The 51,618-nt window shown below is 70.2% G+C and carries 50 protein-coding genes; 25 read left to right on the top strand and 25 right to left on the bottom strand.

Going from position 1 to position 51,618, the window contains the following annotated elements:
* Nucleotides 1–276: 276 nt before the first annotated feature.
* A complete protein-coding gene (locus VF647_23520; protein ID HEX8455068.1) occupies nucleotides 277–1,071 on the bottom strand; it encodes an SDR family oxidoreductase in 795 nt (264 codons plus the stop codon).
* Nucleotides 1,072–1,299: 228 nt separating this feature from the next.
* Between VF647_23520 and argC the strand changes: the two genes are divergently transcribed.
* The 6 genes from argC to argH all read left to right on the top strand — a co-directional run bounded on the left by argC (nucleotide 1,300) and on the right by argH (nucleotide 7,673).
* The gene (gene argC, locus VF647_23515) at nucleotides 1,300–2,289 is read left to right on the top strand and encodes an N-acetyl-gamma-glutamyl-phosphate reductase (protein ID HEX8455067.1); all 990 of its coding nucleotides are present in this window, start codon (nucleotides 1,300–1,302) and stop codon (nucleotides 2,287–2,289) included.
* Nucleotides 2,286–3,071 carry an acetylglutamate kinase gene (argB, locus tag VF647_23510; GenBank protein HEX8455066.1) on the top strand — a complete coding sequence of 262 codons (786 nt, stop codon included), beginning with the start codon at nucleotides 2,286–2,288 and terminating at the stop codon, nucleotides 3,069–3,071. The genes argC and argB overlap by 4 nt, the downstream gene beginning before the upstream one ends.
* Nucleotides 3,068–4,252 (top strand): acetylornithine transaminase, encoded by a 1,185-nt coding sequence (locus VF647_23505; protein HEX8455065.1) that lies wholly within the window; start codon nucleotides 3,068–3,070, stop codon nucleotides 4,250–4,252. Before argB ends, VF647_23505 begins: the two co-directional genes overlap by 4 nt.
* Nucleotides 4,252–4,791, top strand: coding sequence for an N-acetyltransferase (locus VF647_23500; GenBank protein ID HEX8455064.1), 540 nt, complete (start codon nucleotides 4,252–4,254; stop codon nucleotides 4,789–4,791). Before VF647_23505 ends, VF647_23500 begins: the two co-directional genes overlap by 1 nt.
* A gap of 115 nt (nucleotides 4,792–4,906) precedes the next feature.
* Nucleotides 4,907–6,160, top strand: a complete 1,254-nt coding sequence (locus tag VF647_23495) for an argininosuccinate synthase (protein HEX8455063.1) — start codon at nucleotides 4,907–4,909, stop codon at nucleotides 6,158–6,160.
* Nucleotides 6,161–6,254: 94 nt separating this feature from the next.
* Nucleotides 6,255–7,673 (top strand): argininosuccinate lyase, encoded by a 1,419-nt coding sequence (argH, locus tag VF647_23490; GenBank protein ID HEX8455062.1) that lies wholly within the window; start codon nucleotides 6,255–6,257, stop codon nucleotides 7,671–7,673.
* Nucleotides 7,674–7,728: 55 nt separating this feature from the next.
* Here argH and VF647_23485 read toward each other — a convergent pair whose 3' ends face one another.
* On the bottom strand, nucleotides 7,729–9,678 hold the full coding sequence (locus VF647_23485) for a di-heme-cytochrome C peroxidase (protein HEX8455061.1): 1,950 nt from the start codon (nucleotides 9,676–9,678) through the stop codon (nucleotides 7,729–7,731).
* A gap of 282 nt (nucleotides 9,679–9,960) precedes the next feature.
* On the opposite strand from VF647_23485, the gene VF647_23480 reads away from it, so the two are divergent.
* On the top strand, nucleotides 9,961–10,962 hold the full coding sequence (locus tag VF647_23480; protein ID HEX8455060.1) for a hypothetical protein: 1,002 nt from the start codon (nucleotides 9,961–9,963) through the stop codon (nucleotides 10,960–10,962).
* A gap of 63 nt (nucleotides 10,963–11,025) precedes the next feature.
* On the opposite strand, the gene VF647_23475 is transcribed toward VF647_23480, so the two are convergent.
* The 11 genes from VF647_23475 to VF647_23425 all read right to left on the bottom strand — a co-directional run bounded on the left by VF647_23475 (nucleotide 11,026) and on the right by VF647_23425 (nucleotide 22,277).
* Complete coding sequence (locus VF647_23475) at nucleotides 11,026–11,415, bottom strand: type II toxin-antitoxin system VapC family toxin (protein ID HEX8455059.1); 390 nt, start codon at nucleotides 11,413–11,415, stop codon at nucleotides 11,026–11,028.
* Entirely contained in the window at nucleotides 11,405–11,650 is a 246-nt protein-coding gene (locus VF647_23470) for a hypothetical protein (GenBank protein HEX8455058.1), read from the bottom strand. Before VF647_23470 ends, VF647_23475 begins: the two co-directional genes overlap by 11 nt.
* Before the next feature lie 109 nt (nucleotides 11,651–11,759).
* The gene (locus VF647_23465; GenBank protein ID HEX8455057.1) at nucleotides 11,760–12,149 is read right to left on the bottom strand and encodes a PIN domain-containing protein; all 390 of its coding nucleotides are present in this window, start codon (nucleotides 12,147–12,149) and stop codon (nucleotides 11,760–11,762) included.
* A complete protein-coding gene (locus VF647_23460) occupies nucleotides 12,139–12,363 on the bottom strand; it encodes a hypothetical protein (GenBank protein HEX8455056.1) in 225 nt (74 codons plus the stop codon). Before VF647_23460 ends, VF647_23465 begins: the two co-directional genes overlap by 11 nt.
* A gap of 79 nt (nucleotides 12,364–12,442) precedes the next feature.
* The gene (locus VF647_23455) at nucleotides 12,443–14,605 is read right to left on the bottom strand and encodes an EAL domain-containing protein (GenBank protein HEX8455055.1); all 2,163 of its coding nucleotides are present in this window, start codon (nucleotides 14,603–14,605) and stop codon (nucleotides 12,443–12,445) included.
* A gap of 343 nt (nucleotides 14,606–14,948) precedes the next feature.
* Nucleotides 14,949–16,646 (bottom strand): M28 family peptidase, encoded by a 1,698-nt coding sequence (locus VF647_23450; protein ID HEX8455054.1) that lies wholly within the window; start codon nucleotides 16,644–16,646, stop codon nucleotides 14,949–14,951.
* Between the two features lie 141 nt (nucleotides 16,647–16,787).
* Entirely contained in the window at nucleotides 16,788–17,240 is a 453-nt protein-coding gene (locus VF647_23445) for a helix-turn-helix transcriptional regulator (GenBank protein ID HEX8455053.1), read from the bottom strand.
* Nucleotides 17,241–17,559: 319 nt separating this feature from the next.
* Nucleotides 17,560–18,765, bottom strand: a complete 1,206-nt coding sequence (locus tag VF647_23440; protein ID HEX8455052.1) for an amidohydrolase — start codon at nucleotides 18,763–18,765, stop codon at nucleotides 17,560–17,562.
* Nucleotides 18,766–18,898: 133 nt separating this feature from the next.
* Entirely contained in the window at nucleotides 18,899–19,981 is a 1,083-nt protein-coding gene (locus VF647_23435; protein HEX8455051.1) for a Fic family protein, read from the bottom strand.
* 94 nt (nucleotides 19,982–20,075) lie between these two features.
* Nucleotides 20,076–21,236 (bottom strand): deoxyhypusine synthase, encoded by a 1,161-nt coding sequence (gene speY / locus VF647_23430; protein ID HEX8455050.1) that lies wholly within the window; start codon nucleotides 21,234–21,236, stop codon nucleotides 20,076–20,078.
* 234 nt (nucleotides 21,237–21,470) lie between these two features.
* A complete protein-coding gene (locus VF647_23425; GenBank protein ID HEX8455049.1) occupies nucleotides 21,471–22,277 on the bottom strand; it encodes a TIGR00730 family Rossman fold protein in 807 nt (268 codons plus the stop codon).
* 131 nt (nucleotides 22,278–22,408) lie between these two features.
* Here VF647_23425 and VF647_23420 point away from each other — a divergent pair, with 131 nt between their 5' ends.
* From VF647_23420 to VF647_23355, 14 genes are all read left to right on the top strand, one after another.
* Nucleotides 22,409–23,437 (top strand): hypothetical protein, encoded by a 1,029-nt coding sequence (locus VF647_23420; protein HEX8455048.1) that lies wholly within the window; start codon nucleotides 22,409–22,411, stop codon nucleotides 23,435–23,437.
* A complete protein-coding gene (locus VF647_23415) occupies nucleotides 23,434–23,847 on the top strand; it encodes a hypothetical protein (protein ID HEX8455047.1) in 414 nt (137 codons plus the stop codon). The genes VF647_23420 and VF647_23415 overlap by 4 nt, the downstream gene beginning before the upstream one ends.
* 41 nt (nucleotides 23,848–23,888) lie before the next feature.
* The gene (locus VF647_23410; protein ID HEX8455046.1) at nucleotides 23,889–24,512 is read left to right on the top strand and encodes a hypothetical protein; all 624 of its coding nucleotides are present in this window, start codon (nucleotides 23,889–23,891) and stop codon (nucleotides 24,510–24,512) included.
* 26 nt (nucleotides 24,513–24,538) lie between these two features.
* Nucleotides 24,539–24,943: a secondary thiamine-phosphate synthase enzyme YjbQ gene (locus VF647_23405; GenBank protein ID HEX8455045.1), complete on the top strand. Its 405-nt coding sequence runs from the start codon at nucleotides 24,539–24,541 to the stop codon at nucleotides 24,941–24,943.
* Between the two features lie 345 nt (nucleotides 24,944–25,288).
* On the top strand, nucleotides 25,289–26,227 hold the full coding sequence (locus VF647_23400) for a MaoC/PaaZ C-terminal domain-containing protein (GenBank protein ID HEX8455044.1): 939 nt from the start codon (nucleotides 25,289–25,291) through the stop codon (nucleotides 26,225–26,227).
* A 158-nt stretch (nucleotides 26,228–26,385) separates the two neighbouring features.
* On the top strand, nucleotides 26,386–27,756 hold the full coding sequence (locus tag VF647_23395; GenBank protein HEX8455043.1) for a S41 family peptidase: 1,371 nt from the start codon (nucleotides 26,386–26,388) through the stop codon (nucleotides 27,754–27,756).
* Between the two features lie 5 nt (nucleotides 27,757–27,761).
* Entirely contained in the window at nucleotides 27,762–28,868 is a 1,107-nt protein-coding gene (locus VF647_23390) for a histidine kinase (GenBank protein HEX8455042.1), read from the top strand.
* Entirely contained in the window at nucleotides 28,865–29,590 is a 726-nt protein-coding gene (locus VF647_23385) for a LytTR family DNA-binding domain-containing protein (GenBank protein HEX8455041.1), read from the top strand. Before VF647_23390 ends, VF647_23385 begins: the two co-directional genes overlap by 4 nt.
* A 386-nt stretch (nucleotides 29,591–29,976) precedes the next feature.
* Complete coding sequence (locus VF647_23380; protein HEX8455040.1) at nucleotides 29,977–30,741, top strand: CHAT domain-containing protein; 765 nt, start codon at nucleotides 29,977–29,979, stop codon at nucleotides 30,739–30,741.
* A gap of 14 nt (nucleotides 30,742–30,755) precedes the next feature.
* On the top strand, nucleotides 30,756–31,922 hold the full coding sequence (locus tag VF647_23375) for a hypothetical protein (GenBank protein ID HEX8455039.1): 1,167 nt from the start codon (nucleotides 30,756–30,758) through the stop codon (nucleotides 31,920–31,922).
* A 15-nt stretch (nucleotides 31,923–31,937) separates the two neighbouring features.
* Entirely contained in the window at nucleotides 31,938–32,597 is a 660-nt protein-coding gene (locus tag VF647_23370; protein HEX8455038.1) for an OmpA family protein, read from the top strand.
* The gene (locus VF647_23365; protein ID HEX8455037.1) at nucleotides 32,594–33,586 is read left to right on the top strand and encodes a hypothetical protein; all 993 of its coding nucleotides are present in this window, start codon (nucleotides 32,594–32,596) and stop codon (nucleotides 33,584–33,586) included. Before VF647_23370 ends, VF647_23365 begins: the two co-directional genes overlap by 4 nt.
* Nucleotides 33,583–34,794 (top strand): hypothetical protein, encoded by a 1,212-nt coding sequence (locus VF647_23360; GenBank protein HEX8455036.1) that lies wholly within the window; start codon nucleotides 33,583–33,585, stop codon nucleotides 34,792–34,794. The genes VF647_23365 and VF647_23360 overlap by 4 nt, the downstream gene beginning before the upstream one ends.
* Nucleotides 34,795–34,827: 33 nt before the next feature.
* A complete protein-coding gene (locus VF647_23355) occupies nucleotides 34,828–37,194 on the top strand; it encodes a hypothetical protein (GenBank protein ID HEX8455035.1) in 2,367 nt (788 codons plus the stop codon).
* 56 nt (nucleotides 37,195–37,250) lie between these two features.
* On the opposite strand, the gene pdxH is transcribed toward VF647_23355, so the two are convergent.
* The 4 genes from pdxH to moeB all read right to left on the bottom strand — a co-directional run bounded on the left by pdxH (nucleotide 37,251) and on the right by moeB (nucleotide 41,167).
* The gene (pdxH, locus tag VF647_23350) at nucleotides 37,251–37,877 is read right to left on the bottom strand and encodes a pyridoxamine 5'-phosphate oxidase (GenBank protein ID HEX8455034.1); all 627 of its coding nucleotides are present in this window, start codon (nucleotides 37,875–37,877) and stop codon (nucleotides 37,251–37,253) included.
* Nucleotides 37,874–38,449 (bottom strand): DUF2911 domain-containing protein, encoded by a 576-nt coding sequence (locus VF647_23345; protein HEX8455033.1) that lies wholly within the window; start codon nucleotides 38,447–38,449, stop codon nucleotides 37,874–37,876. Before VF647_23345 ends, pdxH begins: the two co-directional genes overlap by 4 nt.
* Before the next feature lie 447 nt (nucleotides 38,450–38,896).
* Nucleotides 38,897–39,877, bottom strand: a complete 981-nt coding sequence (locus VF647_23340) for a threo-3-hydroxy-L-aspartate ammonia-lyase (protein HEX8455032.1) — start codon at nucleotides 39,875–39,877, stop codon at nucleotides 38,897–38,899.
* 111 nt (nucleotides 39,878–39,988) lie between these two features.
* On the bottom strand, nucleotides 39,989–41,167 hold the full coding sequence (gene moeB, locus VF647_23335) for a molybdopterin-synthase adenylyltransferase MoeB (protein HEX8455031.1): 1,179 nt from the start codon (nucleotides 41,165–41,167) through the stop codon (nucleotides 39,989–39,991).
* A 162-nt stretch (nucleotides 41,168–41,329) separates the two neighbouring features.
* Here moeB and VF647_23330 point away from each other — a divergent pair, with 162 nt between their 5' ends.
* From VF647_23330 to VF647_23320, 3 genes are all read left to right on the top strand, one after another.
* Nucleotides 41,330–41,986 (top strand): DedA family protein, encoded by a 657-nt coding sequence (locus VF647_23330; GenBank protein ID HEX8455030.1) that lies wholly within the window; start codon nucleotides 41,330–41,332, stop codon nucleotides 41,984–41,986.
* Nucleotides 41,983–42,789, top strand: coding sequence for a LysM peptidoglycan-binding domain-containing protein (locus VF647_23325; GenBank protein HEX8455029.1), 807 nt, complete (start codon nucleotides 41,983–41,985; stop codon nucleotides 42,787–42,789). Before VF647_23330 ends, VF647_23325 begins: the two co-directional genes overlap by 4 nt.
* Before the next feature lie 384 nt (nucleotides 42,790–43,173).
* Complete coding sequence (locus VF647_23320) at nucleotides 43,174–43,983, top strand: PRC-barrel domain-containing protein (protein HEX8455028.1); 810 nt, start codon at nucleotides 43,174–43,176, stop codon at nucleotides 43,981–43,983.
* On the opposite strand, the gene VF647_23315 is transcribed toward VF647_23320, so the two are convergent.
* The 8 genes from VF647_23315 to VF647_23280 all read right to left on the bottom strand — a co-directional run bounded on the left by VF647_23315 (nucleotide 43,905) and on the right by VF647_23280 (nucleotide 50,908).
* Nucleotides 43,905–44,717: a lysophospholipid acyltransferase family protein gene (locus VF647_23315; protein ID HEX8455027.1), complete on the bottom strand. Its 813-nt coding sequence runs from the start codon at nucleotides 44,715–44,717 to the stop codon at nucleotides 43,905–43,907. The two genes, VF647_23320 and VF647_23315, sit on opposite strands and share 79 nt — an antisense overlap.
* 148 nt (nucleotides 44,718–44,865) lie before the next feature.
* Nucleotides 44,866–45,636: an SDR family oxidoreductase gene (locus VF647_23310; GenBank protein ID HEX8455026.1), complete on the bottom strand. Its 771-nt coding sequence runs from the start codon at nucleotides 45,634–45,636 to the stop codon at nucleotides 44,866–44,868.
* 19 nt (nucleotides 45,637–45,655) lie between these two features.
* Nucleotides 45,656–46,372, bottom strand: a complete 717-nt coding sequence (locus VF647_23305; GenBank protein HEX8455025.1) for a phytanoyl-CoA dioxygenase family protein — start codon at nucleotides 46,370–46,372, stop codon at nucleotides 45,656–45,658.
* Nucleotides 46,362–46,919, bottom strand: a complete 558-nt coding sequence (locus VF647_23300) for an RNA 2'-phosphotransferase (protein ID HEX8455024.1) — start codon at nucleotides 46,917–46,919, stop codon at nucleotides 46,362–46,364. The genes VF647_23305 and VF647_23300 overlap by 11 nt, the downstream gene beginning before the upstream one ends.
* Nucleotides 46,916–48,211 (bottom strand): competence/damage-inducible protein A, encoded by a 1,296-nt coding sequence (locus VF647_23295; GenBank protein HEX8455023.1) that lies wholly within the window; start codon nucleotides 48,209–48,211, stop codon nucleotides 46,916–46,918. Before VF647_23295 ends, VF647_23300 begins: the two co-directional genes overlap by 4 nt.
* 113 nt (nucleotides 48,212–48,324) lie before the next feature.
* The gene (locus tag VF647_23290; protein ID HEX8455022.1) at nucleotides 48,325–49,170 is read right to left on the bottom strand and encodes an SDR family oxidoreductase; all 846 of its coding nucleotides are present in this window, start codon (nucleotides 49,168–49,170) and stop codon (nucleotides 48,325–48,327) included.
* Nucleotides 49,171–49,337: 167 nt separating this feature from the next.
* Entirely contained in the window at nucleotides 49,338–50,060 is a 723-nt protein-coding gene (locus VF647_23285) for a hypothetical protein (GenBank protein ID HEX8455021.1), read from the bottom strand.
* Nucleotides 50,057–50,908, bottom strand: coding sequence for a hypothetical protein (locus tag VF647_23280; GenBank protein HEX8455020.1), 852 nt, complete (start codon nucleotides 50,906–50,908; stop codon nucleotides 50,057–50,059). Before VF647_23280 ends, VF647_23285 begins: the two co-directional genes overlap by 4 nt.
* A 153-nt stretch (nucleotides 50,909–51,061) precedes the next feature.
* Here VF647_23280 and VF647_23275 point away from each other — a divergent pair.
* Nucleotides 51,062–51,618, top strand: a 557-nt coding sequence (locus VF647_23275) for a cation transporter (GenBank protein HEX8455019.1), incomplete at its 3' end; no start/stop codon positions are given.

The raw sequence follows: 51,618 nt of genomic DNA, 5'->3' as shown, positions 1-51,618 counted from the left end.
GCGCAGGCTCGCTCCACCGCGTCCCGCATCGGTGGGCTTTCTCCCACGATGGCCTGGCCGCCGAGGGCCAGGAGCCCGTCCGTGCTTTCCGTTTCGCCGTCGCTCATCGCCCCTCGTGCCGGTGTTCCGTGCGGGTCGCCGCGCCCCGGGGCGGCAAGAAGCGCGCCCCCTGCGGCTTATTTACGTTGCGCCGCGAGGCGGGAGCAAGGATGTGGATCCGCGGAGTCGCGGGAGGTCCGCAAGTGCACGGCTCGCTAGGGGAAATCTTCGCTGCGGCTACCTCATCTTCTTCATGATCGTCTTGGCTGTGCGGATCACCATCCCGCGCGGCGAGACGCGCACCACGTAGGTGCTGAGGCGATTGACGAGGCCGGGGGTGATGGTGCGCTGGCCCCTTTCGAGCGCGCCTAGTGCGGCCTCGACCACCTGCCGCGGCGTGCGCAGCCCCACGGGGTTGTCGCCGAAGACGGTGCCGGCGACGTCCTGGAACTCCGTGGCGACCGGGCCGGGGTTCAGGGTGACGACGCGCACGCCCGCATCGCGGTTCTCCTCCGCCAGCGCTTCGGAGAGGGCGACCACGAAGGCCTTGCTCGCGGCGTACGCGGCCAGGTAGGGGATCGGCTGGTAGCCGGCGATGGAGGCGACGTTGACGATGCCGCCCTCTCCTCGCGGGCGCATATCGCGCACGGCGAAGTGCGCCAGCTCCAGCAGCGCCATGCAGTTGACGCGCACCATCTCCGTCTGGCGATCGGCGGGAAGCTCGTCGAAGCGGCCCTTGAGCCCGAAGCCGGCGTTGTTTACGAGCAGATGGAGCGGGCGGCCGTCGCTCGCCTCCAGCCAGAGGACGCCGGCCGCGCCGGGCTTCGCCAGGTCCACCGGCACGACGGCCGTCTCCACACCGTGCTCGGAGCGGAGGGCGGCGGCCAGCGCCTGCAGCCGGTCCTCGCGGCGCGCGGCGAGCACCAGGTTCATCCCTCGCGCCGCCAGCGCCCGCGCGAACTCCTCGCCGATGCCGGAGGATGCGCCCGTGACCAGCCCCCAGCGCCCGCGGTACTCCCACGCTCCACCCATCCCGCCCTCCCCGTCGTCGCGGCTGCATCGGCACCCTTTCGTGGGACGTTGCAAGAACTGGTGCGGGGCTGAGTTCTACCGAATGGCCTCACGCGGAGACGCGGAGCCGCGGAAGAGTTCGCGGAGTTCTCTCTGCGTCTCCGCGTCTCCGCGTGAGCCCTGCTGTTGCTGGTTGATTATGCATGTAACCGGTTGACCATTCAGGAAAACGGGATTATATTCGACGCAATGAATGGATTCTCGCGCGTCCGGGTTGGAATCCTGGGCGCAACCGGCTACGCGGGTCAGGAGGCGGTGCGGCTCCTGGCGAAGCATCAGGGGGCGACCCTCGCCCTCGCAAGCTCTCAGAGCGATGCGGGGGCGATGCTGTCCCGGGCGGTGCGCGGCGCTCCCGAGCTGGCGATGGTGCGGCTGGAGGATGCGGAGCTGGGCGGGTGCGACGTCGTCCTCTCCTGCCTTCCGCACGGCGAGTCCGCGCGCTGGGCCGAGCGGGCGCGCGAGGCGGGGGCGAAGGTGGTGGATCTCTCGGCCGACCTGCGCGTGCAGGGGCGCGAGACGCCGGAGTGGGCGCGCGGGGCGGTGTACGGCCTCCCCGAGCTGCACCGCGAGCGGATCCGCGGGGCGGACGTGGTCGCCAACCCGGGGTGCTATCCCACGGCCGCGCTCCTGGCGTTGGCGCCGCTGCTCTGCGCGGGGAACGTGGCCGGGCCGGTGATCGTCAACGCGGCGTCGGGGGTCACGGGGGCGGGGCGCTCGCCCAAGCGCGAGTACCTCTTCGCCGAGGTGGCGGAGGACTTCCGCGCCTACGGGCTGGGGAACACGCACCGCCACCTCGCCGAGATGCGCGACCAGGCGGCGCGGATGAACGGCGGCACGGCGCCCGAGCTCGTCTTCACGCCCCACCTCCTCCCGGTGCGACGCGGCATCCTGGAGACGATCTACGTCACCCTCCGCGAGCCGCTGGACGATCCGTTGGAGCTGTGGCGGTCCGCGTACGCCGCGGAGCCCTTTGTGGAAGTGATGGATCGGGCCCCCACGCTGGCGGACGTCGTCGGGAGCAACCGCGTCGCGATCGGGGTGACGGCGGTGGCTGGAGTCTCGGCGCCGATGCTGACGGTGGTGGCGGCGATCGACAACCTGGTCAAGGGCGCCGCCGGGCAGGCCATCCAGAACGTGAACCTGATGTTCGGGTTGGACGAGGCGGAGGGGCTGCTGTGAGCGTCTCGGTCATCAAGCTGGGCGGCAACGAGGTGGACGACCGCGAGTGGCTGGCGCGGCTGGCCGATGCGGTCGCCGCGCGCGCGGGTCGGGCGGTGCTGGTGCACGGCGGCGGCAAGGAGGTCACCGCCCTCCAGCGCGCCCTCGGCGCCGAGCCGGAGTGGCGCGACGGGCTGCGCGTGACCAGCGACGAGGGGATGCGCGCCGTCGCGATGGTTCTCTCCGGGCTCGTCAACAAGCGGATCGCCTCCGCGCTGCTGACGGCCGGCGTGGACGCGGTGGGGATCTCCGGCGAGGACGGTGCGCTGCTGGAGGCCGTCGTGGCGCGCGGCGGGGCGATGGGGCGCACCGGCGAGGTGCGGCGGGTCAGGAGCGCGCTCCTCCACGGCCTCCTCGCGCAGGGACTGGTGCCCGTGGTGTCGCCGGTGTCGCGCGGGCCGGACGGGCGGGCGATCAACGTCAACGCGGACGACGCGGCGGCGGCGGTGGCGGCGGCGATGGGAGCCGGCGAGCTCCTCTTCGTCTCCAACGTCCCCGGCGTGCTGGCGGGCGGCGAGGTGGTCGGCGCGATCGGCGCGGACGAGGTGGAGGCCCTGATCGCGGACGGCACGGCGGCGGGTGGGATGGCTCCCAAGCTCCGCGCGGCCGCGCGGGCGGCGGCGGGCGGGGTGGGGCGGGTGAGGATCGGGGGGGTGGAGATGCTGGGCGATGAGGCCGCGGGGACCCGCGTGCACGCCGCCCGGACGGAAGCGGGGGCGACCCCGGAGGGAGCGTGGAGATGACCACAGCGGCGATGTCCACCGGCAGCAGCGCGCTCCTGGGCGTGTACCGTCCGGCGGGGCCCGTCTTCGTGTCCGGCGATGGGTGCTGGCTGGTCTCCGAGGAGGGCGACCGCTTCCTTGACTTCACCAGCGGCATCGCGGTGAACGCCCTGGGCTACGGCGACCCCACGGTGGCCGATGCCATCCGCGCCGCGCTGGACGCCGGGGTGATCCACACCTCGAACCTCTTCCGCACGCGTCCCGCGGGTGAGCTGGCGGAGTGGCTGGTGGAGCACTCATTCGCGGACCGCGCCTTCTTCTGCAACTCCGGCGCGGAGGCCAACGAAGGCGCCCTCAAGTTCGCGCGCCGCTGGGCACGCGCCGAGGGCCACGAGGACCGCACCGACGTCATCGCCTTCCGCGGCTCCTTTCACGGGCGGACCATGGGCGCGCTCGCCGCGACCGACCGCCCCGCGTACCAGGCGCCCTTCCTCCCGCTGATGCCGGGGGTGCACTTCGCCTCGGTGGGCGACGTGGACGGCGTGCGGGCGCTGCTGGCCGGCGGGACGGTGACCGCCGTCATCATCGAGCCGGTGCAGGTGGAGGGTGGCGTCCTCCCGGTGCCGCCCGCCTTCCTCCAGGCGCTGCGCACGATGTGCTACGAGGCCGGCGCGCTGCTGATCTTCGACGAGGTGCAGGTGGGGCTGGGCCGCACGGGGACGCTCTGGGCGCACGAGCAGGCCGGCGTCACCCCCGACCTGATGACGCTGGCGAAGCCGCTGGCGGGCGGGCTGCCGATGGGCGCGGTGCTGCTGACCGAGCGCGTGGCGGCCGCGCTTCAGCCGGGGGACCACGGCACCACCTTTGGCGGCGGACCGCTGGTGGCGAGCGCCGCCCTGGCCGCCTGCCGCAAGCTCGGCGGCGCGGAGTTCATGGCCGAGGTGCGGCGCAAGTCGCACGAGCTGGCGAACGGGCTGGGCGCGCTGGCACTGAGCAACCGCAAGGTCCGCGACGTTCGCGGCGCGGGGATGGTGTGGGGCGTGGAAGTGGAGGGCAGTGCCGCCGACGTGGTGGCGCGCGCCCTGGAGGCCGGTCTGCTGCTCTGCACCGCGGGCACGAACGTGGTGCGCATCCTCCCGCCGCTGGTGGCCTCGGACGACGAGCTGCGGCGCGGGATCGACATCCTGGACGAGGTGCTGTGATGAACAACGCAGTGCGCAGTGCCGAGTGCCTGGTGCCCAGTGGCTACGGCCCGGCCGCGGTGCCCATCGACACCCAGGTCGTCGTGCGTCCAGCGCTCCTTCCGGACGTGGCGCAGATCGAGACGCTGATCAACGGCTTTGCCGACAAGCAGCTGATGCTGCACAAGACGACCGTGCAGCTCGCCCGCACCTTTCGCGAGTTCGTGGTTGCGCTGGACGGCTCCGGCAAGCTGCTGGGCTGCGCCGCGCTCCGCGTCTACACGCCGCAGCTCGCCGAGCTGGCCTCGCTGGCCGTCGACGAGTCCGCGCACGGCATGGGCGTCGGCCGCAAGCTCGTCGCCGCCGTCGAGGAAGAGGCCGCGCGCCACGGCATCGGCACCGTCTTCGCCCTGACGCTGCAGGACGTCTTCTTCCACAAGCAGGGCTACCGCACGGTCCCTAAGGAGATGTTCCCCCTCAAGGTCTGGGCGGACTGCCGTGGCTGCGCGAAGCTGGAGAAGTGCGATGAGATCGCGGTGGTGAAGGAGATCGAGTGCTGAGTGCTAAGTCCTAAGTGCTGAGTAACAGCGGTTCAGGACTTAGCACTTAGGACTTAGCACTTTCCGACGAACGAGCCGGAACCATCCGCGCTTACCCATACAGGAGACCGCCCCAATGCCCAAGCAAACCATCGTCCTCGCCTACTCCGGCGGACTCGACACCTCCATCATCGTGCCCTGGCTGCGCGAGAACTACGACGCCGAAGTCATCTGCGTGGCGGGCGACGTGGGGCAGGGGGACGAGCTGGAAGGGGTGCACGCCAAGGCGATCGCGTCCGGGGCGAAGGAGTGCTTCATCGAGGACCTGCGCGAGGAGTTCCTCACCGGCTTCGTGTGGCCCACGCTCCGCGCGGGGGCCATCTACAACCGCAAGTACCTCCTGGGCACCTCGATGGCGCGCCCCATCATCGCGCAACGCCAGGTGGCGGTGGCGCAGAAGATCGGCGCGAACGTCCTCTCGCACGGCTGCACGGGGAAGGGGAACGATCAGGTGCGCTTCGAGCTCACCTATGCCGCGCTCGCGCCGGAGATGAAGGTGATCGCCCCCTGGCGCGAGTGGAACATCCGCTCGCGTGAGGACGCGCTGGACTACGCGGCGCTGCACAACGTCGCCGTGACGGCCACGCGCGAGAAGATCTACTCCCGCGACCGCAACATCTGGCACGTGAGCCACGAGGGCGGCCCGCTGGAGGACCCCAACTACGAGCCGACCGAGGACCTCTTCCTCCTCACGCGCTCGCCCGAGGACGCGCCCGCGAAGGCGGAGTACGTCACGATCACCTTCGAGGCCGGCGACCCCGTGGCCGTCGACGGCGAGGCGCTGTCGCCGGTGGCGCTGCTGGAGCGGCTCAACGAGATCGGCGGGCTGCACGGCGTGGGGCGCATCGACCTGGTGGAGGACCGGCTGGTGGGGATGAAGAGCCGCGGTGTCTACGAGACCCCCGGCGGCACCCTCCTCTACGCCGCGCACTCGGAGCTGGAGCAGATGGTGCTGGACCGCCGCACGCTGGCGCTCAAGGACGCGCTCGCCCCGCGCTACGCGGACCTGGTGTACGAGGGCCGCTGGTGGACCACGGAGCGCGCGGCCATGGACGCGCTGGTGGACGTGACGCAGCAGCGCGTGACGGGCGACGTGCGCCTGAAGCTGTACCGGGGCACGCACACCATCGCGGGCCGCACCTCGCCCTACTCGCTGTACGACGAGCGCTTCGTGACCTTTGGCGAGGACGACGTCTACAACCAGGCGGACGCGGCGGGCTTCATCCGCCTCTACGGCCTCCCCATGCGCGTCGCCGCGCTGAAGGAGCAGCAGACGCCCGCGCCGCCGCTCGGCATCACGCGGCTGGCGGGGGATCTGGCGGCGGACTGAACGGATAGTGCGTGAGTGCGTGAGTGCGCTTACGACTCACGCGGCCCAACGCACTGACGCACTAACGCACTAACGCACTTCTGTCGAGGCACCGATGATCGCATCCGCCACCCACCCCGACGCTACGCCCAAGCCCAAGCCCAAGCTCTGGGGCGGCCGCTTCGCCGCGGAGCCGGCGCCGGAGATGGACCGGCTCAACCGCTCCCTCCCCGTGGACCTTCGCCTGTGGCGCGAGGACGTGGCGGGGAGCCAGGCGTGGGCCTCGGCCATCGCCGCGGCGGGGGTCGTCACGCACGCGGAGTGGCTGCGGCTGCAGGCGGGGCTGGATGCCGTGGCCGCCCGCCTGGAGGGGTGGTCCGCCGACGACTGGCGCGCCGCCCACGACGAGGACGTGCACTCCCTCGTCGAGCGCCTCCTGTACGAGGAGGCCGGCGACGTGGCGGGGAAGCTCCACACCGGCCGCTCGCGTAACGACCAGGTCGCCACCGACTCGCGCCTCTGGGCGATGGGCGCGGTGGCGCGGCTGGACGCGGCGGTGCGCGAGCTCCAGCGCGCCCTTCTGGAGCAGGCCGAGGCGCACCGCGGCACGGTGATGCCGTCGTACACGCACATGCAGCGCGCGCAGCCGGTCTCGGCGGCGCACTGGTTCCTGTCGCACGCGTGGCCGCTGGCGCGCGACCGCGAGCGGCTGGGGCAGGCGCGCGACCGCGTGGCCGTCCTTCCGCTCGGGTCCGGGGCCATTGCGGGGTGCCCGTTCCCCGTGGACCGCGTGCTCCTCAAGGAAACGCTCGGCTTCCACGCTGTTTCACCCAACTCCATCGATGCGGTGGCGGACCGCGATTGGGTGGCGGAGCTGCTGTTCGTGGGCGCCGCCGTGGGCATGCACCTGTCGCGGCTGGCAGAGGATCTGGTGGTGTTCGGATCGCAGGAGTGGGGCTTCGTGCGCTTCTCCGACCGCTTCAGCACCGGCTCGTCGCTGATGCCGCAGAAGCGCAACCCCGACGCCATGGAGCTGGCGCGCGGCAAGGCGGGGCGCCTCATCGGCAACCTGACCGGTATCCTCACCGTGCTGAAGGGGCTCCCCTCCGGCTACAACAAGGACCTGCAGGAAGACAAGGAAGCGCTCTTCGACACCTTCGACACGCTCGAATCGCTCCTCCCGGCCGTCGCGGGCACGGTGCGCACGCTGGAGCTGAACGCCGAGCGTTGCGCCGCCGCCGTCGACGCCGGGATGCTCGCGACCGACTTGGCCGACTTCCTGGTGCGCCGCGGGATGCCGTTCCGCGAGGCCCACGGCGCGGTCGGCCGCCTGGTGCGCACGGCCGAGGAGACGGGCTGCGCCGTGGACGAGCTGGACCGGGCGATCTTCCTCGAGGTGTCGCCGCACTTCGCGGACGCGGACTTCGCGCACCTCTTCTCCCCCGCCGCCTCGCTCGCCGCCCGCGCCGGCATCGGCGGCACCGCGCCCGACGCCGTGCGCGAGCAGATCGCGGCACTTCGCGCGCAGCTCTGAAGCGAGGGCAGACGAAAAGCGGGAGCCCCGGACCATCCGGGGCTCCCGCTTTTCGTTACCCGCCGGCCTGCGTTCCGTGCAGGCTGGGACAGCTCACGGCGCCCTGCTGCGGCGCGACGACGCCGGTGTAGGAGCCGAGCGTCTTCAGGTACTCCAGCAGGGCGAGCCGCGCCTCCTCCGGGAGGTCGGTGCCGTATTCGTGGCCGGTGTTCGCGTTGCCCACCACCTTTGTGTCGTACGTGGCCGAGCCCGGCTGCGCGGTGGTGACGTACCCCACCTTCACCGGATCGAACTCCGCGTGGCCCACGGGGAAGGTTGGGCTACGGCGCCCCACGGGGAGCAGCAGCTCGTACAGGCTGGGCACGGAGCCGTTGTGGAGGAACGGCGCCGTCGCCCATATGCCGCGCAGCGGGCGCGATCCGTACATCCGCGTGGTGCGCCACACCACCGCGCTGTCCGGTATCCCGTTCATCTCCGCCTGCTGTGATGCGGGCACCTTGAACGTCCGGTATGCCTGCGTCTTGAGGGCGTGCAGCACGGGGGCCACGGAGTCCGTGAACCTCCCGTTGCCGAGCGGGGTGGCGAAGTTGACCGCGCGCATCGAGTCGGTGCGGATCACCGCAAGCGGATAGCACGGGTCGCCGGCGGGCTTGTCCGCGTGGCACCCGGCGCAGCGCTGGCCGAAGAGCGGCGCACCCTGCCGCGCCTTCGCCGAGTCGATCGGGGGAAAGGCGGCCGGCCAGCCCGGTTCTGGAAGGAGGCGCGCCAGCTTTTCGAGCTGGTGGATGTGGACCGGATTCAGCGTGGAGCGCATCGAAGTCTTGTCGTACACGGCGCCCACGCCCAGCGCCTGCCCCAGGTTGCGCTCCATCACGGAGTTGGTGTTGGCGTCCCAGTGCAGCCACGCCTGCTGCCCGAATCCCCACAGGTGCGGGTAGCTGACGGGTGCGTTCGTCGGCACGGCCCTTTGCGGATAGATGCGGTTGCGCGCCACGCCGAACGCGTCCACCCGTCCCGGGCCGTCCGGCGGTCCCGACCCGCCCTTTTCGCCGCTGAGCCCGGTAAGGGTGGCCACGCGGTCGCGAAGCAGCCGCGCGACGACGAACGCCTCGGCCAGCGATCCCGATAGGGCTCTGCTTGCGGGCGGCGCCAGGCTCTGCAGCACCTCGGACTCGCGTGCGTCCAGCGACTCCCGGAAGCGGGACTCCGCCCTTCCACCTTCCACGTGCGAATACCGGGCGCGGAGCTGCTGGTTGGCGGGGTGCGTGCTGTCGAACGGGACCTTTTCGAGGTCTACGGCGGGAAAGCGGCTCTCATCGGCGCGAATCTCTTCTTCCAGCGCCGCGAGGAAAGCCTCCTCCTGCGGCGTGACGGTGTCGTCCGAAAGCGACTGGAGCGCCTGGGTGGCCGCGGGATCGCGGCTCCGCGGCAGGCGAAACGTCTCCGGTCCCGCCTTTGGGGCAGGCAGCCTCAACTGGTCATAGATGAACCGCAGCAGCGCCTTCGGATGCCGGATCGTATACCGGATGTTCCCGGCGAGCGCCGCCTTGAACCCGTCCGCGTCGAACCGGCTCGGGCCTCCATCGATGCGGATGCGCTTCCCCTGGTACGTGACCTCGTTCACGTGGCACGCGGAGCAGTTGAAGCCGAGCATCTGCACGCCGAGAAAGCGCGTGTCCACCGTTGGTCCAGCGGTGACGCCGACCGGAAGGCGGTACGCGTTCGCGGAATCGGCGATCAGGCCGAACCGCTCCGGGTTCTCCAGGAACGGCCGTCCCGTGCTCGAATCGCGGAGGGCCCTTACCCAATCCAGCGGAATCACCTCGCTGCCTTCCGTAAGGTGGTAGAACGTCTTCCGCTCCTGCGACGTCAGCGGGCGCGGCTCCGTCGAGCTCGGGGGGTCCGTTGTACCCGCTTCCGGCTCCTTGGTTTTTTGATCGCAGCCGGCCAGCAGCGCCATGATGCCCGCGCCAACCAGCGGTAACCAGTAGGATTTCGGCACCATGACGCGACTCCCGGTCCGGGTTGAGAGGACGTTCGCTCGTGACCTCCTGTAACATCGCGCGCTCCAAAAGACGCGTATGTGGCGCACATTGGGTGGAATATGGGCCGAATGCAAGCATTCTATTCGGATGCGGTCGGCCGATATGTGTCCGCTATGGAAACGTTTGGCGGACGTACACGCCCGGTTTCGCCGGTGAAGTGTCTCGTGGGGGCGGTTCGGCGCGCGTGAGATTTGCACCTCCCGCGCGTCTCGAACTTCGCCGCACCGCAACCACCTGCGCCCATGACCGACCCGCGCGCCATCCTGCCTGACCCACGCCTCACGGCGCGGATTCTACGCACCGCGCCGCTCCTGTACACGGAGGGCGCGGACGCCGAGCTGGACCGGCCGGCCCACGTGCGCGCGGGCTCGGGGATGGCGTGGGTGGGCGAGCGGCTGGCGGTGGTGCAGGACGATGCCGCGTTTCTCGCGCTCGTCGATCCCGCCACCATGGAGGTGCGGGCGATCGCGCTGGAGGCGGCGGAGGGCGGGGTGCGCCAGTTTGGCGACGAGCGCGGCAACAAGCACCTCAAGGCGGACCTGGAGGCGTGCGTCACCGTGCCGCACGATGGCGCCGAGGTGCTTCTCGCATTCGGCTCCGGCTCGACCGGGAAGCGCGAGCGCGTGCTGGTGGCGCGCCGCCTGAACACCGCCGAGCCCGCGGTGGAGATGGTGGATGCATCCTCGCTCTACGCCCTGCTCCGCGCGGAGCGGCGCTTCAGCGGGAGCGAGATGAACATCGAGGGCGCCGCGCTGGTCGGGAGCGTGGTGCGCCTCTTCAACCGTGGCAACGGCGCCGCGCGCGATGGGCTCCAGCCGGTCGATGCGTCCTGCGACCTCCCGCTGGCCGCGCTTCTCGCCTACCTGGGCGACCCTTCCAGCCCGCCGCCCGCCCCGGCTAACGTGGTCCAGCACCACCTCGACGCCATCGACAGCCTCCGCCTGGGCTTCACCGACGCGACGGCGCGCGGCGGCACCGTGTACTTCAGCGCCGCCGCGGAGGACTCACCCGACGCCACCCGCGACGGCCGCGTGGCCGGCTCGGTGCTCGGTGTTCTGGACGATGAGGGAGGCCGCTGGACGCTGCTCGTGGACGCCGCGGGCGCGCCCTTTGACGGCAAGGTGGAGGGAATCGCCTTCTGGCGCGACCACACCCACCGCCTCTGGGCCGTCGTCGACGCCGACGATCCCCAGCGACCATCGGAGCTGTGCGAGATCGAGCTGATCGGCGATTGGCCGGCGTAAAAAGCAGAGGCCGCCGGACGGCGGCCTCGCGCCCGGTCGCCGAAGCAATCCGGGGGGTAGGCACTACCAGGACAGCAGTGGCAGCGCGTCAACTTGTCGGAAGTGCGCGTCCTTCGTCGCAACGGCAAGGTCGTGCTGCTGCGCCAGGGCGGCGATCCAGATGTCGTTTTCAGGAATCGGCTTCCCTCGTCGCCGCAACGTGCCCCTGATCCCGCCGTAGTGTCGCGCGGTTTCCAGGTCGCACGGGAGGAGGTTGCTGCGGGACGCGAATTCCTCAGCCTTCGCCATTTGGGCTTCGCGCCGGTCCGACACCTCAGCGCCGTGGAACAGCTCCCCCATCACAGTCGCGGGGACGTACACCTGCTCAGCCGCCGTCACCACGCTTTGAGCGGCCTGACTGCCCCTGAGCAGGTCGATGACGAAGTTCGTATCGAGGAGGATCTTACCGACCATCCAGATCTACCTTCCAGCCTGCCAGATCGACCCTCTCACATCCTTCTTCTATCGCCCTGCTGATCTCATCGGCTTCTTCATCGGTCCAGATCCCCGCGAACCGCAGCAAATCGCTCCCCGGCTTCAACCCGATCGGTTCCCCGCTGATCTGGCGGATGTAGCCCAGCACTCGATCCTGTTCCGCGGGAGTGAGTGCCGCCAGCCGCTCGTGGATCTCCTTCTCCTGCGTCGTCATCCCCCCCCGTTGCAAGTCTCCTCGCGCAAACCCATCCTGAAGGAAAAATACCGCGCAGATGCGAAACGGGTTCCCCGTCACCAGCACTGCCCGACGGCGAGCCGATTACTTACCACGACAGCAGGGGAAGCGCGTCGACCTCGCGGAAGTGCGCGTCCTTGGTCGCGACGGCGAGTTCGTGCTGCTGCGCCAGGGCGGCGATCCAGATATCGTTGTCGGGGATGGGCCGGCCGCGGAGCCTGAGGGTGCCCTTGATTCCGCCGTAGTGGCGCGCGGTTTCCAGGTCACAGGGAAGGAGTTTTCTGCGGGCTGCGAATTCCTCGGCCTCCGCCATTCTGGCTTCGCGGCGAGTCGATATTTCGGCGCCATGGAACAGCTCGCCCATCGCGATCGCGGGGACGAACACCTCCTCGGCGGCGGCCAATAGGCCCTCCGCAGCCCGATCCCCCTTGAACAGGTCGACGATGAAGTTGGAGTCGAGGAGGATTTTACCAACCATCTGGATTCACCTTCTCACACCCGTCTTCGATCGCCCTGCTGATCTCATCCGCCTCTTCCTCGGTCCAGATCCCCGCGAACCGCAACAGGTTGCGCCCCGGTTCCCCCCGGCGTGGTTCGCCGCTCAGCTCCCGGATGTAATCCAGCACCCGATCCTGTTCGTCGGGAGTGAGTGCCGCCAGCCGCTCGTGGATCTCCTTCTCTCGTGGTGCCATCCCCACCCCCCGGTTTCAAGTCGCGTCACGCAAACGATCGTAAAACCAGATACCGCGCGAAGCGAATCAGGTTCGCGGCTCACCAGCACTGGTCGGCGGCGAGGAAGGTTCCGGCGGCGGCTTCGTCGAGAGGGGGGGAGAAGAGGTAGCCCTGGGCGTACTGGCAGCCCAGGCGGCGCAGGTCGGCGAGGGTGTCTTCGCGCTCCACTCCTTCGGTGACGACGGCGACGCCCAGCGCGTGCGCCATGGCCACGATGGTGCGCACCAGGTGCGGGCTCTCGGCGCCGGCGTCGGGGCCCAGGAAGGAGCGGTCGATCTTGATGGCGTCCAGCGGGATGCGGTGCAGGTACGAGAGCGACGAGTACCCCGTGCCGAAGTCGTCCAGGTAGAGCTGCACCCCGAACTCCTTGAGGCGGCGCATGGTCTCCGCGACCTCGGAGGTGAGCTGGAGGACGATGCTCTCGGTGATCTCCAGCTTCAGCGTGCCCGGCTCGATCCCGGAGCGGCGCAGCGCCTCGCCCACCTTCGCCGCCACGTCGGAGTGGGTGAACTGGCGCGCGGAGAGGTTCACCGCCATCGTCAGGCGCTCGCACCCCGGCCGGTCCTGCCAGCGCCGCAGCGTCGCGCACGCCTGCTCCAGCACGTACAGCCCCAGCGGGAGGATCAGCCCCGTCTCCTCGGCCAGGGGGATGAAGACGTCGGGGAGGACCGTGCCGCGCTCCGGGTGCTCCCACCGCACCAGCGCCTCGAAGCCCGCGATGCGCCCCGTCTCCAGCGACACCACCGGCTGGTAGTGGACGGTGAGCTCGTCGCGCTCCAGCGCGCGGCGCAGGTCGCCCTCGAGGCGCAGGCGGTCCATCGCGTGGCCGTGCATCTCCAGGTCGAACACCTGGTACTGGCCCTGGTCGCGGTCCTTGGCGCGGTACATGGCGATGGCGGCGTCGCGCAGCACGTCCTCGGACTTGGCGTAGCCCGTCATCGACAGCGCGATCCCCACGCTGGCGCCGGTGAACACCTCGCCGCCGGAGAGGTGGAAGGGGGCCGAGAGCGCCGCCTGCACGCCCTGGGCTACGCGTACCGCGTCGGCCACGCCCTCGGCGCCGTCCAGCAGGATGGCGAACTCGTCGCCGGCCATGCGCGCGAGCATGGAGTCGGGGCGGATGCACTCGCGGATCCGTTCGGCGACGGCGCAGAGAAGCTCGTCGCCCGCCTCGCGGCCCATGCCGTCGTTGACGCGCTTGAAGCGGTCCAGCCCCGCCACCATCACCGCGAAGGCGCCGTCGCCGCGCTGCGCGCGCTCCACGGCCAGGTCCAGGCGGTGGATCAGGAGACCGCGGTTGGGAAGGCCGGTGAGCTGGTCGTAGAAGGCGTTGTGGAGGAGCTTGCGCTCCAGCGCCTTGCGCTGTGTGAGATCTTCGCAGCAGGTGACGAGGCCGGCCGGGCGTCCGCGCGAGTCCAGCACCACGTCCGAGCGCAGGAGCACGGGGAAGGGGGTGCCGTCCTTCCGCAGGTTCACCGTCTCGCGGCTCCAGCTCACCACGCCGTCCGTCTCGCGGGCCTGGAAGGGCTGGTGGCGGTCCTGCGGGGCGAAGATGCGGGCGTGCTTGCCGCGCAATTCCTCGACGGTGTAGCCGTGGATGCGCGCCTCGGCGGGGTTGGTGTAGAGGATGCGCCCTTCCAGGTCGGTGATGGTGATGCCGACCTGCATCGTCTCCACCGCCTTCTCCAGCACGCGCAGCGACATGCGCCCGCGCGCGGTCCCCAGCGCCCCCACGAAGCCGGCCGCCGCGCGCTCCATACCCGCGCCGGGCAGGGCGTGCGCCACCAGCTCCGCCACCCCGGCGAGCGTCGAGACGTCGTCGTCGGTCCAGCTGCGCGGGCGCGAGTCCACCACGCACAGCGATCCCGCCGTGTCGCCGTCGGCGGTGCGGATGGGGACGCCCAGGTAGCCGCCCTCGCCCAGCCACAGGCCCGGGTCCTCGTCCACGTACTCGTGCGTGCGCGCGTCGGTGATGCGCAGCGGGCGCCCCTCGGCCACCACGTGCCCGCACAGCGTGCGCGCGAGCGGGGCCTCGCGCCGGGTCCGCCACGCGTCGTCGTCGCCGGTGCCCGCGGACACGGTCGTGCCGTCCGCCAGCGTGAGGAAGGCGGCGGGTGCCTCCACCAGGCGGGTAGCGAGGCGTACCAGGCGCGCGAGATCGGCGCCTGGGATGACCGTTCGGGATGGGGAGGCGAGGCTCACGGGCGCTCGGCGGCCAGAGTGTCGCCGCTGGTGCGGCGTGCGGTCGTGCGGGGCAGATGTGCGGGACAGGGATAGTAATACGCCCTATACCGCTCCGGAAGTGTCATGAGTCACATCATCGCCCCCGATGCATGTGCGTGACGCACATCCCGCTCCCATCGTCACGAATCCGCTCTGAATAGGCCAGCGCGAATCGGAATGAACGCGGCTCATACGCTTTGGCGCTGACAAGGGGGCATCGTCGCGCGCAACAACGTGTTAGGCGCAGCGAGCGGCTCCCCTTTGCCTCACGCGGAGGCGCGGAGACGCGAAGAGAGCTCGCGTCCCGCGCCGACAAGGTGCGCTACTGGCGGCAGGGAGCGTTGGGGTCCTGCTTCGGACCGTCCACCACCAGCCGCGCGGGGCGGTTCGCCACGGCGAACGCAATGTCGCGTACGAAGCCGGCCACGCGCGCCAGCCCGTCGTAGTCGATGTACTGCGGCTCATCCCCAACCTGGTGGTAATCCACGTGGTAGCCGCGCGAAAAGTAGGTGATGGGGATGCCGTAACGCGCGTACATGAAGTGGTCGCTGCGGCAATACCGGTTCAGCGGATGACGGGGCGCGTCGAATGAGTAGTCGATCGACATCCGCTCCGTGCGTGCGGCGTTCAGCGAATCGATGGTGGCGCCGAGCTGCGTGGAGAGGCGGCGCGACCCGATCAGCTGGATGTAACGCGGCCCTCCGCCCCGGATGTCCTCCGCCCGGCCGCGCCCCACCATGTCCATGTTCAGCGCCGCCACGATGGAGCCGAGCGGCACGGTGGGATGATCGGTGAAGTGCTGCGAGCCGTACAGCCCCGCCTCCTCCGCCGTGTGCGACACGAAGAGGATCGACCGCCGCGGCCGCGGCGCGGACGCCATCGCTTCCGCGATCTCCAGCAGCGCGACCGTGCCGCTGCCGTCGTCGTCCGCGCCGTTGAAGATGGAGTCGAGCCGCGTGCCGCCGTGCGCGCGGCGCATGCTGTCCGCCAGCGCGCGGATGCGGGACGCCTGCGCCGGCGTCGACGTGCCGGTGGGATCGTTGGCCCCTTGGGGACGCATCACGCGGTTGTAGGCGCGCACCGAGTCGTGGTCCAGCGGCACCGCCGCGCGCCCGACGTGGTCGTTGTGCGCGCTGATGACCACGTACTCGTTGCGCAGCCGCGGGTCGCTCCCGCGCAGCACGGCGACGACGTTGCGGGAGGGTGCCTCCATCGGCCGGGGCGCGAAGGAGAAGGCGCCGGTGATCGTGCGCCCCGCCGCTCCCGGCCGCAGCCCGGCGGGCGCCGCGCCCAGCATGCGCTCCGCCACCGCCGCCGTCACCAGCATCCCCGGCGCGCCCGCCGCGGGTGCCGCCTCGGGATCGACGAGCTCGGACTGCTCCGCCTGCACGTATTCCAGGATCGACGGTGGCGAGATGTCCAGCGACGCGATGGCGACGGCGGCCGCGGCGGGGTACGGGTTGGTGCTCTGCGTGCGCCAGAAACGGTACTCGCCCCGCCCGTTCGCCCCGGACGGCGGAAGGAGGACGACGACCTTGCCGCGCGACTCCGCCTCGGGGATCATCTCGCCCCCGATCCGCCCGCCGAACACCACCTGCCTGCCCCGCGCGGCGAGGGTTGGGGCGAAGGGGAAGACGCCCTCCGTCGTGGGAAGCGGCGCCCAATCGGTCCACAGGCGCAGCGCGGAGCCGTCCACCGAGAGGGCAGCGCCGGGGTTCAGTCCTTTGCGCACCAGCGGGATCGTCTGGAAGAAGGTGCCGTTGTCGCCCATCGGCTCCAGCCCCGCACGGCGCAGCTCGGCGGCGATGAACTCGGTGGCCATCACGTTGCCGCGCTCGCCGGACTGGCGTCCCTTCATGGAGTCGTCGGCCAGCACGTACAGCCGCGTGCGGGCGTCCTCCACGCGGATCGGCCCGGCGGTGGGGCGGGCGGTGTGGGTGCGCGGCCCATCCTGCGCGGCGAGCGGCGCTGCGGTGATCGCGGCCAGGACCAGGAGTTGTGCGATGCGATGCTGGGTCACGACACGTATCGGTTCGGGGTGTGGAGGGAAAAGCATCACACAGAGTGCGCAGAGGGAACTACAAGCCAGGGAGAACTTCCTTTTGCTGTTCTCTCTGTGGCTCTGTGGCTCTGTGTGAGTCCTGCCGTTTTCTTTGGCGAGTCACTCGCCGGTGTTCTTCTTTGCGCGGGTGCTCTTTCGTGCGGGTGCTTTCTTCGCGGTCTTGCGAGGGCGCACCTCGGCTGAGACTTCGACCGACGCGCTCAGCGCAGGCTGCGAGCGGCGCGCGGCCCGTTCGACGACTTCGCGCGCCTCCACCAGGAGCGCCTCCATCCGCAGCAGGATTCCCTGCAGCTCTGCCGCCTCCCCCGGGGGAAGGTGTTCCGTGTCTTCCTGCTGGTGGAACACGAGAACATCGACCAGCCCCATGGTGGCGAGGCGGGTGAGCACGTTGCGGTCGGGTTGCTCCTCGCCGCTTTCCCAGCGGCGCACCGTCTCCTCGCCACCCTCCAGGCCGAGCTGCTCCGCCAGCGACGCCTGGCTCAGCCTCAGCCGCCCGCGAATCCCGCGGATCATCTGCCCGATCAGGTGCTTCGGAAGGAGTCTGAGGTTCATGGCTTCGCCTGCCGACTGGTGTGGATTCGCGCCGTCCTCGCCCCGACGGACGCAAGCGGGGGGCCGGGGCGCGGCCACGCTCTCGGTGCGTGGCGGCACGGTGCGTCGCCGGGGAGGGCACGGGCAGCCACGCGGGGCGGCCCCTACGAAGGATTTGGGGTGCGGAGGGCGGGGATCGCGGCGGGGGCAAGGGCGGGCAGACACGCAGGTCTGCCCCTACGAAATTTGTGTGCTGCGCGGTGGCCGAGACGCGCGGAGGGTGGGCGCGATGAATCGCGCCCCTACAAGGGCATTGGCGCGGCGCACGGAGTTCTCCCCCTCACCCGCCCTGCGCCCCCGCAGGCGGGGGAGGGGGCCGGGGGGAGGGGGCACTCAACACCCGCCGCGCCGCGCGCTCCAGCACGTCCACCGCCACGGGCAGCGCATCCTCGCAGAGGTCGAAGCGGGGGGAGTGGTGCGGGTGGACGGCGCCGCGCGCCTCGTTGCGCGCGCCCACGAAGAAGTAGCAGCCGGGCACGCGCAGCAGGAACTCGCCGAAGTCCTCCGAGGCCATCGTGCGCACGTCCGGGTCGGTGCGCACGCGCCCGGCGCCGACCGCCTCCTCGGCGGCGAGACGCACGGCTTCGGCGAGCGCGGGGTCGTTGATGGTGGGCGGGGTGTCCTGCACGTAGTCGAAGCTGTACTCCGCGCCCAGTGCGGAGCAGACGCCGGCCACCACGCGCTCGATGCGGCGCGGAAGCTCGGCGCAGGCGTCCACGTCGAAGGCGCGCACGGTGCCGGTGAGGCGCGCCGTGTCCGCGATCACGTTCTGCGCGGTGCCGGCCTGGAAGGTCCCCACCGACACCACCGCCGAATCGAGCGGCGACACGTTGCGCGATACGATGCTCTGCAGCGCGACGACCACCTGGCTCCCCACCATCACGGCGTCGATCGTCTCGTGCGGGAGGGCGCCGTGCCCGCCGCGCCCGCGGAGGGTGATCTCGAACGACCCCGCCGACGCCATGAACGGCCCCGGCACCACGCCCACAACGCCGCTCTCCATCCCCAGCCAGACGTGCAGCCCCAGCGCGGCGTCCACCCCCTCCAGCACCCCCTCCTCCACCATCCGCAGCGCGCCGCCGCCTCCCTCCTCGGCGGGCTGGAAGACGTAGCGCACGGTGCCGCCCCACTCGTCGCGCGTGCGCGCCAGCCTCTCCGCCACGGCCAGCCCAATGGCGACGTGCGCATCGTGCCCGCATGCGTGCATTACCCCCGCGTGCGTAGAGATGAAGTCGTGCGCGCACTCCTCCTCGATGGGGAGCGCGTCCATGTCCGCGCGCAGCAGGAGCGTGGGCCCCTCGCCCGCGCCCCCGCGCAGCGTGCCGACCACGCCCGTCTCGGCTACTCCGGTCTTCACCTCGTAGCCCGCGGCGTGCAGACGCTCCGCGACGATCCCGGCCGTGCGATGCTCCTGGAAGCCGAGCTCCGGGTGCCGGTGAAGGTCGCGCCGGGTGCGGATGAGGAGGTCGTGCTCTGTGGTGGCCATCGAAACGGGTGCGTGAGTGCGTGAGCGCTGGGCTGGCGGAGGGCCAAATCTCCACCCGAAAAACCAGAAGGCAAATATGGTGATCTGCTTAACACGATCTAAAAACGTGTTAAATTCTGGAGGAAAATTTAACCTATTCAACAAGTACGTGCAGAAGCGGGTCGTTCAAGAAGTACACCTCTCTTCCGCTCGCAACTGCCCGCAGTAATCCAAGATCAACGAGCGACTGCAGGTATTTGGATGCCGTTTGCCGCGTCGCAATCCCTGCTTCTTCGACGAAACGGATCTTGGCGTATGGACGCTGAAAAACGATCTCCAGAAGCTCGCGTGAATACACCGACGGGCGCTCACGGCGAACGCGCTCTATCCAGTGTTCCATGAGCGATTGGATCGCGCGTATACGTCCTTCCGTGTGTCGCGCCGTTTTTTCCACCGCTTCGAGCATGTACAGGATCCACGACTCCCAACCGCCCGCTTCAGTGACGTCCCGGAGACCCTGATAGTACTCACGCTTCCGCTCCAGAATGAACCTGGAGAGGTAGAGCACCGGAGTGTCCAGCAGCCCGCGTTCTACAAGAAACAGTATGTTTGCGATCCGCCCGGTGCGGCCGTTCCCATCCGTAAAGGGATGGATTGCCTCGAACTGGTAGTGTATCACCGCCATCCGGACGAGCGGGTCCAGTTCATCCTCCGTGTAAAGGAACTCCTCGAGGTTCTTCAGTAGATCCCGCAGGCGCGATTCGCCCTCTGGGGGCGTGTAGATGACGTCACCCGCAGGATTGGCGAGCTTCGTTCCGGGAACGCGCCTTACACCGACATCGCTCTGTTTGATGATCCCCACCATCTCCTCGAACAGACGGGTGGTGAGTGGCCTTCCCTGATCTCGGATAGCCTGGAAGCCGAACCAGAGTGCGTCCGTGTAAAACAACACTTCTTTCGTCGCGGCGTCCGCGACTCGCGGAGCGTCAGCGAGGGCGCGATAAAGCTGGTCGCTGGTGGTGACTACGTTCTCGATCTCGCTGGAACTCCGCGCTTCCTGCACCCCGAGGGTCTGGATCAGGATCGCCTGGTTCGGGATCAGTGAGCCAGCGCCTTTCAGATCGGCGAGCGCTGTTCGCGAGCGGATCAACTGCTTGAGCACGGCCCTGGTTTCCAGCTCCGCATTGGGCGGGAGCGGGGGAAGGTCGTTGAAAGGCTCGTCGCGGTTGAAACTCATCCGTGGCTCAGATGGCGTTGCCATCGGCGAGGGGAGCGGTTGAGAGGAGTGACGCCCTGGCAATCCACGAGTGCGGCACTCCGTCTCGAGCCGCCTACCGGTCCCGGTCCAGCATGCTGCCTTCGTGCACGGCGTGCTCGCGCGCGGTCTCCTGGGCGGCCTCGTTGCGCGAGGACTTTTGGTACTCGTCGCGAATGCGCTGCATCATCTCCTCGCGGCGGTCGAAGAGGCGCTTGGGGGTGCGCGGCGCGTGCTGGTCGAGCGCGTATGCGGCCAGGATGGGGAGCGCCACCGTGGAGTCGATGTAGCACACGACCGCGTCGGGAAGGCGGTCGGGGTCGATCTTGCCCCAGGACACGGCCTCGGCGGGGGTGGCGCCGGAGAGGCCGCCGGTGTCGGGGCGCGCGTCGGTGATCTGGAGGAAGTAGTCGTGGCCGCGCTCGTCGATCCCCATCACCTCCTGGATCTGCGGCTCCGTCTGCAGAGCGAAGTTCTTGGGACTCCCGCCGCCCAGGATCCAGATCGCCGACTTGCCGCCGCCGCGCTTGGCGTCCAGCACGATGGACGCGGTCTCGTTGACGTCCGCGTTCACGTCGAACATCAGCTTGTTTCCCTGCAGCGCCTTGGCCGCCACGTTCATCCCGATCGACGAATCGCCCGGGGACGAGGTGTAGATGGGCACCGCGTGCTCGTACGCCGCCGCCAGCAGCGACTTGCGCCCGATCCCCAGCTCCTCCTCGCGCGCGGCGACGTACTTTCCGCACAGGTAGTGGAACTCGGCCGACGACATGGGGCGCTGGAACTCGGGGCCGGTGATGATCTGGCGGAAGAAGGCGTCGGTGTCCAGCAGCACCGAGTAGTCGAAGAAGATGTCGTAGATGCGTACGACCTCCTCCTCGCGCAGCACGGTGTCGGAGATCTGCGCGCTTCCCTGACGCAGCTCCAGCCCGATGCCGAAGTGCGTGTCGTGGTACAGGTTGGCGCCGGTGGAGATGATCCAGTCGACGAACCCGGCCTCGATCAGCGGGATCACGGAGCTCATCCCGAGCCCCGCCGGCGTCAGCGCCCCCGTCATCGTCAGCCCGACGGTGACGTCGTCGTCCAGCATCTTCTTCGTGAGGAGGTGGCACCCTTCTCTGAGACGCGCCGCGTTGTACGCCTGGAACGTCCCGTCCACCAGCTCGGACACGCTCAGCCCCGGCCCGATCCGCGTGGGCTCGATGCGCTTGCCGCTCAGGAACTTGCTCTTCGACATGTCTGAGAATCGCCTGGTGTTTGGATTTCGTGGCGAGTGAACTCGCGTCAACAACAGCACAAAGTCCGCCTTCGCGGACTCGGGGTCCATATCACGTCTCTCTAGCCGGCTTCAGCCGCCTTCGCGTGGTTTCAGCCGGGGGCTTCAGCCCCCGGCGGCGCGATGCCCGGGGTGAATCACCCAACCGGCCCCGGAGCCTGCGAAGGCAGGCTTCCCGCAGTTGTTGCAGCGGTTTCAACCGCCGGGCCCGCTCCTCACCCCAACCTCCTCCCGCACGCTCTTCTCCTCCGCGGCCGCGCAGTTGCGTTCGTGGCAGTCGACGATGATGCGCGCGACCTCTTCGGGCGAGTCGGTGACGACCATCAGCTTGAGGTCGTCGGGCGAGATCTTGCCCTCGGCGAGGAGGGTCCCGTGGATCCAATCGAGAAGACCCTGCCAGTAGGAGCGGCCGAAGAGGATCACCGGGAAATCGCGGACCTTGCGGGTCTGGATCAGAGTCAGCGCCTCGAACAGCTCGTCCAGCGTGCCGAAGCCGCCAGGGAAGATGACGAACGCCTCCGCGTACTTGACGAACATCGTCTTGCGGACGAAGAAGTAGCGGAAGTTGATGGCAACGTCCACGTACGGGTTCACGTGCTGCTCGAAGGGGAGCTCGATGTTGCACCCCACCGACATCACCTTCGCGTCGCGCGCCCCGGCGTTGGCCGCCTCCATGATCCCCGGCCCGCCGCCGGTGATGATGGTGAAGCTCGCCTCGCCCAGCAGCCGCGCCGTCTCCCGGGCCAGCGCGTACTGCTCGTGGTCCGGCTTCACCCGCGCGCTGCCGAAGATGGTGACGGCGGGGCCCAGGTTGGCCAGCGCGTCGAACCCCTCCACGAACTCGCCCATGATGCGGAACACCCGCCACGGATCCGTGTGCACGAAGTCGCCCGCCCGCGCCGGCGCCTGGGCGGGCGACTCCAGCAGCCGCTCGTCCTCGGTGGGGGTGCCGGTGCGCGCCGCGCGGTTGAGCGTGGGGTTGTCCTGGTTGACCTGGGCCATCGTACCGGTGTGGCAGTGGTGAACGCGCCGCCCTCGCGCCGGAGCGGCGCGCACGACAAAATAGAGCCGGGCCGCCGCCACGCAAAACCGCGTCCGCGGCCGGCGCATCTTTCCCACACGCGCGAGACCGGATGAGGCGACGGATGGGCAGGGCATTCGGGTCGATGATGGCGATGGCGCTGGCCCTGGCGGCGTGCCGCGGCGACCGCACGGACGCGCCCGAGGTGCAGACGGTGGTGGACACGACCAGCGCGCCCGGGGCCGTGGTCACGCTCGCCGTCCCAGAGCCGATGGGGTGGAACCAGGAGGACACGATCGTCGTCGCCCTCGCCAACCGCACCGCCACGGCGCTCGAGGGCGCGCGCATCCAGCTGGTGATGCAGGGGGCGATGGGTGCTGTCGCGGCGCCGGCAGGCACGCCGGGCGCTCCCGCCATCGACTCTGCCGGCGGCGAGACGCGCGTCACCTGGGAGCTGGGGACGGTGGCGCAGGGGGCCGCGATCGAGGTGCGCCAAGCCGTCCGCACGCCGCCCGCTCCCGCGGGTGCCGCCGCGACGACGCCGGTGTATCCGGTGCGAGTGGCCCTCCTTTCGCGCGCGGGGGCGCCGCTCGCCCCTCCGCGGCAGGACACCATTCGCATCCGTCCTGGCTCCGAGCGGGCGGCGGGCGGGTGCGCGACGGCGGGATCGTCGCCGGCGCAGCGCTACGGCATCGGCCCGGTGCGGCTGGGGATGACGGGCGCCGCCCTCCGCGCCGCCTGCCCCGAGGCCCGCGACACCGCCTGGCAGGCCGAGGGGACGGCGGAGAAGGGGCTCCTCGTCTCGCTGGCCGGTCGCGCGGTGGTGGCGCAGCTCGCGGGAGACAGCGTGGTGCGCATCGTGGCGGTCTCGCCCGAGGTGCGCACGGCGGTGGGCGTGGGGATCGGCTCCACGCTGGGCGACCTGCGCAGCCGCTACGGCCGGCTCTGTGCGATGCTGGGCGAAGGGCGCCTCGCGCTCTGGTCGCCGAACGCGCCGGGGGTCAGCTTCGGCCTGGCCCCTGCGGATACAGTGGGTGCAGTCGCGCAGCCCGACTCGCTGCGCGACGAGGTAAAGGTGGCGTCGCTCTGGATCCACGGAAAAGACACTCCATGCCCGGCGCGGCCGGAAGGGACCCGATGAACATCTCTCTCGCCTTCCTGGCGGATGAAGCCAACGTGTCGCAGGAAGGGAAGCTGAACGTGCTGGGCATCTTCGACCGCATCAACGCGGCGAACTTCCCCGTGGTCCACCCGCGGATGGTTTTCGCCTTCCGCGTGCAGATGGAGTTCGGCGACGCGGGGCGCACCTTCCCCGTCGAGGTGCGCCTGCTGGACCAGGACGGCACCGCGATGTTCGAGGCGGTCGGCGAGATCATGGCGCCCGCCGTCCCGCCGGGCGAGTTCGCCACCGCCAACCAGGTCTTTTCGATGGTTGGCGTGCAGTTTCCCGCAGAGGGGATGTACCGCTTCTCCGTGAGCATCGGCGGCGCGGAGCCGTACGACACCCCGTTCCTGGTGCAGGCCACGGCCAGCGATCCCATGATGAACTGACCGGCTGCGCACCGGCGTCCTCGTGCCTCGGGAGCCTGCGAATGGATCCACACGACCGATCGGAACCCATCGACGCGGACTGGAGCGCCATCGCCGGCGAGGCGCGGGCGCGGACCCGGGCGGCGCTCCCCACCCTTCGGCGTACCGGCATGGTAATCGGCGGCGCCGCGCTCGTGACGCTTCCCTTCGCGCCCCCTGTCGGCGTGGCGCTGGGCCTTCTCGCGGGCCTGTTCTACGGCGTCGTCATCCGCCCGACCACGGCGGGGGATCCCATGGTCTTCGTGGGCCGGATCGCGGGGCGGCGCATGTGGAGGAAGGTCTGGGACGCCAACGAGGGCCCTGACGACGCCGAGAACCGGGTGCCGGTCGCCCACTTCGCCAAGTGGATGGTGGACGCCCGCATCGACACTCGCGTGATCCTTGGGCCTGATGCCCAGCGCGTGCAGGCGGAGCCGGTGCGGCAGATGGACTTCGCGGTGGCCCGAGAGCTGTTCCTGAGCCTCGGGGACGGCGCAGCGGTCGGGTTCATCGTGACGCCGTCCAACGACCTGCTGGGATACGTGACCTCCGCCGGGCAGCCCGTCTGGTTCGCCGAGCCCACCGACCAGGCCTGGAAGCGCGGCGGGTACAAGGTGCTCGACGACCCCGAGGTGTGGCCGGAGTAGGCCCCCTTCGCATCCACGTAAAGCAAATGGAAGAGATCCGCGTCCGCACCGGCGACCGCAACGCGCTGGTCGAGATCACCGGGCAGGTGAAAGCAGCCGTTCGCCGCACCGGCGTGCGCGAGGGGATCGTCGTCGTGCAGAGCCTCCACACGACCGCCGCCCTGACCGTCAACGAGAACGCCGACCCCGACGTGGTGCACGACGTCCTGCGCAAGATGGACGAGATCGTCCCCGCCACCGAGCCGTACTACCGACACGCGGAGGGGAACAGCGACAGCCACGTAAAGACCTCCCTCTTCGGCCCGTCGCTGACCCTGATCGTCCACGACGGCCGCCCCCTCCTCGGCCGCTGGCAGGGCATCTACCTGTGCGAGTGGGACGGGCCGCGCGAGAGGACCGTGGCCGTGCAGGTGATAGCTGCAGCGGGCTGATTCGACCCTGGCGCCTGCATTTTCTGCTGATCAGAAAAAAGGAGATGAGTCCGATGCCTGATCGAGACGCCGACCCCCGGCCTCTGCCCCGCGGATGTACCCTGGAGGATTTGCGGGAACTTTACGCGTCCCTTCCACATCTGTCGCAAGACGACATCGACAGCTTCGAATGGGACATCGAAGAGGCTCGATCCCAGTTGGCCGATCCTGTCTTCCCGCAGGACCCCTGGGAACGTTGATCTATGCAAATACTGCAACGGAGGGGCAGGTGGATGGGCTCGATTCTGTAACCGCGCGCTATTCTACGATCAAGGCGGTCCTGTACCTGCACAGGCCCGATCCACGATGCCGATCTTGAGCTCTGCTTCCCAACTCGGCTCGGCGCTGCGGCTGGCCGTGCGCGGGTTGATGGCGCGCAACGAACCGGAGCTGCCGCTGGAGGCGCCGCGCCGCAAACCGGCCGTGGAGCGCACCGGGGTGTTTGCGGATGCGGCGTCGGTGGAGCGCTACCTCCGCGCCACCGAGGGAGCGGACATCGCCGCGTTCAAGGGCGATGGCGCGCCGCTTCCCCCGCTCTTCCCCACGACCTGGGAGACGGAGCGGTGCCTGGAGCTCTTCGCCGGGTTGGACCGACCGCTCCCGGTGGGCGGCGTGGTGCACCTGGAGAGCGAGATCCTCTGCCTGCGCCCCATCCGCCTTGACGACACGGTGCGCTGCCGCGTGGAGCTGGAGCGCGCCGAGCAGGTGAGCCGTGGGCTACGGCTGACGGTAACCGCGCGCAACTGGACAGCCACCGGCCAGCTATGCTCCCAGAGCACCGCCATCTTCCTGGCCCGCACGCGCGCGCCGCGGCAACCCCGCACCGGCGACCCGCCCCGGCGCGACCCCGCGGCGGAGGGGCCGCAGACGTGGGAGCCGCTCGCGAGCTGGGTGCTGGGCGGCGGTGCCGGCCGGCGGCACGCGCGCGCCTCGGGCGACTACAACCCGATCCACCTCTGGGGGTGGACGGCGCGGCCGTTCGGCTTCAAGCGCCCCATCCTGCACGGCTTCTGCACGGCGGCGATGGCGGCGCACGCCCTCGTCGAAGGTCCGCTGGGCGGCGACCCCACCGCGCTCCGCCGCATGCGCATCGCCTTCCGCGCCCCGCTCCCGCTCCCGGCCCACGCCCGCCTCTGGGTGGGCGAAGCCGAAGGCCAGCGCTGGTTCCGTGTCACCGACGACCCCGGCGACACGCTCTTCGCGCAGGGTACCTGGGCGGGCACCGTCCGCGCTGATCCGTCCTGATCCTGGGACAAACGGAGGTGAGGGGCCCGCCATCCGACGACGATACGGCCCGGTCGGGCGCGTAGCCGGCCGGTTGGGCGAACGACGCTTGGGCAAGTTGCGGGGAAACGCCACTGTTGTCGCACGTGGCTGTTCCGTTCCCAGCAACCGTCTGAGCGATGATGCACACCCGCAGCCGTCTCCTGATTCCCCTGCTCCTGATCCCGGCACTCGCGTCCGACACCCTTGCCCAGGGGCGGCCGGAGGTCGCCGGCAACTGGCTGGTGCGCGTGGAGGCGCCGCAGCCGCTCACGGCGGTGCTGTCGATGGACGAGCGCGGCGGCGTGCTCACGCCCGGCGCCTTCTCCTGGTCGCAGACCGTGGTGCCCGCCTCGGCCACGCGGACGGACTCGGGGTTCGTGGCCCGCGGGACGGCGCGCGGCGGCGAGTTCGCGCTGGACGTGGCGGTTCGCGGCGATTCGCTGCGGGGCACCTGGAGCGGCGCCGGCCAGGCGCCCGTGGCCGCAACGGGCTTGCGCCTGACGCGCGAGGCGCTGGCGCCGTTGACCGGGACGGCGGTGTTCGACAGTGTTGTGGCGGTGCTCGGACGCAGCTTCTACGATCCCGGGTACAACGGCGCAGACTGGAACCAGCTCGTGGCCGAGGCACGCCCGGGCGCCGCCGCCGCCCGCACCGACCCCGAGGCGTACGAGGTCATCGCCGGGCTGCTTCGCGCGCTGCGCACCTCGCACCTGAATTTCGTCCCCTCCGTCCGCCTGACGCGGCCATTGGGGCCGAGCACGGCGGCCGCACCCGCGCCGGCGGCCAGGCCATCCGTGAGCTGGCGGGTACTTTCGCCGTCGCTGGGCTACCTCCGCATCGAGAGCTTCAACCCGTCCGGGGCGGCGCTGGTGCCCGAGGTGGCGCGGATGGACAGCGCGTTCGCCGCGATGGCGGCGCTGCCGGCCATCGTTATCGACCTCCGCGGAAACGAGGGCGGCTCCGTGGACCTGGCCTACCGCCTGGGGCAGCACCTGAACGCGACCCCCGTGCCCGCCGGCTACTTCGTCGTCCGCAACGGGTACGACAGCCGGGGGATGCGCACCGCGGGCGCACTGGATGCCGCGAAGGTGCCCGCGCTCCCCACCGACGGCTCGGTGCCCGGCGAAAGGCTGGCAGAGGCGGTGGCGGCGGCAGGCGGTGCCGCGATGCTGTACATCGGCGGCGGGCTCGAGCGGCCGTACGCGGGTCGCGTGGCCGTGCTGACCGACAAGGGCACGGGGAGCGCCGCGGAGGCGGTGGCCGCCGTGCTCCAGGAAGCGCGCGGCGCCGTCGTCGTGGGCGAGCGCACGGCGGGCGCCATGCTCTCCTCCGCCGACGTGGTGGTGGCGCCCGGGTGGCGGCTTCGTTTTCCCGCGATGGACTACCGCACCGCCGCCGGCCGCCGCCTGGAAGGCAACGGTGTGGAGCCCAACGTCGCGGCTCCCCCGGCGGACGAGGCGGCGCTGTTCCGAGCCGCCGCTCAGGCCCTGCGCGTACCCTCCCCCTGATCCGCATGACCGACGCACTTTCCGCCGGCTCCGACCGGCGCCGCTGGACGCTGTACGCGGCGGCGTGGCTCCCCATGCTCGCCGCGTACTTCGGCGCCATCATGGCCGGCGGCGGCGACGCGCTGGGAAGCTTCACGCTGGCCCTGAGCAACACCGTTCCGGCCGCGCTGGCCGGCATCGGCGTGGTGTACGCGTGCGCGGCGATCCCCTGGGGCAGCCGCGGATCGGGCGCGTTCCTGGGGATCCACGCCGTGCTCGCCATCGCCTTCTCGCTGGCGTGGTGCGGCCTGATGCTGGCCCTGCGCACGGTCGTGGACTCGCTTTGGGCGTGGCGCGCGCGGGTGGCCACGCTCACCTTCGAGGAGCTCCGCTGGCAGCTGGGCGCCGGCGTGCTGCTGTACGTGACCATCGCGGCCGTGCGCTACGTCGGCGAGGTCGGCGAGCGCCTTCGCGTACAGGAGGCGCGCGCCGCGCGGGCCGAGGCGCTGCACGCGCGCGCGGAGATGCAGGCCCTGCGCGCGCAGATCAATCCGCACTTCATGTTCAACACGCTGCACTCCCTGCTGGAGCTGGTGAGCGCGGGCGACGGGCGGGCCGAGGAGGCCATCGAACGCTTCGGCGCGCTGCTGCACCGCACCTGCGACGTCCGCCGCAGCGCCGCCGACGACGTGCCGCTGACCGAGGAGATCCAGCTCGTGCGCGACTACCTGTGGATCGAGCAGCTTCGCCTGGGCGCGCGCCTGCACGCGGAGATCGAGGTGGATGACGACGCCCTGCGGTGCACCGTGCCCTCCTTCGTGCTGCAGCCGCTGGTGGAGAACGCGGTGAAGCACGCCGCGTCGATGCGCGTGGCGCCCACCTCCATCCGCATACGCGCGGCGCGGGACGGCGGCCAGCTTCTGCTGTCGGTGGAGGATGACGGGGCGGGCGCCATCCTGGAGCAGGTGGAGCGGGCGCCGGGCGCGGGGCTGCGGCTGGTGCGCGGGCGGTTGGAGGCGCGCTACGGCGATGCGGGGCAGATGCGGATCACCACGGCGCCGGGCGCGGGGTTCCGCGTGGCGCTCGCGCTCCCGGCCGGCGCGCCCGCTCTGGCGATGGCGGGGCAGCGATGAGCGCGATGGCGCTGCGTACCGTAGTGGCGGAGGATGAGCCGCTGGCCCGGCAGCGGCTGCGGCGCTTCGTGGAACGCGATCCGCGCCTGCTGCTGGTGGGCGAGGCGGAGAGCGGGATGGCGGCCGTGGAGCTGATCGATCGCCTGGCGCCCGACGTGGTGTTCCTGGACGTGCAGATGCCGGAGTGCACCGGGCTGGAGGTGCTGGAGCGCGCCGCGCACCGCCCCGCGCCGGTGTTCACCACCGCGTACCCGGAGTATGCCCTGCGCGCCTTCGAGGTGGAAGCGTACGACTACCTGGTGAAGCCGTTCGGATGGACGCGCTTCCAGGCCGCTGTGGACCGCGTGGCGCGCCGCCTGTCTGCCCCGTCTGCGCCCGCCCCCGCGCCGGAGCCGTACCTGGAGCGGCTGTTCGTGCGTCGAAAGGGCGAGATGGTGCCCGTGAGCATGCGCGACGTGCATCGCATCGAGGGCGCGGGCGACTACGTGACCCTGTGCACCGGCGCCGGCCAGGTGCTGGCCGACATCAGCCTGAACGAGCTGGAGCGCCGCCTGGACCCGGCATCCTTCCGGCGCGTGCACCGGGCGCACATCGTGAACCTGGACCACGTCTCCGCCATCCGCCCTTACGACGAGCGGCGCCTCTCCGTCCGCTTCTCCGACGGCTCGGAGGTGGTCGCCAGCCGTGCCGGCTCCCAGTCGCTGCGCGAGATGGTGCGCTGATGGGCGAAATCACCCCTCAACCGCTGTGATCTGGCCCACCTCGTAGTGCCCCCTCCTCGTAGCCAAGCTGCCGCCACTCCGAGGCATCCGCTCTCCAGGATGTAAACTCCGAGTCCTCCACCTCGCTCAGCACCTGACGCGCGGGTGCCGTGCCGACCCTCGCCGTCATCCGTTCGTCACGCACCAGCTTCGGCAACTCGTCGGGAACGGTGAGGATGCAGCCCGGTCCGATCCGCGGTGCTGCCCATCCACCCACCGCTCCACGTTCAGACCGCCGCCCCGATCTCATGGGACCGGCGCCGGTGCCGCGCGTGAGAAACCGGAGCCGTCCGTCCGACAGATGCTCCGCACAGATTAGAGCGCGAAACCAACCCCCGGAGACTCCTATGTCCGACAAGATCAAAGTGCTGTTCCTGGCCGCCGACCCGTTCCGCGACCGCGCAAAGCTGGAGCTGGAAGCGGAGATGCGCGCGATCCGGCGCGCGCTGATGCGTGGGAAGGCACACGATACCCTGGAAATGGAGTCTCACTTCGGCACGCGCACGCGCGACCTGCAGGCTGCCCTGCTGGACTACCGACCCGACATCGTCCACTTCTCGGGGCACGGCGGCAAAGGTGGCGTCCTCTACCTGAGCGACGCGGCGGGGAATCCCACGGCGGTGGACAAGGCGGCGCTGGGCAAGCTGTTCGACCTGCTGGACGGCGGGGTGCGCGTCGTGGTCCTGAACGCCTGCCACACGCATTCCATCGTCGAGGTGCTGCGCGACATCGTGGACTACGCGATCGGCACCAACCACGCCATCACCGACGAGGCCGCCTTCACCTTCTCACAGGCCTTCTACACCGCGTTGGGGTCCGGCGCCGGAGTGCAGCAGGCGTTCGACCTCGCGGTGAACCAGATGGAGCTGGACGGCAGCGAAGAGGCGGCGGTGCCGGTGCTGCGCAAGCAGTTCGGCGCGGACCGGCGGCCGCTGCTGGACGCGCCACCCGCCCCCGCCCCACAGTCGGCCGGTGGACAGCACAACAAGATCGGCCGGATCGTGGCCAGCAACGACATCGGATTCAACGCGGGAGGACGCTCAGGAGCCCCGGGAGGGCAGGCGAACGAGATCGGGCACCTTTCCGCGCGCGACGTGAAATTCAACGGCTGACAACGAAGGGACTTATGAGCGCCCACGGCATCATCTCTCTTCTCTGGCAGGACAACACGGTCGCCGGGCGAGTGATCCTGCTATTCCTGCTGGTTTTGGGAACGGCCGCCGGATCAGCTGCTGTGCGCCACCGCGCCCGGTACCGCCACCGCGAGACACGCACGCTGAACCACGTGCGCTCGCGGCTGCAGGAGCTTCGGGACGCGGAGCAGCCGACGCAGGGGGCGGAACACGGGAAGCGCTCTCCGCTCCCTCCTCCCGTGGATCTTCACCTGCTGCGAGAGCACGTACCCGGCGACACGCTGATCGGTGACCGGCTGGACGCGCTGGCCCGCATGAAGCAGGCGCGCGTGAAGGTGAATGTTGACGCGCTCCAGCAGATGACGATCTTGCGCGAAGGCGCCAGCCCGGGACTGGCCTTTCCCGGTTACGCGGTGGACCTGGCGATGATGTTGGGAATGCTCGGCACCTTCCTGGGGTTGTGCCTGATGCTGCTGGAAATGCAGGCGGTGCTGCCCAGCGCGTCCGGCGTTCCGGCGGCGGGGGGATTCAGCGAGGCGGTGGACAGCTTGGGGCACATCATCGCCAGCAAGAAGACCGCGTTCGTCACCACCCTGGTGGGGCTGGCCTGCGCCATTGTCATCTCTTTCCTCAACTTTCGGCTTGCGCGTGCCCAGTCGGCCTTTTACGACGCGCTGGAGCGCTTCACCACGGCTGAACTGCTCCCCGCAACCGTGCCTGCGGTGGAGGACGAAACCGCCATGGAAAAGCTGTCGCTGCAGCTTAGCGACACGTTCGCCAATCTGGGCAGCCTGTCGGAGCACCACGCGGGTAATCTGGAGCGGATGCAGGAGATGCAGGTCTCGTTCGGGGAGATCGTCCACAGCATCCGGGCGATCACTCAGCAGTCCGCGCGCGGACCGGCCGAAGAGGCGGCGGGCGCCCTGAGCACGCTGGTCAAGCAGCTGGGCGACGCCAACGAAACGCTGGTCAAGGTGGCCGAGTCGGTGGCCTTGAGCGCGGTGCAGCAGCGGCAGCAGGCCTTTCAAGCGACCACTGTTCACAGGCCCGCTACGCTGGGCACGCTGCTGGACGATGGCCTTTCCCTGCTGAGCCGTAATCCGCTTCCTACCCTGCTCGCGGCGGGCGCGCTGGTTTCCCTGCTCATCTTCCTCTTCTAAACGGAGAGCACGAGCATGCATACCACGCGCGGCGCACCGACTGTCCATACCGGCATAAATTACTGGCCGGGGCTGATCGACATGCTCACCTCCATGTTGATGTTCTTTCTGCTCATCTACTTCGTGGAGCACAACTTCAGCTCGGCTAGCGCCGAGCTGGCCGTCGCCCGGCAAAAACAGGCACGGTTCGTTGCCGTGCTCCACGAGGAGTTCGCGCATGAGATCCGCAATGGGCAGGTGGCGGACACCGCCGTGCTGAACCTGTTGCAGCTGCGCTTCGGCGACGGGGTACTGTTCGAGCCGGGCCGATACGAGCTGCATCCCCGCGGAGCGGCACTGTTGCGGCGGTTGGCCATTGTGTTCCAGCGGGTGGACGTGGCGGCGGCGGGGCCGCTGTACCAGCAGATCCAGGTGGAAGGGCACACCGACGACCTTCCCTTTCGACGCTCCTCGTACCCGCACGACAACTGGGAGCTTTCCACCGCGCGCGCCATGTCGGTGATGAAGTTTCTGACACGTGGCGCGCGCCCGCTGGAGGAGCGCCGCATGTCCGTGAACGGGTATGCCCAGAACCGGCCCGTTAGCAAGCGGCGCAACCGGAACCGCCGGATCGAGATCCGGATCTACTTTTCCGGGCAGCGGTCGGGAACCGACTCACCGGCAGAAGCTCGGTGAGCCGCGACGCCCGCCCGGAGCTGGAGTTGCGCCGCCTGCTGTGGCGATACGAGTACCGGGCGCTCTCGCCGTTGCGAATGAAGCGCGAGCTACGCGCGGAATACCTTCGAACCGCGCGCGAATTCGATCACCTGGCTGGAGGCGTTCCGGCCATTCGCAGGCACGATCCGGATCTGCTGGACGACCGTGACGCATTCCTGTCCAGGACCGATGCGGCCATCAAGACCGGCAGGTACCGCGAAGCGATGGAACATGCCCTCCGCGGGCGCGTGGTCCTGACGACCATGCGCGCCCTGGCAGACGCCGACGCGCGGGTACGTGAAGCCGCGGGCGCGGTGGAGCACTTGCACGGGCTGGCGGGCGCGAACCGCCTGCGCGGTCTGCCCTGCCTTCAGGCCCCCGCACGGCTGCTGGTGCAGGCCCGCCGGCAGATGGGCCGCCGTCGCTATGGCCAGGCCCTTTACCTTGCGGGCGCGTGTCTGGTTGAGGCGGCACCCCTGGCGGGGCGTGAACGGCCGGCCCCCCTGACTCGGGTCGCGGAGCTGGTGGCCCGCTTCGGCCAGATCCGCACCCTCTGTTCAGGAACGCGCGAGCTGTCTGGCGATGGCGCCGGCGATCCTCTGGCCGACGGGTCCGTCGATGTAGGCGTGGCCCTGGCGCGCGACGGCTACCTGGCTTTCGCCGAGCGGATAGCGGACGAGCTCGCGTTCCTGTTCGCGTCGCGCAGCCGGTTTTACCTCGAGCTCACGCGCTCCGGCGCCGGCGGGGCGGAAGACGCCGGGATACTGCCCGGGCCCTTGAATGGGGGCGCTGACGAGGATACCTGGGCCTCCGCCACCATGGAGCTCTGGCGCTCGCGCGTGCAGACCGCTCTGCAGAGGGCGGGGAGCCAACACGAGCGGTTGAACCGTGCCCGCTCCAGCCTGGGTCCCGCGGGCTCGGGCGACCTCACCACCAACCAAAGCTCTCACCAGGAAAAACCACGATGAACCAGACCTTCGAAGAGCGCCTGCTCAGAAAGCATGAGGCGGAGCCGCTGGAAGGACACACGGTAGTGGTGTTCGAGCGCGCGGGCGACCTGGGCGAGAAGTTCCACTGCATACTCCCTTCCGGCACTCCGATGCAGAAAGAGGGGTTTCTGCGCCGCACTCTCGGGCCCAGAAAGGAGTACGTGGCGTACGCCGTCACCGCCGCACCGGAGCTGTACGCGGACTTCAGCCGCCACGTGGTCTTGTCGGATCACGCGCACGAGTTCGACCTGCTGTTCAACCTGTGCTACTACGTGGACGATGCCCGCCTGCTGGTCACGACCCGCACCAATGACCCGCTGGGCTCCGTGTGTAGAAAGGTGGGAGACGTAATCTCCGCCCTCGTGTGTGAGCTTCCATGGAATTCGGTGTGGCACTCCTTCCGGGCATCCGTGGACACCGTGATCCACGACAACCTGAGCCCCCTTCGGAAAGACGCCGCGCGCTTCGGAATCGGGATCCGCTCGATCGGGGTGGACCTGCAGCTTCCTGAAAGCGAGACGAAGACGATCCGCACCGTCGATCGCGGGATCACCGACCTGGAGCTGACCCGGGAGCTGAAGCTCGCGGAGATCGAGAACGAGGAGATCCTCGCGCGACGCCGTAGGCAGAAAGATATCAGCGTACGCGGACACGCCATCTCGGCGGGCCTCGAGATCGCCGATCTGGAGGATCAGGAGCAGGAGGTGTCGCATCGGCGGGGCCTGCGGGAGGGCAGGTACGAAGCCGAGCGTGAAGCGATTCGCACCGTCGGAGGGGCCGTCCGCAACGCTGCTGAATACCGCAACACGTTCCATGGCCCGCGCGGCCTGACCGCCGGCGAGGGTGGCGGCAGCCACCCTCCCACACTGCTTTCCCCTGGGAAGGAAGGTGCCTCCTCTCCACCTGTGCCACGTGGCGATCGCCTGGCCGCGGTGGTAATCGACCTGGCCGCCGCCACCAGCGACGTGCATCCGACCCCGACGAAAAACGCCATTCGCTCCTCGCTGCTGCACCTTGTCGCCGAGGTGCTGGCGGACGGCACGAGCGATGAGATCCGGCGTGACCAGTACGCGCACCGGGCGCGCACACTGGTCTCCTCGCTGCACCCCGTGCCGGGTGACGTTGAACTGAATGTGCTGAACAACCTGATGGATCCCACCTGGCTGCAAAACGCGCTGGGGGTCTGACGCTTCCATTCTCAAGACCTGGAGCCGCGATCCATGTCCGACCAGGACACCTTGGTAAATGTGCCTGCCCCTGATGCAGCTGCCGAACCCGTGCCCCCGAGCGACTCCGGCGGCCAGGCGGCGATGGGCGACGGACCGCTTCCCGGCGCGTCCAAAGGTGAAAGCGCCTTCCGGCAGGCCAACGAAACCGGCGACATCGAAGCGGACAATGTCAGCTTCTCCACGATCGAGAACCAGATCGTCCACATGTACCGAAGCCGCACGGCGCTGCGCGACTTCACGTGCGCCGACGCCCAGCCGGTCTCGGAAAGCTGGGAAGAAACCAGCGTGTGGAGCTACGAGGACGCGAGCGAGGCGATTGATGGCCTCGTGAGGCACCTGGAAGATCAGCGCGTGCTGCTGCTGGACGCGACCCGAGGCGCAGGCCGGGTGACGGCGTCCATCTACGTCGGCCGGCGGTTGCGCGAACGGGGAAGTTGCGACAAGCCTACTCTGCTGGTGCAGTCCCTGGACCGCCAGGTGCGCCTGGACCTGCGCCGCGTGGCGGTCGCCGACAGGGAGATGCGCAACCGGATGGTGATCTTTCGCGACACGCTGTCGCGGGTGGACAAAACTGACCATTCCGGCTGGCAGCAGCTGAAGGAGCAGTTGCGCGAGCGTAACGCATACGTCGTCTTCATCACGGAATCCGGCGAGGCTGCGCGCGATGATCTGGCGCCCACCCGGCCTTTCGTCCGCGCGCTGCCCCGGCATTCACGGGAGCGGTTGGAGGCTGAACTGGAGGCGCGGCTTCGGGAGATGGGGCGTCAGGGTGGCGACGTGGCCGAAATAGCCGCCGCGCTGGACGCACGCCGCGATTGGCTGCTCGGCAACTTTACCTACGCGCCGCAGATCGCCGAGTTCGTTTCGCTGTACGCGGAGCTGAACCGTCCCGCCCTGGAGCCGGAAGAGGTGTGGGCGCGCTTCTGCGATACGGGGGGGCGGCTGCTGCGCAATCCCGACGGGGATCTGGACGGGTGGTCGGCCGTGCTTGCCCTGGCGGTTTCGCAGTGCCTGCGCGATGCACGGGGAGTGCGCTGGGTGGACTTCGACCGGCTGCACCGGCACGTCCGCGATTGGTTGCGTGCTGACCTGGAACTGCGCACTCCGCGTACGGTAGAGGACGAAGGAGGGCGAGTCCCTGCCGTCCCAGTCGAATTCTCTGATGAGCCGCTCCTGGCCGCGGCACATGCCGAAGACTACGTGGACCCAGCGACACTCGCCTGCATGGTCCGCTTTCGCGGCGGAGTCCCGCCGGAAGAGGTCTGGCAGGCCCTGCTCCAGCGGCACCGGCGTGCGCTCGGAACCCTGCTGCCTGGGCTCCGCCAGTTGGCCGAGGAAGGTGGGGACCTGGCGGTGCTGGCGGCGCAAGTCATTGGGCGCATCGGTGAACTGGACCCGGAGCGAATCGTCTTCCCGCTGGTATCCCGGTGGATGGCCTCTGACCACGACGGACTGCAGGGAGCCGTTGGTGCGCTGTACGAGGGAGTGCTGGGGAGCGGAAGCGAGCCGTACCAGAAGCTCTGCCTGCATCATCTGCACGAGCTGCGGTGCAGTCCCGCGGCGGCGGGAGTACGGCTGCCAGCCATCATCGCCGCGTACTCGTGGATTGGCGACTTCGAGCCCGCGCACGCCATGCGCGAGTTGGGCGCCATGGCGCGCGAGCACCTGGCGCCCATGATAGCGGACGTCCAGCGTCTGGGCCGGCTAATGGCTCGCGTGGCGCAGAAACGCGGCCAGCAGCGCTCCGCCACCGCCCGGGCGGTGCTGCAATCGTATCAGTCCATGCTGCGCGACCTGGTGACCCGCGTCTACGCAGAGAAGGCAAGCACGTACGTGGCGATACAAATGACAGTGGCGTCTCTCATCGCCACGCGCGGCCTTCGCGTCGTCCTGGGCGAGCTGCGTCGGTGGGTAGCCGAGGGCGGGTGGCAGATGGGTGTGCTCGTGGCGATGATGTTCCTGAATGAGAAAGGCATCGCCGACCGCCTGAAGAAGCCCCGGGGAGATGCGGGTGCGGCCGGTGGTTGCAATGCAATGGTGACGTGGATGAGCGAAGGCGAGCATGAGGTGCGGCTCGCCGCGCGCTTCCTGGAGGATCTATTCGACAGCCTGGCGACGCCGTTCCTGGTAGAGACGGAGCTGCAGCGACACTGCGCCGCCAGTCTACGGGAGCACCTGACGGATTGGGTGCATAGCGCGCTCCCCAATCCGGACCATGCCGCCGCTATGAAGTCCTTGCTGGAGAAAATGGCCCGCATGCCCGCCCTGCGCGAGTCGCTCCTGGACCTCTTGGAGGCGCAGGAGTTCGCGGAAGGCGACCTGAAGGTGCGCAAGTTCGTGTCGACGATACACCTGTAGCGCCCGTCCGGGTCTTCCACACTCTGCCAGGTGGTGCGCCTGTCCAACAAGGCCGGTCAGGGGAAGAGCAGCCCCACGCTCCACCGCGGCGGGTCGCCGGGCTGCAGGGTGTAGACGTCGCGCTCGTGGAGGCGGCTGGGCCGTCCCTGCCAGAACTCGATGGCGGAGGGCACCACGCGGAAGCCGCTCCAGAACGGCGGGCGCGGGATTTCGCCGGTGGGGCCGAAGCGGGCGTCGGCCTCCTCCACGCGGCGCACGAGGGTGTCGTACGAGGGGAGCGGCGTGCTCTGGATCGAGGCCCACGCGCCCACCCGGCTCCCGCGCGGGCGCGAGGCGTAGTAGGCGTCCGCCTCCGCGTCGCTCACCTGCTCGACGCGGCCCTCGATGCGCACCTGGATCTCGAAGGGCTGCCAGTGGAAGCAGAGCGCCGCGTGGGGGTTGCCCTCGAGCTCGCGCGCCTTGCGGCTTCCCAGGTTGGTGTAGAAGACGAAGCCGCGCTCGTCGAAGTCCTTGAGCAGCACCATGCGGAGCGAGGGACGCCCGTCCTCGCCCACGGTGGCGATGGACATGGCGGTGGGCTCGCGGATCTCCGTCTCCGCGCGGGCACGGGCGAGCAGCTCGCCGAAGCGGGCGAAGGGCTCGGCAAAGGGCGCCGCGCGGACCTCGGGTGCGCTGGTGCTCACCGGCGCGTTGCGGCGGCCGCCTGCACGCGGACGGGGACGGTCAGCCGCGTGTTCTCCCACGCCATCGCCAGGGTGCCCGTGCCGCGAGCGGCCCCGCGCTCCAGCGCGATGGTGAACTTCTCCACCGGCTGCGCCACCCTCGTGCTCCGCATGGGGATGCGCACCAGGTCGCGGGAGGCATCGTACTGGGTGCCCCACTGGCCCGTCTGGCGGTTGACGATCAGGGTCCATCCCTGCGCAGTCGGGAGGGTGTAGAGTGTGTACGTGCCGCGCGGGACGAGCGCGTCGCCGATGCGCAGGTCCGCCTCGGTGACGAGCGTGGTGGCGGCGTTGGCGCCAGTGCGCCACACTCGGCCGTACGGCACCAGCTCGCCCACGATCCGGCGCCCGCGCATCGAGGGGCGGCCGTAGTCCACGTACACGCGTTTCCCGGCCGCGATCTCCAGCCGCGCCGTGTCGCGCGGGGAGAGCGGCTGGCCTCCCTGCTGCGCCGCGGCGGGCGCGGTGAGTGCCGTCAGGGCCAGCAGCGCGGCGAGCGCGCGGGTACGCATCTGCTTCGGGTGCAACGACATCAGGTCACCTCGGGTTAGTTGGGTACCGGATTTTAGGCGGCTGGGGCGGGCGGGGCAAGCGGGGAGGGAAGTGCGTTAGTGCGTTAGTGCGGTGCACCCCTATGTCATCCTGAGGGAAGCCGCCTCACAGAACTCGCCGCTTCTCCACACTCCTGCGGCGACCGAAGGATCTAGCCGGCGAGGCAGGAGGTCCGTGGCCCGCGAGCGATCCCTCGGCACGCGCAGTAGATCCTTCGCTCCGCGCCAGAGTGTGGAGCCGGTCGAGCGACGGTGGGGCGCGTCGCTCAGGATGACAGAAAGGTGGGACCGCGCTCCGCCGTATGCGTGGTTCCGCGCAGGCGGACTTCGCGTGGTTCCAGGGGCGAATTCCATTCGCTCCCGGTCATGCGACCTGGCCATTCGCCCCTGATCGTCCGCTCGTGGAATCTCCCCTGACGCACTAACGCACTAACGCACTTTTTCCCCCAACAACGCACACGCCGCCGCCAGATCCACGTTGCCGCCGCTGAGGATCACGCCGACGCGCTGGCCGGCGAGCTCGCCGGGGGTGGCGAGGAGGGCGGCGAGGGGGACGGCGCCGGAGGGCTCGACTACCAGTTTGGCGCGGGTCCAGAGGAAGCGCATCGCCTCAAGGATGGCTTCCTCGGTTACGGTGCGCATTTCGGTGACGTGGGCGCGCACGAGGGGGAAGGTGATGCGGCCGAGCGAGGGGGTGCGCAGGCCGTCCGCGATGGTGGGCGGGTTGCGGATGGTGGCGAGCTCGCCCGTGCGAAAGGAGCGCGTGGCATCGTCCGCCAGCTCCGGCTCCACGCCGACGACGCGGCAGCCGGGGGCGAAGTCGCGCGCCGCCAGCGCCGAGCCGCTCAGCAGCCCGCCGCCGCCGCAGGGGGCGAAGAGGGCGTCGAGGGGCCCCGTCTCCTCCATCAACTCCAGCGCCGCCGTGCCCTGGCCGGCGACGACGTTGGCGTGGTCGTAGGGGGGGATCAGCGCCATCCCGCGCTCCTGCTGCAGCTCGGCGGCGATCTCCTGGCGGTCGCGGACTTCGGGGTCGTAGAGGACCACCTCGGCACCGTAGCCGCGGGTGCCGGCGATCTTGGCGGCGGGGGCGTTGTCCGGCATCACCACGACGACCCTGACCCCAAGCAGTCGTCCCGTGAGCGCCACCGCCTGCGCATGGTTGCCGGAGGAGAAGGTGAGGACGCCGCGCGCCCGCTCCTCATCCGAAAGGACCGAGACGGCGTTGTAGGCGCCGCGGAATTTGAAGGCGCCGCCACGCTGGAAGTTCTCGCACTTGAGAAAGACGCGCGCTCCCGTCATCTCGTCCAGCGTGCGCGACGTGTGCACGGGGGTGCGGTTCGCGATCCCACGCAGCCGCTCCGCCGCAGCCCGCACGTCGTCCGCCGTTGGCAGGGTTTCGGTTACCGGCATGTAGTCATACGAGGGCAGGTCCATGCAAAAGGTTCACGCGGAGACGCGGAGCCGCAGAGGAGCGCGCGAAGTTCTCTCTGCGTCTCCGCGCCTCCGCGTGAGGCTGCTGTTTCAGTATTTAGGGATGGACGGATCCACTTCGTCGGACCACCGCAGGATGCCGCCTGTCAGGTTGTGCACGCGCTCGAAGCCCTGCTCGCGCAGGAACCCGGCGGCGTGCGCGCTGCGGCCGCCGGAGCGGCACTGCATCACCAGTTCGTCCTCCGGGTTCAGCTCGTCCATCCGGCTAGGGAGGTCGTTCAGGGGGATGAGGCGCGCGCCCTGCGGGCCGAGGTTGCCGATCTCCCACTCCCACGGCTCGCGCACGTCCACGATGGTCACGCGGTCGCCGCGGTCCAGGCGCGCCTTGAGCTCCGTGGGGGTCATCTCGGGTACATCGTCGTGCATCGCATCCTCCCGTGTTGCCTCGGCGGTGTCCAGCCCGCAGAAGCGCTCGTAGTCGATCGGCTCGTGAATCGTGGGGTGCTCGCCGCACGCGGGACATGCCGGGTCGCGGCGGAGGCGCATCTCGCGGAACCTCATCCGCAGCGCATCGAAAAGCAAGAGCCGCCCCACCAGCGTTTCACCCACATCGAGCACGATCTTGAGCGCCTCCGTGGCCTGGATGGAGCCGATGATGCCTGGCAGCACTCCCATCACGCCGCCCTCCGCGCAGTTGGGCACAAGGTGCGGAGGCGGCGGCTCGGCGAAGAGGCAGCGGTAGCACGGCCCGCGCTCCGCGCAGAAGACGGAGGCCTGCCCCTCCCAGCGCAGGATGGAGCCGTAGACGTTGGGCTTCCCCTCCAGCACGCAGGCGTCGTTCAGCAGGTAGCGCGTGGGAAAGTTGTCGGTGCCATCGATCACCACGTCGAAGCCGCGTACGATCTCCCGCGCATCGGCCGAGGTGAGGCGCAGCGCGAAGCCTTCCACGTGGACGTGCGGGTTGATCTCGGCGATGCGGTCGCGCGCGGAGTCCAGCTTGGGGCGGCCGATGTCGCGCGTGCCGTGGATGACCTGGCGCTGCAGGTTGGTGGCGTCCACAACGTCGAAGTCCACGATCCCGAGCGTCCCCACGCCGGCCGCGGCGAGGTACATCGCCACCGGCGAGCCGAGCCCGCCCGCGCCCACCACCAGGATACGCGCGCCCTTGAGCCGCGCCTGGCCGGCGGGGCCCACGTGGGGAAGGATCAGGTGCCGCGCGTAGCGCAGCGACTCGTCCGGGGTGAGCGCCGGGGGTGTCTGCTCCAACATCGTCCGCCTGTCTGTTCTGGGTCCGCGAAGCTGCTCCACAAGGGTAACGGGTGCGTCAACCGTCCGGCCGCAGTCTTGTATCGTGCAGCGCTTTACGATAGCATTCGCCTCCCGCGGTCCCCTCGCCGGGACGCCGCACTCGCACCCCCAGTCAGGTCCGGGATGAGCTTTTTCGCGCAGGCGCTCGACTACTTCCGCCATCTCGACGTCCACCTGGGTGCGCTGATCACCCAGTACGGAACGTGGGCGTACGCCATCCTGTTCGCCATCATCTTCTGCGAGACGGGCCTGGTGGTGACGCCGTTCCTGCCGGGCGACTCGCTCCTGTTCGCGGCCGGGGCGCTCGCCGCGAACCCGCAGATGGGGCTCTCCATCTTCCCCCTGTACGCCGTCATGCTGGCCGCCGCCATCCTGGGCGACACGGTGAACTACTGGATCGGGCAGGCGGTGGGGACGCGGGTGTTCAAGGACGACGCGCGCATCCTGAAGACGGCGTACCTGGTGAAGACGCAGGATTTCTTTGCGAAGTACGGCGGCAAGACGATCATCCTCGCGCGCTTCATGCCCATCGTGCGCACCTATGCGCCGTTCGTGGCGGGCGCGTCGAAGATGGACTACCCCAAGTTCCTACTGTACAACGTGGTGGGCGGGATCCTGTGGGTCTCGTCGATGCTCTTCGCCGGGTACTTCTTCGGCGCGGTGCCGTTCGTGAAGAACAACTTCGAGACGGTGGTGGTCGCCATCATCGTCCTGTCGATTCTGCCGGGCGTCTTCGAGTACGTGAAGCACCGGCGCGCGCGCGTCCCGGCGGCTCGATGACGCTGCGCGCCTGGTCGCTCGCCGCGCTCCTGCTGGCTCCCGGCGCCGCGCTCGCCCAGAGCACCGAGCCCGCGGACACGGTTCCGTCCGATTCCGCGCCGGCCGCCCCCGTGCGTCCATCGCGTTGGGCTGCGCCGTTTTCGGTGGAGTCCACCGGCCGCCCCACGCCGCACCGCGTGGAAGGCGAGGTCGTGTGGATCACTGCCGCGCGCACCACTCGCCGTGCCGCGCCCGCCGCCGAGCAGCCCGCCGGGCCCCGCGACTCCACCACGACCGAGACGGCCGATTCGGACAGCACTCCGCCCCCGCGCCGCACCACGCGTCCGGACACCGCCACCGCGCGCCGCACGCCCGCGCGCCGCGACACAACGGCACGGACCACGGCTCGCCGCGACACCGCGACCGCGACTCCCCGCCCCCGTCCGCGCACGCACCGTGTGGCCGCGGGGGAAACGCTCTCCGCCATCGCCCGGCGCTACGGTGTGACGACGGCGCAGCTCCGCGCCCTGAACCCGAACGACACCGCGGGCGCGCTGGAGGCCGGCATGGTGCTGCGTCTTCCGCCCGCGCCGCGCCCGTCGGGCACCACGCCCGAGCGCCCGGCCGCCGCTCCCGCCCGTCCGGCGCCTGCATCCGGCCGTCCCGCGGCGCCGCGGCGGCGCACGCACACTGTCGCCGCGGGCGAGACGCTGTTCGGGCTGGCGCGACGGTATGGCGTGACCACGGATGCGATCCGCCGCGCCAACGACCTGGGCAGCGACCAGTTGCGCGCGGGGCAGACGATCGTGATCCCGGGGCCGTAGAGGGCCCTCACCCCCTGGCCCCCTCTCCCGATAACAGGAGAGGGTGCCCCTCTCGTTCTCGGGAGAGGGGGAGGATGACGGGTCCGGTGGCGGGCGGCGGTGCGGGGGAGGGCACGGGCAGCCACGTGGGGCGGCCCCTACGAGGTATCGGTGTGAGGGGGCGAGGATTGGGGCCGGGGCGAGGGTGGGCAGACACGCAGGTCTGCCCCTACCGGCAACGGTGCGGATGTACGGGCGACGCGGCGGCGCGGGGCACGGGCGTGATAAATCGCGCCCCTACGAGGCATCCGCGGTAGGCGCGGAGTTCTCCCCCTCACCCGCCCTGCGCCCCCGCAGGCGGGGGAGGGGGCCGGGGGGAGGGGGCTTTCAACTCGAGGTAACACCATGACCGAATCAACCGCGCCGCGGGCCGAAGTGCTCCGCACCCGCGACCTGGTGGGGTGGGACGTGACCGACCGCGAGGGCACCAAGATCGGCGACCTGGCGGACCTGCTGTTCGGGCTCGACGGCAAGATCCGCTTCGTGTCGGTGAACCTGGGGCTCTTCCGCAAGCACGTGCTCGTGCCCGCGGAAGTGCTGGAATGGGCGTCGGGGGCGCTGGTGGTGTCGCCGTGGACGGCGGCGGAGGTCAAGGCGCTCCCCGCCTACGAGGGCGAGCCGATGACCGCCGCCGTGCTGGAGGAGATGGAGCGCGCCCATCCGCGCTTCTACGGCGACGCGCCCAACGTCTCGGACAGCGGCGAGCACCGCATCGTGCCGCTGAGCGAGGCGCGCGACTTCCGCCTGGCCAAAGGCGCGCCCAACCCGCTCGGCTGGACCGTCTTCGCGGGCGACAACGAGCGCGTCGGCGTGGTGAAGGAGATGCTGGTTGATCCCGTCGCCATGAAGATCCGCTTCATCTCCGTGGACCTGGCGGACGACCTGTTCAACCTGCGCGAGGACCGGCACGTCCTGGTGCCGATGGAGACGGTGGAGCTGCGCGACCGCGGGGAGGACGCGTGGATCATGGGCGCCACCGCCCGCCAGGTCGCCGCGCTCCCCGCCTACACCGGCGGCGCGGTGGACCGGTGGATGGAGCGCGCCGTGCTCCACGCCTTCGGCCTCTCCGCCCCCGACTACGACGACCTGGCCGCCGAGTCTCCGCCCCCGCTCCCCGCGCCCGACACTCCGCCGGAGCCGACGACGGGCCCCTGAGCGGGCGGCGCGATCCCCCGTTCGGCAGCCATCTCCGCGAGCGCGGCGCCCATCCGTCGCTGCGCCTCGTGCATCAGGGCGGCGACGTCGCCCTCGCCGAGGCCGGCGGTGGGGATCGGCTCCAGGATGCGGATCTCGATGTCATTGGGGTCCAGGCGGCGCTGCTTGAGGTCTGACTTCGGCTTGAGCGGCGATGCGACGACCGGCACCAGCGGCGCGCCCGTCGCCACCGCCATGCGGAAGCCTCCCTTCTTGAACGGAAGGAGCTTGCCCGGCACCTCGCCGCGCGTCCCCTCGGGAAAGATCCACACCGCCACCCGCCGCTCGCGGATGGCGTCCTCCGCCGCGCGCAGCATCCCCACCGATTGCGCCGTGTTGCCGCGGTCGATCAGCAGGTTCCCCGTCACCATGTAGAGCCAGCCGAAGAAGGGGACGGTGCGGATCTCCTTCTTGGCGATCACCACCGAGCCCGGCGCGAAGCACACCGCGAGCACCGGCACGTCCAGCAGGCTCTGGTGGTTTGCGATGAAGATGCAGGGCCGGTGCGCCGTCAGGTGCTCCGTGCCACGCAGCGTCACGCGCTGCCGGAAGATGGGGAGCATCCACCGGTGCAGCAGGTGCGCGTAGTCGTGCGCCACGCGCGACCTGTCGCGGCGCGTGAGGGCGATGACGACGCCGTACGTGGATGCGGCCACGAAGGCGAGCAGGGCGGCGAACATGCGCAGATAGAACATCCCCCCAACCTTTCCGCCGCGCGGCTCCGTGGCAAGGCCCTTGACCGCAATCTCACGCGGAGACGCGGAGGCACGGAGGAGCACGCGAAGTTCTCTCAGCGTCTCCGCGCCTCCGCGTGAGGCCAATCCGTAGAAGCCGGCGTGACGCTCAGCCGCGGCGGTGCACGAGTGTCGCGCTGGCCTGGTCGGTGGGCTTCAGGATGATCTCGTCGATGTTCACGTGCGGCGGGCGCGTCGCGCACCAGACGACGGCGTCGGCGATGTCGTCGGGCGTCAGCGGGGTCATGCCGGCGTACACGCGGCGGGCGCGCTCCTCGTCGCCGCGGAAGCGGTTCACGCTGAACTCCGTCTCGACCATCCCGGGATCGACGGTGCTCACGCGTACGCCCGTGCCCAGCAGGTCCATTCGCAGCCCGCGGGTGATGGCGTCCACCGCGTGCTTGGTGGCACAGTAGACGGCGCCTCCGGGATACACCTCGTGCCCCGCCACCGACCCGAGATTGACCACGTGCCCGCGCCCGCGCTCCACCATCCCCGGCACCAGCGCGCGGGTGGTGTAGAGGAGGCCTTTGACGTTGGTGTCGATCATCTCGTCCCAGTCCGCGGGCGTCCCCTCCTGGAGCTTCTCCATCCCGCGCCCCAGCCCGGCGTTGTTCACCAGCACGTCCACCTCCGCCCACTCGGCCGGCAGCCCGCCCAGCGCGGAGGCCACCGCCTGAGCGTCGCGCACGTCCAGCGCGATCAGGTGGCTCTCGGTGCCGTGTGCGGTGCGCAGCTCCTCCGCCAGCGCCTCCAACCGCTCCGTACGGCGCGCCGCGAGCACGAGCCGCGCTCCCTCGCGTGCAAACGCGCGCGCACACGCCGCGCCGATGCCGGCCGATGCGCCGGTGATGAGGACGGTGTTGAAGTTTCGGTTCATCTCGTAAGTCCTTTGATGGTCAGGCGCGGCGCCGGTCGTGCCACTCCAGCCCGCCGGGAAGGTCGTCCACGGCGTACTCGATGTGGACGACGCGGCGGTGCGCGGGCGTGGTCGAGGGCGATGATGCGTGGAGGAGGAGCGGGCGCATCAGCAGCGCCCCGCCGGCTCCGGTGCAGGTCGGCACGGGGGCGGCGCTTTCACGCCAGCACGCGGTCGCATCCGCATCCAGCCGTCCGTGCCGATGCGAGCCGGGGACGACGTGGACGGGCCCGTTCTCCAGTCCGCAGTCGTCCAGGTGCACGCGGACGGTGAGCATCCGCTCCAGCACGGCGGCGGGCGGCTGCACGTGGGTCACGCCCGCCTTCTCGGACCAGGGCCCGAAGCCGGGCGTCTCGCGCCTTTCGCGCACGGCGATGGCGAGATCCTGGTGCCACGCCACCTTCCAGTTCGCGTCGGGCGTTTTGTCGAAGAGGATGCCGCGCACGGGAAAGGCGCTCGCGCCGAGCACGGGCTCCACCAGCGCGCGTACGGCCGGTGACTCCGCCAGCGCGCGCACTTCAGGCACCGCGTCCAAGAGGTTGCGGATGGCGTACACGCTCTCGCGCCGCCGCGCGCCCTCTGCCCCGCCCGCAGCGTCCAGTGCGTGGAGGAGGCGCTCGACCTCGGCACGCCCGATCACGTGCGGGACGATCGCGTAGGCGTCTTCTTCGAGCAGGGCGAGCCAGTCAGGATGCATCGGGGGAACCCAGGTATTCCGCGGGCACCGCGTCCGTGAGCCACACGCCGTTGGCGGATCGGAAGAAGCGGTGGCCGGCGGCGTGCATGCGCGCGGCGTCGATGCGCAGGACGGTGGGGCGGCCGTGGCGTGAACCTACCGATGTAGCCGTGGCGGCATCGGTGGAGAGGTGGACGTGGCGGCGGGATCCGGGGACGAGGCCTTCGCGGCGGATCGAGTCCAGGAAGCGCGTCGCCGTGCCGTGGAAGAGGACGGGCGGCGGCTCCACCGGCTCCAGCCCGAGCTCCACATCCACCGAGTGGCCCTGGCTGGCGCGGATCATGGCGCCGTCGTCGCTGAGGGCGAAGCGCTGCTTGTCGTTCTCGGCCACCACGCGGCGCAGGGTGGCGTCGTCGAGCGGCACGCCCGCGCGCGCGGCGGCGGCGAGGAGGCCGTCAACACGCGTCCACCCGGCTTCGTCCAGCTCCACGCTGAACTTCGCCGGTTCGTGGCGGAGCACGAGGCTCATCCACTTACTCAGACGTGTGAGGGAGCGGTCCGTCTTCATCGCGGGCGCACCCCTCCGGCTGCGGCGCTGAGGGTCTCTTCGGTCTGGCCGAGGAGGTGGCGGCGGACGCGGTCGAGGGCGATCTGGGCCGTCATCCCCTTGACCCACTCGCGCCCGCGGTCGCCCACGTCGTAGCGGCGCGACCAGACGCCGCCCGCCCACGCCACCGCGATGCAGACGGTGCCGACCGGCTTCTCGTCGGTGCCGCCGCCCGGGCCCGCGATGCCGGTGGTGGATACGCCCAGGTCCGCCCCGGCCAGGCGGCGCACGCCCTCCGCCATCTCCTCCGCCGTTTGGGTGCTGACGGCGCCGTGCTCGCGCAGGGTGTCGGCGCGCACGCCCAGGACGCACTCCTTGGCATCGTTGGAGTACGTGGCTACGCCGAGGAGGAAGTACGCCGAGCTTCCGGGGACGTCGGTGATGCGGTGCCCGATCAGCCCGCCGGTGCAGGACTCCGCGACGGCCAGCGTCATCCCGCGCTCCTTCAGCAGCTTGCCGACGGTCTCCTCCATCCCCTCGTCGCCGATGGCGTAGACGTGCGTGCCGAGCCGCTCGCGCACGCGGGCCTCCAGCGCGTCCAGGCGTCTTTCGAGGTCGTCGCCGGGCGCGCCACTCACGGTGATGCGGGCCTGCACGCGCGGGAAGGCGGCGCGGAAGGCGAGGCGCGCCTCCGCGGGATCGACCACGCCCACCAGCAGCTCGTCCAGCTTGCTCTCCGCCAGCCCGAAAGTGCTGAAGACGCGCGACACGAAGCGCCGCCCCGGGTTGCGCGCCGCGGCCCAGGGGATCAGCGTCTCCCGCGCCATGCGCCGCATCTCGCGCGGCACGCCGGGGAGGCATGCGACGAAGCGCGTCACGCCGCCGCGCTCCACGGGGCAGATGATGCCGGGCGCGGTGCCGGTGGGGTTAGGGATGACGGTGGCGCCCTCCGGGATCAGCGCCTGCTTGCGGTTGTTGGCGGGCATCTCGATGCCGCGGGCGCGAAAGATTCCCTCGATGTGCGCCAGCGACTCCTCGTGCATCACCATCGGCACGCCCGCCAGCCGCGCCACGCACGCGGTGGTGAGGTCGTCCGCCGTGGGCCCAAGCCCGCCCGTGCACACGACGATCTCCGCCTCCTCAAGCGCGCGCTCCAGGGCGCGGACGATGGCGTCTTCATCGTCCGTAACCGCGAACCCGGCGACTGGCTCCACGCCCGCCGCGCGCAGCTCGCCGGCCAGGAACCCGGAGTTCGTATCCGTCGTCAGCCCCGCGACGATCTCGTCGCCGATGGCAAGCAGCGCGGCATTCATAATCAGTTTCGTGGAAGAAGCCTCACACAGAGAACACAGAGGGAACCGCAAGCCGCGGAGAAACCCCTTCGCGGTTCTTGCTGTCTCCTCTGTGGCTCTGCGTGAGACGGCAGTTATCCTTTCCGCATGCCGCGCAGCGCGCCCTTGACCGCCTCGCGGGGCATGCGCGTGAACCCGTTGAACTCGCCGCCCGACGCCAGCCACTCGCCGCCGTCGATGGTCACGCACTCGCCGTTGATGTACGGCGACGCATCGGAAACCAGGAACGCGGCGAGGTTGGTGAGCTCCTCGTGCTCGCCGAAGCGCTTCATGGGGATGCGATTGCGCGCCTCGGCCTCCAGCTCGGGAGTGGGCATCAGCGCCTTCCACGCGCCCTCGGTGGGAAAGGGGCCGGGGGCGATGGCGTTGGAGCGGATCCCGTAGGTGGCCCACTCCACGGCCAGCGAGCGCGTCATCGCCAGCACCCCCGCCTTGGCCGCCGCCCCTGGCACCACGAACGCCGAGCCCGTCCAGGCGTACGTCGTGGCGATGTTGAGGATGCTGCCGCCCTTTCCGCGCTCGATCATGGCGCGCCCCACCGCCAGCGTGGCGTGAAAGGTCCCGTACAGCACCGTCCCCACCACCGCGTGGAAGCCGTTGGGGGAGAGGTCCTCGGTGGCGGAGAGGAAGTTGCCGGCCGCGTTGTTCACCAGGACGTCGATCCCGCCCCACTTCCCCACGACCGCGCCCACCATCGCCTCCACCTGCGCGAAGTCGCGGACGTCGCACGGCACGCCGAAGACGCGCTCGCCGGTGGGATCGATCTCCCCGGCGGCACCCTGGAGCCGCTCCTCGCTGCGCCCCGTGATCGCCACCCGCGCGCCCAGCGACGCGAAGCGCTTCGCCATCGAGAGCCCCAGCCCGGAGCCGCCCCCCGTCACCAGCACCACCTTCTCCGCCAGCAGGTCGTCGCGGAACATCTCCATCTCCCGTTGCCGTCCACCCCCGGAGCCGCGCCTTCTCCCGCGCGGCGGCATCGCCGGAAAGGCTACCGCCCCCCGGCCAGCGGCGAAAGGGCGGGCGAGAACGAAGCGGGCCCGCTCCCCTCGACAGGAGAGCGGGCCCGGCGTGGAGCGGACGAAGCGGGCTACGGCGTAATCTCCACCGACCAGCGCACGACCGAGCGGGTGAAGACGCTGACGAACGACGAATCGCCCCTGGAATCCACCTGAAAACCGCGGTTCGCCGTTACCTCCACGTCGAGGACGTTCGAGCTGTCCGGGGGCACCGAGGCGGCGGGGACCACGATGCGGGCGGGGAGCGGCCCGGAGCTGCTGATGTTCAGCCTCTGCGCCCCGCGCGTGAGATCCAGCCGCCAGAACTCGTAGAATGCCGGGCCCAGCTCGGCGGAGGATGCCCCCTGCGAAAACGGAAGCACCAGGTCCGTGCCCCGGGCGACGGTCAGCTTCGCGGGGCCGCTCCGGGTCCAGACCGGCGCCCGGAACGCCGCCGGAAAGAACTCCACCCCCTTCACCACGGGGAGCGTCACCCCAACCACCCCCGCGCCGAGCGCGCCCGGCGCCACCACCAGCGTGCTGTCGTAGGTCCGGCCGGTCCCCTGCGCGCGCGGCCTGGGGCGCAGCGCCTGCCCCAGCACCCGCAGCGAATCGTCCACGAACTGGATATGCGTCGCCTGAACGCCGATCCACCCGTTTACGCCCAACGAATCCGCGCCCTCCACCGGCTGCACCAGATCCAGGTCCACGCTCGCCCCCGTGCGCCCCACGACCGCGTACTCCGGCGAGGTCACGTCCACGAAATCGACGCACCCCGCCAGCAGAATCAGCGCAGCAACGAGAACGCGCTTCATGGCTCGGCCAGCGCGGAAGCTTCCATCTCCCACGGGCGGCGATCGTGCTCGTGGATGATGGTGGCGAGCCCCGCGATCCCGAAGACGGACAGGTCCACGTCGAACCAGCGGCTCAGCGTGCGCGCGAGGGGACTGTGCTCCGCCGCCCACTCCTGCAGCGGCCGCCCCGCGGCGAAGTAGAGCTGGTCCGCCTGCAGGTTGTGCACGCGCTCGTGCGCAAAGGTCGTGACGGTCTCCCCCGGATCGGAGAAGCGGGTGACGCCCAGGAAGATCGTCCCGGGATACGCGAGCCCCGCCACCGGCCCGCCGTCCACGACCAGCTCGTGCGAGGGCGCATCGAACACCATCGTCCCGGCTGACAGGCTGTGCCCGGGGTTCCACTCCAGCTCGGGGCGCGCGACGGCGTACACGGTGCTCGCCAGCGCCAGCGCGTCCACCCGGGCCCGCACGCGCGGCCCGCCGCCGAGCGGGCGCACGTAGAAGCGAACCGGCCCCAGCGGGAGCGCCACCTCCTCGAACGAGCGCCGTCCCTGCCCCGCGTTCCACACCACCGACGAGCCGACTGACGCCACCTGCCGCCCCACCAGCCCCGCGCCGGCCCAGCGCGCCGCTGCGATCCGCTTTCCCGCGAACACCCCCGCCCCGCCCGCCGCCCCGCGCGCGAAGCCGTCGCGGAACGACCCGCCGCGCGCTTTCTGCACCGCCCCGGCCGAGACGGCGCCCACCAGCACGTTGGCGGAGAGCACGGTGAAATCCTCCACCCACCCCGGCTGCGGCTGCGCGGGGCAGAGCCGGGGAAGGGCGAACGTGGCCAGCACGCACGCCAGCGCGGCGCGGAAAGCTCTCATGGATCGTGGCGCGGGGATGATGGACGAACGGGCGCGAAACATACGCTCCCCCGCGCATCCCGACAACGCGCGCCCGGTTGCGTCCGCCCCGCGCGCGCGGTAACGTTTGCGCGCTCCCGATCCAGCACCCCCGTCAAGCAAAGGAAGAAGAGAGTGGCGAAGCGACTGATCTCGGCCGAGAACGCCCTCAACCTGCTCCTGGTCTTCGTGCCCATCGCCATGGTGATGGAGTGGTGGCTCCACTCGCCGCCGGTGTGGATCTTCGTGGTCGCCTGCCTGGCCGTCATCCCGCTGGCGGGGCTGATGGGGCACGCCACCGAGGAGATCGCGGAGCGCGTGGGCGAGGGCGTCGGAGGACTGCTGAACGCGACGTTCGGCAACGCGGCGGAGCTGATCATCGCCATCGTGGCGCTGCGCGCGGGGCTCTACGACCTGGTGAAGGCGTCGATCACCGGCTCCATCATCGGCAACCTGCTCCTGGTGTTCGGGCTGAGCGCCATGGTGGGCGGGCTGCGCTTCCAGACGCAGAAGTTCAACCGCACCGCCGCCTCGCTCGGCTCCACCCTGCTGGTGCTGAGCGCGGTGGGGCTGGTGGTGCCGGCCGTCTTCCACATGCTGGTGGGGAACACGGCGCGCGCCGCCGAGCGCAACCTGTCGTTCGAGATCTCGGTGGTGCTGATGCTCACCTACGTGGCGTCGCTCTTCTTCAC

The organism is Longimicrobium sp. (genome assembly GCA_036387335.1).
Taxonomy (GTDB): Bacteria; Gemmatimonadota; Gemmatimonadetes; order Longimicrobiales; family Longimicrobiaceae; genus Longimicrobium.
The sequence above is the reverse complement of the archived record's forward strand: the minus strand, read 5'-3'. Positions and strand labels throughout refer to the sequence as shown.

Bases quoted from the DNA above. Each gene is read 5' to 3' on its own strand.
- VF647_23370 (HEX8455038.1), top strand. From the start codon at position 31,938: ATGCATACCACGCGCGGCGCACCGACTGTCCATACCGGCATAAATTAC.
- VF647_23480 (HEX8455060.1), top strand. From the start codon at position 9,961: ATGACCGACCCGCGCGCCATCCTGCCTGACCCACGCCTCACGGCGCGG.
- VF647_23330 (HEX8455030.1), top strand. From the start codon at position 41,330: ATGAGCTTTTTCGCGCAGGCGCTCGACTACTTCCGCCATCTCGACGTC.
- VF647_23300 (HEX8455024.1), bottom strand. From the start codon at position 46,919: ATGAAGACGGACCGCTCCCTCACACGTCTGAGTAAGTGGATGAGCCTC.
- VF647_23465 (HEX8455057.1), bottom strand. From the start codon at position 12,149: ATGGTTGGTAAAATCCTCCTCGACTCCAACTTCATCGTCGACCTGTTC.
- speY (HEX8455050.1), bottom strand. From the start codon at position 21,236: ATGTCGAAGAGCAAGTTCCTGAGCGGCAAGCGCATCGAGCCCACGCGG.
- VF647_23440 (HEX8455052.1), bottom strand. From the start codon at position 18,765: ATGGCCACCACAGAGCACGACCTCCTCATCCGCACCCGGCGCGACCTT.
- VF647_23360 (HEX8455036.1), top strand. From the start codon at position 33,583: ATGAACCAGACCTTCGAAGAGCGCCTGCTCAGAAAGCATGAGGCGGAG.
- VF647_23425 (HEX8455049.1), bottom strand. From the start codon at position 22,277: ATGGCCCAGGTCAACCAGGACAACCCCACGCTCAACCGCGCGGCGCGC.
- VF647_23385 (HEX8455041.1), top strand. From the start codon at position 28,865: ATGAGCGCGATGGCGCTGCGTACCGTAGTGGCGGAGGATGAGCCGCTG.
- VF647_23495 (HEX8455063.1), top strand. From the start codon at position 4,907: ATGCCCAAGCAAACCATCGTCCTCGCCTACTCCGGCGGACTCGACACC.
- VF647_23420 (HEX8455048.1), top strand. From the start codon at position 22,409: ATGAGGCGACGGATGGGCAGGGCATTCGGGTCGATGATGGCGATGGCG.
- VF647_23485 (HEX8455061.1), bottom strand. From the start codon at position 9,678: ATGGTGCCGAAATCCTACTGGTTACCGCTGGTTGGCGCGGGCATCATG.
- VF647_23435 (HEX8455051.1), bottom strand. From the start codon at position 19,981: ATGAGTTTCAACCGCGACGAGCCTTTCAACGACCTTCCCCCGCTCCCG.
- moeB (HEX8455031.1), bottom strand. From the start codon at position 41,167: ATGTTGGAGCAGACACCCCCGGCGCTCACCCCGGACGAGTCGCTGCGC.
- VF647_23315 (HEX8455027.1), bottom strand. From the start codon at position 44,717: ATGTTCTATCTGCGCATGTTCGCCGCCCTGCTCGCCTTCGTGGCCGCA.
- VF647_23500 (HEX8455064.1), top strand. From the start codon at position 4,252: ATGAACAACGCAGTGCGCAGTGCCGAGTGCCTGGTGCCCAGTGGCTAC.
- VF647_23415 (HEX8455047.1), top strand. From the start codon at position 23,434: ATGAACATCTCTCTCGCCTTCCTGGCGGATGAAGCCAACGTGTCGCAG.
- VF647_23410 (HEX8455046.1), top strand. From the start codon at position 23,889: ATGGATCCACACGACCGATCGGAACCCATCGACGCGGACTGGAGCGCC.
- VF647_23400 (HEX8455044.1), top strand. From the start codon at position 25,289: ATGCCGATCTTGAGCTCTGCTTCCCAACTCGGCTCGGCGCTGCGGCTG.
- VF647_23320 (HEX8455028.1), top strand. From the start codon at position 43,174: ATGACCGAATCAACCGCGCCGCGGGCCGAAGTGCTCCGCACCCGCGAC.
- VF647_23520 (HEX8455068.1), bottom strand. From the start codon at position 1,071: ATGGGTGGAGCGTGGGAGTACCGCGGGCGCTGGGGGCTGGTCACGGGC.
- VF647_23505 (HEX8455065.1), top strand. From the start codon at position 3,068: ATGACCACAGCGGCGATGTCCACCGGCAGCAGCGCGCTCCTGGGCGTG.
- VF647_23395 (HEX8455043.1), top strand. From the start codon at position 26,386: ATGATGCACACCCGCAGCCGTCTCCTGATTCCCCTGCTCCTGATCCCG.
- VF647_23290 (HEX8455022.1), bottom strand. From the start codon at position 49,170: ATGTTCCGCGACGACCTGCTGGCGGAGAAGGTGGTGCTGGTGACGGGG.
- VF647_23345 (HEX8455033.1), bottom strand. From the start codon at position 38,449: ATGTCGTTGCACCCGAAGCAGATGCGTACCCGCGCGCTCGCCGCGCTG.
- VF647_23340 (HEX8455032.1), bottom strand. From the start codon at position 39,877: ATGCCGGTAACCGAAACCCTGCCAACGGCGGACGACGTGCGGGCTGCG.
- VF647_23375 (HEX8455039.1), top strand. From the start codon at position 30,756: ATGAGCGCCCACGGCATCATCTCTCTTCTCTGGCAGGACAACACGGTC.
- VF647_23310 (HEX8455026.1), bottom strand. From the start codon at position 45,636: ATGAACCGAAACTTCAACACCGTCCTCATCACCGGCGCATCGGCCGGC.
- VF647_23470 (HEX8455058.1), bottom strand. From the start codon at position 11,650: ATGACGACGCAGGAGAAGGAGATCCACGAGCGGCTGGCGGCACTCACT.
- argC (HEX8455067.1), top strand. From the start codon at position 1,300: ATGAATGGATTCTCGCGCGTCCGGGTTGGAATCCTGGGCGCAACCGGC.
- VF647_23280 (HEX8455020.1), bottom strand. From the start codon at position 50,908: ATGAGAGCTTTCCGCGCCGCGCTGGCGTGCGTGCTGGCCACGTTCGCC.
- VF647_23325 (HEX8455029.1), top strand. From the start codon at position 41,983: ATGACGCTGCGCGCCTGGTCGCTCGCCGCGCTCCTGCTGGCTCCCGGC.
- VF647_23405 (HEX8455045.1), top strand. From the start codon at position 24,539: ATGGAAGAGATCCGCGTCCGCACCGGCGACCGCAACGCGCTGGTCGAG.
- VF647_23380 (HEX8455040.1), top strand. From the start codon at position 29,977: ATGTCCGACAAGATCAAAGTGCTGTTCCTGGCCGCCGACCCGTTCCGC.
- VF647_23475 (HEX8455059.1), bottom strand. From the start codon at position 11,415: ATGGTCGGTAAGATCCTCCTCGATACGAACTTCGTCATCGACCTGCTC.
- VF647_23445 (HEX8455053.1), bottom strand. From the start codon at position 17,240: ATGAACCTCAGACTCCTTCCGAAGCACCTGATCGGGCAGATGATCCGC.
- VF647_23390 (HEX8455042.1), top strand. From the start codon at position 27,762: ATGACCGACGCACTTTCCGCCGGCTCCGACCGGCGCCGCTGGACGCTG.
- VF647_23295 (HEX8455023.1), bottom strand. From the start codon at position 48,211: ATGAATGCCGCGCTGCTTGCCATCGGCGACGAGATCGTCGCGGGGCTG.
- VF647_23355 (HEX8455035.1), top strand. From the start codon at position 34,828: ATGTCCGACCAGGACACCTTGGTAAATGTGCCTGCCCCTGATGCAGCT.
- VF647_23305 (HEX8455025.1), bottom strand. From the start codon at position 46,372: ATGCATCCTGACTGGCTCGCCCTGCTCGAAGAAGACGCCTACGCGATC.
- VF647_23285 (HEX8455021.1), bottom strand. From the start codon at position 50,060: ATGAAGCGCGTTCTCGTTGCTGCGCTGATTCTGCTGGCGGGGTGCGTC.
- VF647_23460 (HEX8455056.1), bottom strand. From the start codon at position 12,363: ATGGCACCACGAGAGAAGGAGATCCACGAGCGGCTGGCGGCACTCACT.
- argH (HEX8455062.1), top strand. From the start codon at position 6,255: ATGATCGCATCCGCCACCCACCCCGACGCTACGCCCAAGCCCAAGCCC.